The 57192-nt window shown below is 71.6% G+C and carries 49 protein-coding genes and 1 riboswitch (2 of these 50 only partly in view); of the genes, 20 read left to right on the forward strand and 29 right to left on the reverse strand.

Annotation, left to right across the window (positions count from 1 at the left end; all coding sequences use genetic code 11):
• The 5 genes from ACIPPM_RS13435 to ACIPPM_RS13455 form a co-directional block, all read right to left on the reverse strand.
• A protein-coding gene (locus tag ACIPPM_RS13435) for an ABC transporter substrate-binding protein (RefSeq protein ID WP_401446830.1) crosses the window boundary here: on the reverse strand, nucleotides 1-702 show its 5' end (the start). The gene continues 1044 nt to the left of window position 1, outside the view; the window shows 702 of its 1746 coding nt (coding positions 1-702); it begins with the start codon at nucleotides 700-702; its stop codon lies beyond the left edge, outside the window.
• 56 nt (nucleotides 703-758) lie between these two features.
• Nucleotides 759-1757: an ABC transporter permease gene (locus ACIPPM_RS13440; RefSeq protein WP_401446832.1), complete on the reverse strand. Its 999-nt coding sequence runs from the start codon at nucleotides 1755-1757 to the stop codon at nucleotides 759-761.
• Nucleotides 1758-2151: 394 nt separating this feature from the next.
• A complete protein-coding gene (locus ACIPPM_RS13445) occupies nucleotides 2152-2877 on the reverse strand; it encodes an enhanced serine sensitivity protein SseB C-terminal domain-containing protein (RefSeq protein ID WP_401448453.1) in 726 nt (241 codons plus the stop codon).
• A 183-nt stretch (nucleotides 2878-3060) separates the two neighbouring features.
• Nucleotides 3061-3852: an enhanced serine sensitivity protein SseB gene (locus tag ACIPPM_RS13450; RefSeq protein WP_401446835.1), complete on the reverse strand. Its 792-nt coding sequence runs from the start codon at nucleotides 3850-3852 to the stop codon at nucleotides 3061-3063.
• Between the two features lie 64 nt (nucleotides 3853-3916).
• A complete protein-coding gene (locus tag ACIPPM_RS13455) occupies nucleotides 3917-4585 on the reverse strand; it encodes an AAA family ATPase (RefSeq protein WP_401446838.1) in 669 nt (222 codons plus the stop codon).
• 179 nt (nucleotides 4586-4764) lie between these two features.
• Nucleotides 4765-4853, forward strand: a riboswitch (glycine riboswitch).
• Nucleotides 4854-5010: 157 nt separating this feature from the next.
• On the opposite strand from ACIPPM_RS13455, the gene gcvT reads away from it, so the two are divergent.
• The 7 genes from gcvT (at nucleotide 5011) to ACIPPM_RS13490 (ending at nucleotide 12285) form a co-directional block, all read left to right on the forward strand.
• Nucleotides 5011-6129, forward strand: coding sequence for a glycine cleavage system aminomethyltransferase GcvT (gcvT, locus tag ACIPPM_RS13460; protein ID WP_401446841.1), 1119 nt, complete (start codon nucleotides 5011-5013; stop codon nucleotides 6127-6129).
• Between the two features lie 119 nt (nucleotides 6130-6248).
• The gene (gene gcvH, locus ACIPPM_RS13465) at nucleotides 6249-6626 is read left to right on the forward strand and encodes a glycine cleavage system protein GcvH (protein ID WP_388995143.1); all 378 of its coding nucleotides are present in this window, start codon (nucleotides 6249-6251) and stop codon (nucleotides 6624-6626) included.
• A gap of 15 nt (nucleotides 6627-6641) precedes the next feature.
• Nucleotides 6642-7907 carry a serine hydroxymethyltransferase gene (gene glyA / locus ACIPPM_RS13470; RefSeq protein WP_401446843.1) on the forward strand — a complete coding sequence of 422 codons (1266 nt, stop codon included), beginning with the start codon at nucleotides 6642-6644 and terminating at the stop codon, nucleotides 7905-7907.
• Between the two features lie 97 nt (nucleotides 7908-8004).
• A complete protein-coding gene (locus ACIPPM_RS13475) occupies nucleotides 8005-9372 on the forward strand; it encodes an L-serine ammonia-lyase (RefSeq protein WP_401446846.1) in 1368 nt (455 codons plus the stop codon).
• Nucleotides 9373-9401: 29 nt separating this feature from the next.
• On the forward strand, nucleotides 9402-10025 hold the full coding sequence (locus tag ACIPPM_RS13480) for a flavin reductase family protein (protein WP_401446849.1): 624 nt from the start codon (nucleotides 9402-9404) through the stop codon (nucleotides 10023-10025).
• Between the two features lie 60 nt (nucleotides 10026-10085).
• Entirely contained in the window at nucleotides 10086-11066 is a 981-nt protein-coding gene (locus tag ACIPPM_RS13485) for an NAD(P)H-quinone oxidoreductase (RefSeq protein WP_401446851.1), read from the forward strand.
• Between the two features lie 61 nt (nucleotides 11067-11127).
• Nucleotides 11128-12285 carry an NAD-dependent formate dehydrogenase gene (locus tag ACIPPM_RS13490; protein WP_401446853.1) on the forward strand — a complete coding sequence of 386 codons (1158 nt, stop codon included), beginning with the start codon at nucleotides 11128-11130 and terminating at the stop codon, nucleotides 12283-12285.
• An 11-nt stretch (nucleotides 12286-12296) separates the two neighbouring features.
• On the opposite strand, the gene ACIPPM_RS13495 is transcribed toward ACIPPM_RS13490, so the two are convergent.
• Both ACIPPM_RS13495 and ACIPPM_RS13500 read right to left on the reverse strand, forming a co-directional pair.
• On the reverse strand, nucleotides 12297-13316 hold the full coding sequence (locus ACIPPM_RS13495) for an LLM class flavin-dependent oxidoreductase (RefSeq protein ID WP_401446856.1): 1020 nt from the start codon (nucleotides 13314-13316) through the stop codon (nucleotides 12297-12299).
• Between the two features lie 70 nt (nucleotides 13317-13386).
• On the reverse strand, nucleotides 13387-13848 hold the full coding sequence (locus ACIPPM_RS13500; RefSeq protein WP_401446859.1) for a redoxin domain-containing protein: 462 nt from the start codon (nucleotides 13846-13848) through the stop codon (nucleotides 13387-13389).
• 111 nt (nucleotides 13849-13959) lie between these two features.
• Between ACIPPM_RS13500 and ACIPPM_RS13505 the strand changes: the two genes are divergently transcribed.
• Nucleotides 13960-14517, forward strand: a complete 558-nt coding sequence (locus ACIPPM_RS13505; RefSeq protein WP_401446861.1) for a GH25 family lysozyme — start codon at nucleotides 13960-13962, stop codon at nucleotides 14515-14517.
• Nucleotides 14518-14560: 43 nt separating this feature from the next.
• Here ACIPPM_RS13505 and ACIPPM_RS13510 read toward each other — a convergent pair whose 3' ends face one another.
• From ACIPPM_RS13510 to ACIPPM_RS13535, 6 genes are all read right to left on the reverse strand, one after another.
• Entirely contained in the window at nucleotides 14561-14773 is a 213-nt protein-coding gene (locus tag ACIPPM_RS13510) for an EF-hand domain-containing protein (RefSeq protein ID WP_135789875.1), read from the reverse strand.
• Between the two features lie 152 nt (nucleotides 14774-14925).
• Nucleotides 14926-15534, reverse strand: a complete 609-nt coding sequence (locus ACIPPM_RS13515; RefSeq protein ID WP_401446865.1) for an ADP-ribosyltransferase — start codon at nucleotides 15532-15534, stop codon at nucleotides 14926-14928.
• A 79-nt stretch (nucleotides 15535-15613) separates the two neighbouring features.
• Nucleotides 15614-16117: an ATP-binding protein gene (locus ACIPPM_RS13520; RefSeq protein ID WP_393912746.1), complete on the reverse strand. Its 504-nt coding sequence runs from the start codon at nucleotides 16115-16117 to the stop codon at nucleotides 15614-15616.
• A gap of 285 nt (nucleotides 16118-16402) precedes the next feature.
• Complete coding sequence (locus ACIPPM_RS13525; protein WP_401446869.1) at nucleotides 16403-17170, reverse strand: enoyl-CoA hydratase/isomerase family protein; 768 nt, start codon at nucleotides 17168-17170, stop codon at nucleotides 16403-16405.
• 77 nt (nucleotides 17171-17247) lie between these two features.
• The gene (locus ACIPPM_RS13530; protein WP_401446871.1) at nucleotides 17248-18486 is read right to left on the reverse strand and encodes an Ig-like domain-containing protein; all 1239 of its coding nucleotides are present in this window, start codon (nucleotides 18484-18486) and stop codon (nucleotides 17248-17250) included.
• Between the two features lie 165 nt (nucleotides 18487-18651).
• Nucleotides 18652-19884, reverse strand: a complete 1233-nt coding sequence (locus ACIPPM_RS13535; RefSeq protein WP_401446873.1) for an Ig-like domain-containing protein — start codon at nucleotides 19882-19884, stop codon at nucleotides 18652-18654.
• A 238-nt stretch (nucleotides 19885-20122) separates the two neighbouring features.
• Between ACIPPM_RS13535 and glgX the strand changes: the two genes are divergently transcribed.
• Entirely contained in the window at nucleotides 20123-22369 is a 2247-nt protein-coding gene (gene glgX, locus ACIPPM_RS13540) for a glycogen debranching protein GlgX (protein WP_401446875.1), read from the forward strand.
• A gap of 19 nt (nucleotides 22370-22388) precedes the next feature.
• Here the strand turns inward: glgX and ACIPPM_RS13545 are convergent, their stop codons facing one another.
• Genes ACIPPM_RS13545 through ACIPPM_RS13560 form a run of 4 tightly spaced genes read right to left on the reverse strand, consistent with a single transcriptional unit; the run spans nucleotide 22389 to nucleotide 25953 of the window.
• Entirely contained in the window at nucleotides 22389-23048 is a 660-nt protein-coding gene (locus tag ACIPPM_RS13545; protein ID WP_401446877.1) for a response regulator, read from the reverse strand.
• Entirely contained in the window at nucleotides 23038-24288 is a 1251-nt protein-coding gene (locus ACIPPM_RS13550) for a sensor histidine kinase (protein WP_401446879.1), read from the reverse strand. The genes ACIPPM_RS13545 and ACIPPM_RS13550 overlap by 11 nt, the downstream gene beginning before the upstream one ends.
• A 25-nt stretch (nucleotides 24289-24313) precedes the next feature.
• A complete protein-coding gene (locus ACIPPM_RS13555) occupies nucleotides 24314-25048 on the reverse strand; it encodes an ABC transporter permease (RefSeq protein WP_401446882.1) in 735 nt (244 codons plus the stop codon).
• On the reverse strand, nucleotides 25045-25953 hold the full coding sequence (locus ACIPPM_RS13560; protein ID WP_401446885.1) for an ATP-binding cassette domain-containing protein: 909 nt from the start codon (nucleotides 25951-25953) through the stop codon (nucleotides 25045-25047). The genes ACIPPM_RS13555 and ACIPPM_RS13560 overlap by 4 nt, the downstream gene beginning before the upstream one ends.
• A gap of 197 nt (nucleotides 25954-26150) precedes the next feature.
• Here ACIPPM_RS13560 and ACIPPM_RS13565 point away from each other — a divergent pair, with 197 nt between their 5' ends.
• The 7 genes from ACIPPM_RS13565 (at nucleotide 26151) to ACIPPM_RS13595 (ending at nucleotide 38110) form a co-directional block, all read left to right on the forward strand.
• Entirely contained in the window at nucleotides 26151-27953 is a 1803-nt protein-coding gene (locus ACIPPM_RS13565; protein ID WP_401446887.1) for an ABC transporter ATP-binding protein, read from the forward strand.
• On the forward strand, nucleotides 27950-29815 hold the full coding sequence (locus ACIPPM_RS13570) for an ABC transporter ATP-binding protein (RefSeq protein WP_401446890.1): 1866 nt from the start codon (nucleotides 27950-27952) through the stop codon (nucleotides 29813-29815). The genes ACIPPM_RS13565 and ACIPPM_RS13570 overlap by 4 nt, the downstream gene beginning before the upstream one ends.
• 22 nt (nucleotides 29816-29837) lie before the next feature.
• On the forward strand, nucleotides 29838-31550 hold the full coding sequence (locus ACIPPM_RS13575) for an ABC transporter transmembrane domain-containing protein (protein WP_401446893.1): 1713 nt from the start codon (nucleotides 29838-29840) through the stop codon (nucleotides 31548-31550).
• Nucleotides 31547-33307: an ABC transporter ATP-binding protein gene (locus ACIPPM_RS13580; RefSeq protein WP_401446895.1), complete on the forward strand. Its 1761-nt coding sequence runs from the start codon at nucleotides 31547-31549 to the stop codon at nucleotides 33305-33307. Before ACIPPM_RS13575 ends, ACIPPM_RS13580 begins: the two co-directional genes overlap by 4 nt.
• Before the next feature lie 285 nt (nucleotides 33308-33592).
• Nucleotides 33593-35623 (forward strand): M4 family metallopeptidase, encoded by a 2031-nt coding sequence (locus ACIPPM_RS13585; protein WP_401446897.1) that lies wholly within the window; start codon nucleotides 33593-33595, stop codon nucleotides 35621-35623.
• 258 nt (nucleotides 35624-35881) lie between these two features.
• Nucleotides 35882-37519: a M4 family metallopeptidase gene (locus ACIPPM_RS13590; RefSeq protein WP_401446899.1), complete on the forward strand. Its 1638-nt coding sequence runs from the start codon at nucleotides 35882-35884 to the stop codon at nucleotides 37517-37519.
• 69 nt (nucleotides 37520-37588) lie between these two features.
• Complete coding sequence (locus tag ACIPPM_RS13595; RefSeq protein ID WP_401446901.1) at nucleotides 37589-38110, forward strand: DUF1990 family protein; 522 nt, start codon at nucleotides 37589-37591, stop codon at nucleotides 38108-38110.
• An 11-nt stretch (nucleotides 38111-38121) separates the two neighbouring features.
• On the opposite strand, the gene ACIPPM_RS13600 is transcribed toward ACIPPM_RS13595, so the two are convergent.
• Nucleotides 38122-40749, reverse strand: a complete 2628-nt coding sequence (locus ACIPPM_RS13600) for a glycosyltransferase family 1 protein (RefSeq protein ID WP_401446904.1) — start codon at nucleotides 40747-40749, stop codon at nucleotides 38122-38124.
• Between the two features lie 423 nt (nucleotides 40750-41172).
• On the opposite strand from ACIPPM_RS13600, the gene ACIPPM_RS13605 reads away from it, so the two are divergent.
• The 4 genes from ACIPPM_RS13605 (at nucleotide 41173) to glgB (ending at nucleotide 48901) form a co-directional block, all read left to right on the forward strand.
• A complete protein-coding gene (locus tag ACIPPM_RS13605; protein WP_401446907.1) occupies nucleotides 41173-43287 on the forward strand; it encodes an alpha-1,4-glucan--maltose-1-phosphate maltosyltransferase in 2115 nt (704 codons plus the stop codon).
• Complete coding sequence (gene treS, locus ACIPPM_RS13610) at nucleotides 43284-44984, forward strand: maltose alpha-D-glucosyltransferase (protein WP_131589676.1); 1701 nt, start codon at nucleotides 43284-43286, stop codon at nucleotides 44982-44984. The genes ACIPPM_RS13605 and treS overlap by 4 nt, the downstream gene beginning before the upstream one ends.
• Nucleotides 44985-45077: 93 nt before the next feature.
• The gene (locus tag ACIPPM_RS13615; protein ID WP_401446911.1) at nucleotides 45078-46472 is read left to right on the forward strand and encodes a maltokinase; all 1395 of its coding nucleotides are present in this window, start codon (nucleotides 45078-45080) and stop codon (nucleotides 46470-46472) included.
• A 32-nt stretch (nucleotides 46473-46504) separates the two neighbouring features.
• Nucleotides 46505-48901, forward strand: a complete 2397-nt coding sequence (glgB, locus tag ACIPPM_RS13620; RefSeq protein ID WP_401446913.1) for a 1,4-alpha-glucan branching enzyme — start codon at nucleotides 46505-46507, stop codon at nucleotides 48899-48901.
• A gap of 52 nt (nucleotides 48902-48953) precedes the next feature.
• Here the strand turns inward: glgB and ACIPPM_RS13625 are convergent, their stop codons facing one another.
• The 11 genes from ACIPPM_RS13625 to ACIPPM_RS13675 all read right to left on the reverse strand — a co-directional run.
• A complete protein-coding gene (locus ACIPPM_RS13625) occupies nucleotides 48954-51227 on the reverse strand; it encodes a HelD family protein (RefSeq protein ID WP_401446916.1) in 2274 nt (757 codons plus the stop codon).
• Nucleotides 51228-51362: 135 nt separating this feature from the next.
• Nucleotides 51363-51695, reverse strand: coding sequence for a thioredoxin family protein (locus tag ACIPPM_RS13630; protein WP_401446919.1), 333 nt, complete (start codon nucleotides 51693-51695; stop codon nucleotides 51363-51365).
• A complete protein-coding gene (locus ACIPPM_RS13635) occupies nucleotides 51692-52120 on the reverse strand; it encodes a MerR family transcriptional regulator (protein WP_401446921.1) in 429 nt (142 codons plus the stop codon). Before ACIPPM_RS13635 ends, ACIPPM_RS13630 begins: the two co-directional genes overlap by 4 nt.
• 29 nt (nucleotides 52121-52149) lie before the next feature.
• Complete coding sequence (locus tag ACIPPM_RS13640) at nucleotides 52150-52767, reverse strand: pentapeptide repeat-containing protein (RefSeq protein ID WP_401446924.1); 618 nt, start codon at nucleotides 52765-52767, stop codon at nucleotides 52150-52152.
• A complete protein-coding gene (locus tag ACIPPM_RS13645; RefSeq protein WP_401446926.1) occupies nucleotides 52760-53047 on the reverse strand; it encodes a hypothetical protein in 288 nt (95 codons plus the stop codon). The genes ACIPPM_RS13640 and ACIPPM_RS13645 overlap by 8 nt, the downstream gene beginning before the upstream one ends.
• A gap of 349 nt (nucleotides 53048-53396) precedes the next feature.
• A complete protein-coding gene (locus tag ACIPPM_RS13650; RefSeq protein WP_401446928.1) occupies nucleotides 53397-54314 on the reverse strand; it encodes a hypothetical protein in 918 nt (305 codons plus the stop codon).
• Nucleotides 54311-54604: a hypothetical protein gene (locus ACIPPM_RS13655; RefSeq protein WP_401446931.1), complete on the reverse strand. Its 294-nt coding sequence runs from the start codon at nucleotides 54602-54604 to the stop codon at nucleotides 54311-54313. The genes ACIPPM_RS13650 and ACIPPM_RS13655 overlap by 4 nt, the downstream gene beginning before the upstream one ends.
• Nucleotides 54601-54981, reverse strand: a complete 381-nt coding sequence (locus tag ACIPPM_RS13660; protein ID WP_401446934.1) for a toxin-antitoxin system YwqK family antitoxin — start codon at nucleotides 54979-54981, stop codon at nucleotides 54601-54603. The genes ACIPPM_RS13655 and ACIPPM_RS13660 overlap by 4 nt, the downstream gene beginning before the upstream one ends.
• Nucleotides 54978-55265 carry a hypothetical protein gene (locus ACIPPM_RS13665; RefSeq protein ID WP_401446937.1) on the reverse strand — a complete coding sequence of 96 codons (288 nt, stop codon included), beginning with the start codon at nucleotides 55263-55265 and terminating at the stop codon, nucleotides 54978-54980. The genes ACIPPM_RS13660 and ACIPPM_RS13665 overlap by 4 nt, the downstream gene beginning before the upstream one ends.
• Nucleotides 55262-55651: an Imm49 family immunity protein gene (locus ACIPPM_RS13670; protein ID WP_401446939.1), complete on the reverse strand. Its 390-nt coding sequence runs from the start codon at nucleotides 55649-55651 to the stop codon at nucleotides 55262-55264. The genes ACIPPM_RS13665 and ACIPPM_RS13670 overlap by 4 nt, the downstream gene beginning before the upstream one ends.
• A 61-nt stretch (nucleotides 55652-55712) precedes the next feature.
• On the reverse strand, nucleotides 55713-57192 hold the 3' portion of the coding sequence (locus ACIPPM_RS13675) for an MFS transporter (protein WP_401446942.1). The gene runs 266 nt beyond the window's last position; 1480 of the gene's 1746 nt are visible here — the last part of the coding sequence; the start codon falls outside the window, past its right edge; the stop codon is at nucleotides 55713-55715.

Raw genomic sequence — 57192 nt, forward strand, 5'->3', positions numbered from 1 at the left:
GGAGGAGACGACGTTCTTGACGTAGTCGACGCCGTTGTCCTTGGCCTTCGGCACCGGCGCGGTCTGCGGCGCGGCGACCAGGTAGTCGAACTCCTGGAAGGCCTGCTTCAGGTGGAAGACGACCGTGGTGTCGTCCGGCGTCTCGATGGACGACAGGCCCTTGTCGCTCTTGTCCTTGTAGGGGCCCTTGTACTTGTCCCCGCCGACCAGCAGCTGCTGGAAGTAGTTCGGGCCGAGGGAGAGCACGTCACGCGCGAAGTTGGAGCGCTCGACGGCGTACTTGACGTCCTTCGACGTGATCGCCGAGCCGTCCTGGTACTTCAGGCCCGTACGCAGCTTGTACGTCCAGGTCTTGCCGCCGTCGCTCGGGGTGCCCTTGCCGGCCGCGAGGTCGGGGACCAGGGTGTTGCCCTTCTCGCCCGGGGCGGGCTGGAAGGTCATCAGCGGGCGGGCCCACAGACGGCTGAGGTTGTACATGTACGCGTAGTACGTGTTGCCGGGGTCGAACGAGTCCGGGACGTCGGACAGTTCGTAGGTGACCGTCCCGCCCTTCTTGTCCGAGGCGTTGACGACACCGGTGGTCGCGGCGTTGGCCGGGGCCGACTTGGCGTCGCCGTTCTTGGAATCGGCCTTGCTGCAGCCTGTGACGAGCAGGCTCGCGGACCCGAGGACCGCGATAGCGGCCAGCGCTGACCTTCGCATGATGGGCGTATTCCCCTTAACAGTCGGAAACTTGGTTGGGCTCTCCGCGGCAGACGTCAGCGGCTGCGCGGGTCGAGAGCGTCACGGAGACCGTCACCGAGCAGGTTGAACGCCAGGACAGTCACGAAGATGGCGAGACCAGGGACGATCATGTACTGCGGGTCGACCTCGTAGAAGTTGACCGCGTCGCGGAGCATGCCGCCCCAGGACGCCTGCGGGGGCTGGATACCGACACCGAGGAAGCTCAGGGAAGCCTCGAACAGGATGTTGGTCGGGATCAGCAGCGTCGAGTAGACGGTGATCGGGCCGACCAGGTTCGGCATCAGCTCGCGGAAGACGATGTACGGGCCCTTGGCGCCCATGCCGCGCGCGGCGTCGACGAACTCGCGCTCACGCAGGGCGAGGGTCTGGCCGCGCACGATCCGGCCCAGGTAGGGCCAGTTGAAGAAGCCGATGACGAAGATCAGCACGCTCAGGTGCAGCGGCAGGCCGGTGAGGCCGAAGGCGCCGCCCTGGAGGGTGGCCGAGATCGCGATGGCGAAGAGCAGCAGCGGGAAGGCGAGGAAGGTGTCCATCAGGCGGCTGATGACCGAGTCCACGCGGCCGCCGTAGAACCCGGCGACGACACCGAGGATGGCGCCGATCACGTTGGAGAGGATCGTGGCGCCGAAGGCGACCACCAGCGAGACCCAGGAGCCCTCGAGGATGCGGGTCGCGATGTCCCGGCCGAACTTGGGGTCCACACCCAGCGGGTGGTCCCCACTCATGCCGCCCCAGCTGCCCTTGGGGAGCGAGGTGTTGGCATCGATCAGATCCTGGTGGAAGGCGTTGGGATCGAGGCCGAAGGCAGCCTGAATCGGTCGCGCGAGCACCGCCAGCAGGACGAGCAGGATGACGATGACGCCTCCGGCGACGGCGGCCTTGTCCTTCTTGAAGCGGGACCAGGCGATCTGCCCGAGAGAACGACCCTCGATCTGCCCCTTACCGGCGCCGTCGAGCACAGCCTCGGGCTGTACCTCGGCTTCGGCTCCGGTGGTCTCGATCGGTGCGGTCACAGTGACCTGACCCCTCTCGCCGGTGATGAGCCGGCCTGTGCTGCCGCGGATCGCGGCTTCGTCGACTTGCACTCGATCACGAAGTCTTCACTTCGTGCTCTGATCCGGGAGTCTTCAACCTGGCTACGATCACCCGCCAGAGCTGACCGGGAAAGTATGCGCAACTGTGATGCGTTACAGGGGATTCCGTTATCCGATGCGCGGGTAACTATTATCGAATAGTGGCCAGTTGGGACACACCGGCCATTCGGCGTGGATGGGTCGGTAGCGGTGCTCGTCTACGCGCGCAGAGACGCTTCCGGGGATGTGGACCGACCCGAGGGCCCGTCAAAGGTGTTGCCTACGTTTTGCGTTGCTCCGTAGCCGTCGCGAACAGCGGCGCACAGAAACGGAGTCAGTACCCGCTCGTCGCCGGGGCGATGGCGCCGTGGGCCTCGCGGTCGTAGAACGGGCGGGAGTTGGCGCGCATCCACATGACGACGGGGTCGTGGTCGTCGGTCATGGCGACCGTGGAGACCGGCAGGCCCTCGGGGACCGCGCTCACCGACTGCTGCATCATCGCGCGGACCGAGTCGACCGCGGCCGGGGTGGTGTCGTACACGTCCAGGCCGAGGGCGAGGTAGGGGGCGCCGAGGGCGGGCTGCACCCAGACGCGGCGCAGGGAGCGCAGGGCCGGGGTGCGGTGGGCGTTCTGCGCGAGCAGGGCGTAGAACTGCGGTACCTCGATGGCGGGTTCGGACAGCCGCAGCGGGCCCGCGGGCCGACGGTCCAGGCCGGAGGCGATGCGGCGCAGGTCCAGCCAGGGGATGCCGACGCCGCCGCCGGGGGCGTGCGGGTTGAGCCAGAGGCCGTAGTGGTCCGGGTAGAGGGTGCGGGCGACGTCGAGGCCGTCGACCACCTCGTAGGACCGGCTCCAGCCGCTGGCGGAGAGTTCCTGCGCGGAGGTCACACAGGGGGCGTAGCCGAGGCCGTCGACCTCCATGTTCCCGTACTGGGCGTCCGGGGAGCCGGCCTGGCCGTGCCACAGGAGCATCCAGATCTGGCCGGACGAGGGGGTGGCGAGGGCGCGCAGCAGTGCCTCGTAGGCGTCGTAGCGTCCGGGAGTGACCTGGCGCAGCATGTGCTCGACGCTGCCGCTTGGGCTCGCGCTCACCTGTCCTACCGCCCCTTCGTTCAAGTTCCCCGCGTTGTGAGACAGCTTAAGCGCCCACCGGGGTGGGGGGTTGTGCCGGTTCGCGGGTGCGGGTGCGTCGTGGCTTGTCGCGCAGTTCCCCGCGCCCCTTGGGCGGTGGGCCCTCGCTGATCAGTTGCCCCATTGGTAGAAGGGGCGGACGTTGGCCCTGAGCCAGTCGGCCACCGGGTCCTGGGTGGCGTCCAGGAGGACCAGGTTGACGGGCCAGGGGGCGGGGGCGCGGCCCAGGGCCTTGCCGAGGGCGTCCAGCGGGAGGGCCCGCGCGTCGCCCTCCCAGTGGGCGAGTTCGACGCCGACGAAGAGGACCGGGTCGGCGGTCTCGATGACGGCGAGGCAGCGGCGGGCGCTGACCACGACTCCGGTCGCGGCGAACTCGGCGGAGGCGGCGGCGAGGAAGTCCACCGGGTCCTCCTGCCAGTCGGGCTCGAAGAGCCGGACCCGGCCGCCGGAGGCGGGACCGTCCAGCGGGCTCACCCCGGCCCGGCAGAGCGCGGCCACCGCGTCGGGCGGCAGCGGCAGTCCGACCACGCCACCGGGGTTGATCACGACGCCCGCCTGCGGCGGCAGACCGCGCGCGAACTCCACGGCGGGCGCGACGGTGTGCGGGAGGTGCCCGCCGGGCGACTGCCGGAACTGCTCCTCGGAGCTGAACACCGGGATGTACACCTGGCCGTCGATGTCGACGGTGGGCAGGTCGAGCGGGCCGCTGTGCGGGCCGCCGCCGTTGGGCAGCGGTATCCAGACGAAGCTGCGGGCCAGGACCTCGATGACCCGGGCCCCGGCCGTGGGTATGCCGAGGGAGGCCGAGAGAACCTCCTCCAGTTCGTTGCCGGGCCAACCGCCGTGCGGGTGGGGGTGTGCCTGTGCCGGGAAGTCCGCGGGAAGGTCCGCCGGGAAGTCCATGTGCCTACCGCCTGCTGGGAGTCATGCTGTGGTGCTGAAGGCTATCCGGTGCGCGTACGGGCGTTCACTCGGCGAACTCGATCCGCTTCAGCCCGTCCGCCGAGGCGCGGTCCAGCAGGATCACCGAGCCGCACCCCGCGGGGCTCTCGCCGCGCCCGACGGCGCCCAGCAGGCGGGCGGTGGCGCCCCGGTGGCGACGGAAGGCGTACCGGGAGACGCCCCGGCCGCGTTCGCGCTGGCCGCGCCGGGCGGTGTCGGCGGGCACGTCGAGCAGGATCAGGTGCAGGGTGCCGCCTCTGCGGCGGGCCTCGCGGGCGAGCCAGGCGCGCACCCAGGGCTGGGTGCCGCAGTCGTGCACGACGACGCCCTCGCCGGAGGCCAGCGCGCGGCGCAGTCCGGTGTAGTGGGCGAGGCGGACCAAGGGGCGGTAGAGCGCGTAGGGCAGGGCGGTGGGGAGGCGGGCGGCCCAGCGGTCGCGGGCGTCCTGGGAGTCGACACGGTGGCCGGGGACCGCGCGGCGCATCAGGGTGGACTTGCCGCTGCCGGGCAGGCCGGTGACGACGGCGAGGTCACGGGGGCCGAAGCGCAGGGTGCGGGGGCCGCCGCCGGGGCGGTCACGCAGGTCGCGGACGACCGGCGCGGGACGCTCGGCCCGGTGCTCGTGGGCGGGTGCGCAGGGCTGCTGCGGCACCGGGATGCCGGTGGTGGTGGCGCACACCGTGGTCCTGTTCACCGTGATCGTCCTCCCCTGTGGGTACAGGTCATCTCCTGCCCAACAAATGTAAAGAGAAGGTAATGCGCCGGGTCGTCGGTCGGGTCCCCGAACGGCCACAGCCATGTCACAGTCGATGGCCCCTTCAGGGCCGGGCCCCGCCGTGCGATGATGTGCCCGCCAACTGCATACCGGCCGTTTGAATCCGCGCGGGAGAGTCCCCATCAGGGGCGCCGAAGGAGCAAGTCCCTCCCTTGAATCTCTCAGGCACCGTTACCGCGTGGGCGAGGCACATCTGAAAAGCGGGCCGCTGTCGCAGCGGCTCCACCCAAGGTGCAAGCCAGTGACACCCCCCTGGGGGCCGGTCATGGCGAACCTCTCAGGTTCCGATGACAGATGGGGAGGAACGTTCCTCGCCCCATCCCCCTTGCCCTGGGAGACGACCGATGAGTAGCACCGAGATCCGTCATACCGCGCTCGACGCCGTGCACCGCTCGCTCGGCGCGACGATGACCGACTTCGCCGGCTGGGACATGCCCCTGCGCTACGGCTCCGAGCGGGACGAGCACCAGGCGGTGCGCACCCGGGCCGGACTGTTCGACCTCTCCCACATGGGCGAGATCACGGTGACCGGCCCCGACGCCGCCGCCCTGCTCAACTTCGCCCTGGTCGGCGACCTCGCCTCGGTCGGCACCGGCCGCGCCCGCTACACCATGATCTGCCGGGCCGACGGCGGCATCCTGGACGACCTGATCGTCTACCGGCTCGCCGAGCACGAGTACATGGTGGTGGCCAACGCCTCCAACGCCCAGGTCGTGCTGGACGCGCTGACCGAGCGTGCCGCCGGTTTCGACGCCGAGGTCCGCGACGACCGCGACGCCTACGCGCTGCTCGCCGTCCAGGGCCCGGAGTCCCCCGGCATCCTCAAGGCCGTCACCGACGCCGACCTCGACGGCCTGAAGTACTACGCCGGGCTGCCCGGCACGGTCGCGGGCGTCCCCGCCCTGATCGCCCGTACCGGCTACACCGGCGAGGACGGCTTCGAGCTGTTCGTGAAGCCCGAGCACGCCGTCCAGCTCTGGGAGGCCCTGCTGGCGGCCGGGGCCTCCGCCGGTCTGGTGCCGTGCGGGCTGTCCTGCCGGGACACCCTGCGCCTGGAGGCGGGCATGCCGCTGTACGGGCACGAGCTCTCCACGGAGCTGACCCCCTTCGACGCCGGTTTCGGCCGCGTGGTGAAGTTCGGCAAGGAGGCCGACTTCGTCGGCCGCGACGCGCTCGCCAAGGCCGCCGGGCGCGCCGAGACCCAGCCGCCGCGCGTCCTGGTCGGCCTGATCGCCGAGGGCCGCCGGGTGCCGCGCGCCGGGTACGCCGTCGTCGCCGGTGGCGAGGTGATCGGCGAGGTCACCTCGGGTGCCCCCTCCCCCACCCTCGGCAAGCCGCTGGCCATCGCCTACGTCGACGCCGCGCACGCCGCCCCCGGCAGCACGGGTGTGGGCGTGGACATCCGGGGCAGCCACGAGCCGTACGAGGTCGTGGCGCTGCCCTTCTACAAGCGCGCCAAGTAGACACTGGCCCCGGGTCCGGCCGTCCCCGGCGTGACCCTGCGCACATTTCACCCGCTCTTCAGCGGTTCGAGCCCTTTTCCCCCGACGAGCACGTCCTCGCGTACAGGAGAATTCAGGTCATGAGCAACCCGCAGCAGTTGAGCTACAGCAAGGAGCACGAGTGGCTGTCGGCCGCCGAGGGCGGCGCGTCGACGGTCGGCATCACCGAGCACGCGGCCAACGCGCTCGGCGATGTGGTCTTCGTGCAGCTTCCCGAGGTCGGCGACGAGGTCACCGCGGGCGAGTCCTGCGGCGAGCTGGAGTCCACCAAGTCGGTCTCCGAGCTGTACTCGCCCGTCTCCGGTGAGATCACCGAGGTCAACCAGGACGTCGTGGACGACCCGTCGCTGGTGAACTCCGCGCCCTTCGAGGGCGGCTGGCTGTTCAAGGTGCGCGTCGCCGACCAGCCCGCCGACCTGCTGACCGCCGACGAGTACACCGCCTACACCGCCGGCTGAGGAGCTACAAGCCGTATGACTGACCTGAACACGCCCCTGCACGAGCTGGACCCGGAGATCGCCGCCGCGGTCGACGCCGAGCTGCGCCGCCAGCAGTCGACCCTGGAGATGATCGCCTCCGAGAACTTCGCACCGCTCGCGGTGATGGAGGCGCAGGGTTCGGTCCTGACCAACAAGTACGCCGAGGGCTATCCGGGCCGCCGCTACTACGGCGGCTGCGAGCACGTCGACGTGGCCGAGCAGATCGCCATCGACCGGGTGAAGGAGCTGTTCGGCGCCGAGTACGCCAACGTCCAGCCGCACTCCGGTGCCTCCGCGAACCAGGCGGCGCTGTTCGCGCTGGCCCAGCCCGGTGACACCATCCTCGGGCTCGACCTGGCGCACGGCGGCCACCTCACCCACGGGATGCGGCTGAACTTCTCCGGCAAGCAGTTCGACGTGGTCGCGTACCACGTGGACGCGGAGACCGGCCTGGTCGACATGGCCGAGGTCGAGCGCCTCGCCAAGGAGCACCGCCCGAAGGTGATCATCGCGGGCTGGTCGGCGTACCCGCGTCAGCTGGACTTCGCGGAGTTCCGGCGGATCGCGGACGAGGCCGGGGCGTACCTGTGGGTGGACATGGCGCACTTCGCCGGTCTGGTCGCGGCGGGCCTGCACCCGAACCCGGTCGAGTACGCGGACGTGGTGACCTCCACCACGCACAAGACGCTCGGCGGCCCGCGCGGCGGCATCATCCTGGCGAAGAAGGACTTCGCCAAGAAGCTGAACTCCTCGGTCTTCCCCGGCTTCCAGGGCGGCCCACTGGAGCACGTGATCGCCGCCAAGGCGGTCTCCTTCAAGGTCGCGGCCTCGGAGGACTTCAAGGAGCGGCAGCGTCGTACGGTGGAGGGTGCCCGTATCCTCGCCGAGCGGCTGACCGCGCCGGACGCCCGCGAGGCCGGGGTGAACGTGCTCTCCGGCGGCACGGACGTCCACCTGATCCTGGTGGACCTGCGTGAGTCGGAGCTCGACGGGCAGCAGGCCGAGGACCGTCTCCACGAGGTCGGCATCACGGTCAACCGCAACGCGGTCCCGAACGACCCGCGGCCGCCGATGGTGACCTCGGGCCTCCGGATCGGCACGCCCGCCCTCGCCACCCGCGGCTTCACCGCCGAGGACTTCACCGAGGTCGCGGACGTGATCGCCGAGACGCTGAAGCCGTCCTACGACGCCGAGGCGCTCGCGGCCCGGGTGCGGGCGCTGGTGGCCAAGCACCCGCTGTATCCGACGCTGGGCGAGTAGTACCCCTTTCGGGTGCCCCGCCCGGCCAGGCTCGGGCGGGGCACCCGTGCTGTGTCCGCACCACCTTTTTGTACCTGTTCGTATGGAGGAGTCACCCGTGGCCGTCTCGGTCTTCGACCTGTTCTCGATCGGCATCGGCCCGTCCAGCTCCCACACGGTCGGCCCGATGCGGGCGGCGCGCATGTTCGCCAACCGTCTGCGCAACGAAGGCGTGCTGGAGGCCGTCGCCGCCGTCCGCTGCGAGCTGTACGGCTCGCTCGGCGCCACCGGCCACGGCCACGGCACCCCGAAGGCGGTCCTGCTCGGCCTGGAGGGCGCCTCCCCGCGCACGGTGGACGTGGAGGGCGCGGACGACCGGGTCGAGGCGATCCGGCAGTCGGGCCGGCTCGACCTGCTCGGCGAGCACGAGATCGCCTTCTCCTACGACGACGATCTCGTCCTGCACCGCCGCGAGACGCTGCCGTACCACGCCAACGGCATGACCCTGTGGGCGTACGACGCCTCGGGCGCGGAGCTGCTGACCAAGACGTACTACTCGGTCGGCGGCGGCTTCGTCGTGGACGAGGAGGCGGTCGGCGCGGACCGGATCGTGCTGGACGACACGGTGCTGAAGTACCCCTTCCGCACGGGTGACGAGCTGCTGCGGCTCACCAGGGAGACCGGGCTGTCGATCTCCGCGCTGATGCTGGAGAACGAGCGGGCCTGGCGCACCGAGGACGAGATCCGCACGGGCCTGCTGGAGATCTGGCAGGTGATGCGGGAGTGCGTGCGCCGGGGCATGTCCCGCGAGGGCATCCTGCCGGGCGGCCTGAAGGTGCGCCGCCGCGCGGCCGTCACGGCCCGCCAGCTGCGTGCCGAGGGCAACGCGCTCGCGCACGCCATGGAGTGGATCACCCTGTACGCGATGGCGGTGAACGAGGAGAACGCGGCGGGCGGCCGCGTGGTCACCGCGCCCACCAACGGCGCGGCCGGGATCATCCCGGCGGTGCTGCACTACTACATGGAGTTCGTGCCCGGCGCGGACGAGGAGGGCGTGGTCCGCTTCCTGCTGGCGGCGGGCGCGATCGGCATGCTCTTCAAGGAGAACGCCTCCATCTCCGGCGCCGAGGTCGGCTGCCAGGGCGAGGTGGGCTCCGCCTGCTCCATGGCGGCGGGCGCGCTCGCCGAGGTGCTCGGCGGCTCCCCCGAGCAGGTGGAGAACGCGGCCGAGATCGGCATGGAACACAACCTGGGCCTCACCTGCGACCCCGTCGGCGGCCTGGTCCAGATCCCCTGCATCGAGCGCAACGGCATGGCCTCCGTGAAGGCCGTCACCGCCGCCAAGATGGCCATGCGCGGCGACGGCTCCCACAAGGTCTCCCTCGACAAGGTCATCAAGACCATGAAGGAGACGGGCGCGGACATGAGCGTCAAGTACAAGGAGACGGCGCGGGGCGGGCTCGCGGTGAACATCATCGAGTGCTAGCGGCCGGACCGGCCGGAATACTGGGGATCATGCGTACCGACTTCGATCCCTCGGCCATGGCCCCGCACGCCTTCTACCGGCTCCTCACCGCGGTGGTGGTGCCGCGGCCGATCGCGTGGGTGTCGACGGTCCCCAAGGACCATCCGGACCGGCCGAACCTCGCCCCGCACTCGTTCTTCTCGGTCTCCTGCGTGAACCCGCCGATCGTGCAGTTCACCTCGGTGACCCGCAAGGACTCGCTGCGGAACGTGGAGGAGACCGGGGAGTTCGTGGTCAACCTCGCGCCGGAGGGGCTGTTCAAGGAGATCAACGACACGGGGACGGACTTCCCGTCCGACGTCAGCGAGTTCGGGGCGGTGGGCCTGGAGCCCGAGCCCTCGCTGCGGGTGAGGCCGCCTCGGGTCGCGGCCTCCCCGGCGGCGCTGGAGTGCGAGCTGCACAGCCTGCTGACGCTGGGCGACTCCACGGTGGTGTTCGGCCGGGTGGTCCACGCCGTGGTCAGCGAGGACGCGCTCGCCGAGGACGGCCTCCCGGACATCGAGCGGCTGCGCCCGCTGTCCCGGCTGGGCCGCGACGAGTGGGGCACCCTCGGCAAGGTGCTGGAGAAGCCCCGCATCCGCTGGCGGGACTGGCAGCAGGGCGAGCGGAGCTGAGTCCCTGCCCCAGGGCGGTTCTTCCGTATAAGCGGCTTTTGCGGGGGTAGCGTCGCGCGCATGCACGCGATCACTGTGTCCGAGCCCGGCGGCCCCGAGAAGCTGAACTGGACCGAGGTCCCCGACCCGGTGCCCGGTCCGGGCGAGGTGCTGGTCGACGTCGTGGCCACCGGCGTCAACCGCGCCGACATCATGCAGCGCCAGGGCGCCTACCCCTCCCCGCCCGGCGCCTCCCCCTACCTCGGGCTGGAGTGCTCCGGCCGGATCGCCGCGCTCGGCCCCGAGGTCTCCGGCTGGACGGTCGGCGACGAGGTGTGCGCGCTGCTCACCGGCGGCGGCTACGCCGAGAAGGTCGCCGTCCCGGCCGGACAGCTGCTGCCCGTGCCCAAGGGCATCGGCCTGGTGCAGGCGGCGGCGCTGCCCGAGGTGGTCTGCACGGTCTGGTCCAACGTCTTCATGGTCGCGCACCTGCGCCCCGGCGAGCTGCTCCTCGTCCAGGGCGGCGCGGGCGGTATCGGCACCATGGCGATCCAGGTGGCCAAGGCCATCGGCGCCCGCGTCGCGGTGACCGCCGGTTCGCGGGCGAAGCTGGACTTCTGCGCCGAGCTGGGCGCGGACATCCTGATCAACTACCACGAGCAGGACTTCGTCACCGCGATCGAGCGGGCCACCGACGGCGTGGGCGCCGACGTCATCCTCGACAACATGGGCGGCGGCGAGTACCTCGACCGCAATGTACGGGCCCTCGCCGCCGACGGCCGTCTGGCGATCATCGGCCTCCAGGGCGGCACCAAGGGCGAGCTGGACATCGCCGCGCTGCTGATGAAGGAGGGCACCGTCACGGCGACCTCGCTGCGGGCCCGGCCGCCGAAGGAGAAGGCCGCCATCGTCGCGGGCGTACGCGAGCACGTCTGGCCCCTGCTCGAGTCGGGGAAGGTCCGGCCCGTCATCGACCAGGAGCTGCCCATGCGGGACGCGGCCGAGGCGCACCGCGCGATGGACAGCAGCCATATCGGCAAGGTGCTGCTCACCGCGCCGTAGCGGTGGCGGGGGGGGGTCGAGAAGAACATCCGGATGATCACCTTTCCTGAAGGGGTTGCTGATGTCGACCGTTCTGTGCGTGCTCTATCCCGACCCGCAGGCCGGATATCCGCCGGTATACGCGCGGGACGAGATCCCGGAAATCGAATGGAACGTCAACGGCCGACCCGCCCCCATCCCGGAAGGCCCGCTCGGATTCAAGCCGGGTGAACTCCTCGGCTGCGTCTCCGGTGAACTCGGGCTGCGGAGCTATCTGGAGAAGAACGGGCACCGGCTGATCGTCACCACCGACAAGGACGGGGAGCAGAGCGAGTTCGAGAGGTATCTCCCCGAGGCCGAAGTCGTCATTTCGCAGCCTTTCTGGCCCGCGTATCTGACGAAGGAGCGCCTGGCGAAGGCATCGAAGCTGAAACTGGCGCTCACGGCGGGGATCGGCTCCGACCATGTCGACCTGGACGCCGCGGCGCGGGCCGGGATCACCGTCGCCGAGGTCACCGGCTCCAACAGTGTCAGCGTGGCCGAGCACACCGTCATGATGATCCTGGCCCAGGTCCGCAACTACCTTCCCGCGCACGGCATTTCCGTCAACGGGGTCTGGAACATCGCGGACTGCGTGGAGCGCGGCTACGACGTCCAGGGCATGAAGTACGGGGCGGTCGGCGCGGGCCGCATCGGTCTGGCCGTACTGCGGCGGCTGAAGCCCTTCGGCCTGGAACTGCATTACCACCAGCGGCACCCGCTCGCCCCGGAGATCGAGAAGGAACTGGGCCTCACCTACCATCCCGACCTGGAGTCGATGATCAGCGATATCGACATCCTCAGCCTGCAATTGCCGCTGTATCCGTCGACGGAGAACATGCTGAACGCGGAGACGTTCCGCATGATGAAGCGCGGGACGTACGTCATCAATTGCGGGCGGGCGAAACTCGTCGACCGCGACGCGGTCGTGGAGGCCGTCCGGTCCGGCCATATCGCGGGCTATGCGGGAGACGTCTGGTATCCGCAGCCCGCGCCGGTCGACCATCCCTGGCGCACGATGCCGTTCAACGGAATGACGCCCCACATCTCCGGGACGACGCTCTCCGCGCAGGCCCGCTATGCCGCCGGAACGCTCGACATCCTCCAGTGCTATTTCGAGCAGCGCCCCATCTGCGAGGAATACCTCGTCGTGGACGGCGGAAATCTCGCCGGGGTGGGAGCCCAGTCGTACGAGCTCTGACGAGGGACCGCTCAGTCGTCGGCGTCGAGCCCCCAGGCTCCGGCGAGCAGCGTGAACGACCGCGCCCGGTGTGCGGGGTCGTGGGTGTAGGTGGTGATGATCAGCTCGTCGGCCTCCAGGTCGGCGACGATCGCCGCCAGCTCGGCCACCACCGTCTCCGGGGAGCCCACCGCGCGCACCTGCTGGAAGTCGTCGACGAAGCGGGCCACCTCGGGGCTGAGCACGGCCGCCAGGTCCTCGACCGGCGGCGGCAGCGGGCCGCGGCGGCCGGTGTAGATGCCCGCGGCCATCTGCTGGGCCGTGGTGAACAGGAAGCGGGCCTCGTCGTCGGTGGGCGCGACGAGGACGTTGACGCCGACCATGGCGTACGGCTGCCTGATCTCGGCGGTGCCGAACTCCGTGGAGAAGCGTGAGCGGTACAGCCCGAGCGCCTCGTGGCGCAGCTGCGGGGCGAAGTGCGAGGCGAAGGCGTACGGCAGTCCCAGGTAGGCGGCGATCGCGGCGCCGTCGAGGCTCGATCCCAGCATCCACAGCGGGACCTCGGTGCCCCGGCCCGGCAGCGCCGTCACCTCCGGTCCCTCGCCGTCACGCGGGCTGAGGTAGCGGTGCAGGTCGACGACGTCCTGGACGAAGGTGTCGGTGGCCGCGCCGCCCCGGCGCAGCGCGGCGGCCGTCGTCGGGTCGGTGCCCGGGGCGCGGCCGAGGCCGAGGTCGATGCGGTCGCCGTACATCTCGGCGAGCGTGCCGTAGTACTCCGCGACCATCAGCGGGCTGTGGTTGGGCAGCATCACGCCGCCCGAGCCCAGCCGGATGCGCTTGCTGTGCTCGGCGGCGCGGCCGATGAGGAGAGCGGTCGCCGAGGACGCGAAGGTGACGACGTTGTGGTGCTCGGCGTACCAGTACCGGTGGTAGCCGAGCGCGTCCGCGAGGCGCACCAGTTCCACGGACTGGTCGAGCGCGGTGGACGTATCGGTGCCCGAGGCCACGGGTACGAGGTCGAGGATCGACAGCGGAACGCGTGGAGTAGTCATGTCGGCGCCACAATCATCGGGAGCGGAGTGCCTCCACAGCGAAGGTGTCACAGGCAGGACGGGCCCGCAATCAGAGCCCGTCGGCCAGCCGGCCCAGCTCCGCCAGGACCAGTTCCGCGTGCTGAGCGGGCTCGGGTACGGGGTGGATCAGGGCGCGTACGGTGCCGGTGCGGTCCAGGACGACCCCGGCCCGGTCGAACAGGGCGCGGCCCTCGGCGCGGACCTCGGGCACGCCCAGCTCGCGGCCGAGGGAGAGGTCCTCGTCGCCGATCAGGGGGTAGCCGAGGGCGCGTCCGGCGGCGAACTCCGCCAGGTGGCCGGGGGCGTGCGCGCTGACGCCGAGCACCCGGGCCCGCGCGCGGGCGAATCCCGCCGCCGCGTCCCGCGCCGAGCACAACCCCGTGGTGCAGCCGCCGAGTTCGGGCACGCGCTCGCCGATGCCGGGCTCGGTGATGAAGAACAGGACGGTCCACTCGTGGTCGGGGGACGGCACGGTGACCGGCCCCTCGGAGGTGGTGACAGTGCGCTGCATGAACGTTCCTCCGTCGTGTGGGGTGCGGATACGGCAGGGATGCTCGCACGGCCCCGCTGCCGTGCCGGAGGGAAATGTTCCGAGCGGGGGTGCGAGGGGCACAAGACCTTCATGCTTCATGGCATCGACGTCAGCGCGTATCAGTCCTCGTCGTACGACACCGACGGACTCTCGTTCGCCTTCATCAAGGCGACGGAGGGCCGTTCGTACGTCAACTCCAGACTCGCGGCCCAGACGAAGACGGCGCGCGACGCGGGTCTGGTCACGGGCTTCTACCACTTCCTGTGGCCGGGCAACCTCACCGACCAGGCCGAGTACTTCCTCAGCCACGCTCCCGACCGGCCGGGCGACATCCTGGCCGTCGACTGGGAGGTGACCGGTGACGGCACGCACGCCAGCAACGCGGAGAAGGACAGCTTCATCCGCAAGCTGCGCTCGCTGCGGCCGGACAACCGGGTGGTGCTGTACACCAACCGTGATTACTGGCTGAACATCGACACCACGTCGTACGCGGGCGACGGCCTGTGGATCGCCGACTACGTGACGGCGGGCAAGCCCCGGATCAAGGCGGACTGGGCGTTCCACCAGTACACCTCGGAGCCGCACGACAAGAACGTGGCGGACTTCGCCAGCAAGGCCACGCTCAAGGCCTGGGCGACCGGGCGGTGACGGACGGGGTGTCCGCGCGAGGCGGACACCCCGTCCGGGCACGTCACTTGTTCAGGTAGGCCCAGAACTCGTCGAACGTCAGCACCTTGTCGCCGTCGATGTCACGGGTCTTGATGACGGCCTCGGCGACCGTCTCGGTGACGTTGAAGTCGCCCTGCTGGGCGAGCGCGGACTTGAACTCGGCCGCGGTGATGAACCCGTCGCCGTCCGCGTCGATCCGCTGGAACTGCTTGCGTGCTTCCTCGATGTCCGCCACCGATCCGCCCCTCTGTGCTCGTACTTCTCATACCGTGTCGGCAAACTGCCGCTGGTCAGATTAACGCTCCGCCCGAGCAGCGGTCGCCCCGGACCGGGAGGCAGGCACGACAGGGACGTTGCCGGAGCGGCCCGTCGGGGCGGAGCTGTTGCTCAGTGCCAGGGGCGGTAGTACGGGTTGCTCTGGCAGTTGCTCATGATCTCGGTCTTGGTGGCCTTGTCGACCGGGCAGACGCCGATGACGTACTGGCGCTGGATGCCACCGGGGAAGGCCACCTCGACCTGGTCGGCCCATTTGTGGGTGTCGCCGATGGTCTTGTTGACGTCCACACCGCCGGGGGCGTCGATGTAGTAGTTGTAGCCCGACTTGTACCAGGTCTTGTACAGGTCGTGGTCGTAGGTGGTGGAGACGTACGGCGAGGGCTGGTTGACGAGGACGTAACTCTCCACGTCGTACTGGCCGTTCACCACGTCCTTGGGCAGGAAGCCCTCCTCGAAGACGACGGCCGGGCCCCGGCTGTCGCTGCGGTAGAGGGTGCCGCAGCCGGTGCGCCACACCGGGTCCGGGGTGATCCGGGTGACGTCGACCCGGTGGTCGGCGGCGGCGTGGACCTTGTCCTGGAACTGGGGGCAGGAGGGCGCGGCGGCACGGGTCTTGAGGCCCGTCGGAGCGGCGGCGGGGGCGGCGGCCGAGGTGGCGAGGACGGCACCGAGGGAGAGGGCGGCGGCGGTGAGGTTCCGCAGCAGACGAGTTGCGATCATGCCCGCACCATGGCGGTCCAGCGGGGAGGGGCGGGGGATCATCACCCCATCGGGGGCGTGTCCGCCAAGTCGGCTGCCGTCAGCGGTCCGAGACCCGCATCTCGAACCAGGTGGTCTTGCCCCGTGGCAGCAGGTCCACGCCCCAGCGGTCGGCGAGCTTGTCGACGAGGAACAGCCCCCGCCCGCTGATGTCCGTCTCCTGCACCGGCATCAGGCAGGGCAGTCCGCGCGAGGGGTCGCGCACCTCGACGCGGACCCAGCCGCGTCTGCGGCGCATCCGCAGTCCGAACACGCGGGCGCCGGTGTGGCGTACGGCGTTGCCCACGAGTTCGGAGACGAGTAAGACCGCGTCCTCGGTCAGCTTGGGGCTCAGCCCCCAGTGCCGCAGGATGACGATCTGGGCGAGCCTGCGCGCGGTGGCGGCGGACTCGGGGCGCGACGGGAGCGGAACCTCCGCCTCCGTGGGATTGCCGAACAGTTCGAGCGCTCTGAGCCCTTGTTCGTCCTCGACCGCGGGCGACCAACGCGCCGCGGCAGCACGGCTGTGTCCCCGTGGCTGATCGATGCCATCCAGCCCCGCCATGGACCCATGATGGCCGTCAACGAGGGCCTCCGGGGCCGATCCGGAGGAATACGCCCCCCGTGCGCCCCCGGTCTGCTCCAGTCTCTCGGCATATGCCAATGGCAGGTCGAGTCCGGTGGTGGCCCGGTCGACCTGCGGCGACGGCTCGGTTCCGGGCAATCGTGCGGCTCCCTCGGCGAGGCAGGCTTAAGGTGCGGTTAAGGCTGCCATAAACCGGCCCGCCGGGAGACCCGAATCAGACGACGCGTCAATTGCAAGGGTCCGAAGGACCCTTCTCGGCGTCGCTCAGAGGAACTTGGCCTTGCCCGGCCCCTCTTCCACGAAGCTGCGCATGCCCCGCTCGCGGTCCTCGGTGGCGAACAGGCCTGCGAACCAGTTCCGTTCGATCGTCAGCCCGGTGTCGAGGTCGGTCTCCAGTCCGGCGTCGACGGACTCCTTGGCGGCGCGCAGCGCGAGCGCCGGGCCCTGGGCGAGCCGGGCGGCCCAGGCGTGCGCCTGCTCGTACACCTCGGCGGCCGGGACGACCCGGTCCACCAGGCCGAGGGTGAGGGCCTCGTCGGCCTTCACCATGCGGCCGGTGAAGATGAGGTCCTTCGCCCTGGACGGGCCGATCAGCCGGGCGAGCCGCTGGGTGCCGCCCGCCCCGGGGATCAGGCCGAGCAGGATCTCGGGCTGGCCCAGCTTGGCGTTGTCCCCGGCGATCCGGTAGTCCGCGCACAGCGCCAGCTCGCAGCCCCCGCCGAGCGCGTACCCGGTGACGGCGGCGACGACGGGCTTGGGGATGCGGGCGACGGCGGTGAAGGCGTCCTGGAGGGCGCGGGCGCGCAGCACCATGGCGGTGTGGTCCATCGCCTGCATCTCCTTGATGTCCGCGCCCGCCGCGAACACCTTCTCCCCGCCGTAGATCACCACGGCGCGCACGTCCTCGCGGCGCGTGGCCTCCTCGGCGAGTTCCTTCAGCCGGTCCTGCGTGGCGACGTCCAGCGCGTTCATCGGCGGCCGGTCCAGGCGCAGGGTGCCGACGCCTTCGGCGACTTCGAGATTCACGGTCATGCGCGCCAGGTTAACGGCGCCTAACGCCGACGGGCCCGGTGCCGTTGCTCACAGCGCCGGGCCCGTCGTACCGAGGGCTACTTCTTCCAGTCGGCCCAGCTCATGTTCCAGCCGTTGAGGCCGTTGTCCGGGGAGACCGTGCGGTCGTGCGAGTTCGTCACGACGACCACGTCGCCGACCATGGACTTGTTGAAGAACCAGGCCGCCGGGACCCCGCCGTCGTACCCGCCCCGCACATCGCGCAGGCCGACGCAGCCGTGGCTGGCGTTGTAGTTGCCGAAGGCGCCGCCGCCCCAGTAGTTGCCGTGGATGAAGGTGCCGGAGTCGGTGAGGCGGATGGCGTGCGGCACGTCCTTGATGTCGTACTCGCCGCCGTAGCCGACCGTCTCGCCGTTCATCCGGGTCACGGCGAGCTTCTCGGTCATGACCATCTTGCCGTTCCAGGTCTCGTAACCGGGCTTGCCGGTGGTGACCGGGAGGGTCTTGAGGGTCTTGCCGTCCCGCACGACCTTCATGGTGTGCTTCTTGGCGTCGACGTAGGAGATCTGGCTGCGGCCGATGGTGAACTTCACCGTCTTGCGCTGCTTGCCGTAGACCCCATCGCGGCCCTCGACGCCGTTCAGGTCGAGGTCGACGGTGACCTTGGTGCCGGCCTTCCAGTAGCTCTCCGGGCGGAAGTCCAGGCGGTCGTTGCCGAACCAGTGGCCCGCGACGTCCACGGCGGGCTCGGTCTTGATCCGGATGGCCTTCTCCACGGCGGCCGGGTCGGTGATCCCGCGGGTGAAGCGCAGCGAGAACGGCATGCCGACGCCGACGGTGGACCCGTCCTCCGGGGTGAAGGTGCCCATGAAGGTGTTCTTGGGCGTCAACGTGGTGAAGCTGGAGTCCTCGGCGGCCTTGCGGCCCCGCGAGTCCTCGGCGACCGCGTGCACCGTGTACTTGGTGGCGGCGGCCAGGTGCCGGGACGGGGTCCAGGCGGCGCCGCCCGCGGCGAGCTTGCCGTCGACCTCGGTGCCCTTGCTGTCCTTGACGACCACGCTGGTCAGCCGTCCCCCGGCGACCTTCACGTTCAGCGCGCCGCTGGTGTCCACGGCCTGCGCCCCGGACTTGGGCGCGATGGTGACGGCGGCCGAGGACTGCGTGTCCTGGCCGTCCTTGCCGTTGGCGGTCTTCGCGTTGTCCGACCCGCTCCCCGAGCTCTCACCGCCGCCGCAGGCGGCGAGCGACAGCACGAGCGCCCCCGCCATGAGCGCCAGTCCCTTACGACCCCTGTGCCGACTTCCTGCCGAAGCCCCCGATATCGGCCGCACGTTCAAGTCGTTCTCCCCTCCCGGACCTGGTCACAGGTCCGCACCCCGGCGCGTCCCGCGCTCATCCGGGAATGCTAGCCGCCGGGTTCCGGGCTCGGTGTCCGTCGAATGTCACCGTTCAGTCGCAACTTCAACCAGTCGCCGAGACCCGGAACTTCGCAGCTCACCGGGTCACTTGAGCACGCTGCCCGCCTTCCACTGCTTCCATGCCATGTTCCACCCGCTGAGGCCGTTGTCCGGGGAGACCGTCTTGTCCTTGCTGTGGACGACCTCGATCACGTCTCCGACGAGGCTGCGGTCGAAGAACCAGCCCGCCGGGGTGTCCGCGCCGCCGCCCTTCACGTCCCTGAGGCCCACGCAGCCGTGACTGACGTTGACCTCGCCCGGCGACTCGGGCGACCAGTAGTTGCCGTGCAGGAAGGTGCCGGAGTCGGTGAGCTTCATGGCGTGCGGCACGTCCGGGATGTCGTACTCCCCGCCGAAGCCGACCGTCTGGCTGTTCATGCGGGTCACCTCCAGCATGTCCATCACCACCATCTTGCCGTTGTACGTGGGCGTCTTGGGGGCGCCCGCGGTGATCGGCACGGTGGCCAGGAGTTCGCCGTCCCGGCGCACCTCCATGGTGTGCGCGGCCGCGTCGACCAGGGAGACCTGGCTGCGGCCGACGGTGAAGGTGATGGTCTTGCGCTGGAGCCCGTAGACGCCGGGCGCCCCCTCCACGTCGCGCAGGGCGAGGTCGACGGTGACCTCGGTGCCGGGCTTCCAGTACCGCTCGGGGCGGAGGTCCAGCCGGTTCTTGCCGAACCAGTGGGCGCGGATGTCGACGGCCGGTTTCGCGGTGACGCGTACGGCCTTCTCCACGGCGGCCCGGTCGGTGATGTCCCGGTTGAAGGCGAGGGAGACGATCATCCCGGTGCCGACCGTGGAGCGGTTCTCCGGGGTGACGTAGCCGATGAACCGCTGGTCGGGGACGTAGGTGGTGAACGTGGTGTGCCGGGCCGAGCGGCGGCCGTCGCCGTCCACGGCGACCGCGTCCACGGTGTACCGGGCGGCGAGCGCCAGCTTGTCGTCGTCCGGTTTCCAGGTGCGGCCGTCCGGGGCGATCGCTCCGGTGACCTTGGTGTCCTGCGCGTCCTGGGAGCGGGTCACCGTGACCTTCTCCAGCCGCCCCTCGGGCACCCGCACCCGCAGCCGCTGTTCGGGGGGCACCCCCTTGCCGCCGTCGTCGGGGGTGACGCGGATGACGTCCTCGACGGCCGGAGATCTGCCCGGCGGGCCGCCGATGCCCAGGGGTCCGGAGCCGTCCGCGGTGCAGCCGGCGGCCCCGGCCAGCAGTCCCGCCCATGAAAGTGCCGTGGCCAGTGCGGCCAGCGCGCGCCGCGCGCGTCCTTGTACGTGCATCACGCCGGACACAACGACGGGGCGGCTCCGGGGAAACGTGAGTGCGACCGCGCGGATGGGCAGAACAGAGGGAAGGACGACGCGAAGGGGAGCCGCCGCGCCCGCGCCGGAGCCGTCGGGGCGCAGCCGTACCGGTCGGCCGAGCGTGCCCCGGGGTCTGCGAAACCCCGGGGTGCGGTCGGCCCTTCGGCACGGGCGGCCGTGCCCCGGAAGGCCGAGCCACTGAAAGAGGGGCCGACTGGTGACGAGCGCAGCCGAGCAGCGGGCACGGGCCGGGGAGCCGCCCGCCCAGAGCGGGACCGCAGCAGGGTCGGTGTCCCCGGTGCGCGGTGCCCGGCGCGCCGCGCCGCCCGTGTGGCCGGGGACGCCGACGCCGCTGGGGGCCCGGTTCCGTACCGGCCCGGACGGGGTGGCGGGCACCAACTTCGCGCTGTGGGCGGGTGGCGCGGAGGCGGTGCGGCTGTGCCTGTTCGACGAGCGGGGCCGGGAGACCCAGGTCCGGCTGACCGAGCTGACGCACGAGATCTGGCACGGCTTCGTGCCCGGTGTGCTGCCCGGCCGGCGCTACGGCTACCGGGTGGAGGGCCGCTGGGACCCGTGGACCGGCGCCCGCTGGAACCCGGCGAAGCTGCTGCTGGACCCGTACGCCCGCGCGGTGGACGGCGAGTTCACGCTGCCGCCGGAGGTGTACGGGCATGTGCGGGACTGGCCGGAGCAGGGGTACGCGGACACCGTGCGGGACGAGCGGGACTCGGCGCCCTTCGTGCCCAAGGGCGTGGTGGTCAGCGATGACGACGACTGGTCCGACGACCGCCGCCCCAAGACGCCGTGGGCGGACTCGGTCATCTACGAGCTGCACGTCAAGGGCTTCACCAAGCTGCACCCCGGCATCCCGGAGGAGCTGCGCGGCACCTACGCCGGGCTCGCGCACCCGGCGGCGATCGAGCACCTGGTGAAGCTGGGCGTGACGGCGGTGGAGCTGCTGCCCGTCCACCAGTTCGCGCACGAGGACCATCTGCTGCGCCGGGGCCTGAAGAACTACTGGGGCTACAACTCCGTCGGCTACTTCGCCCCGCACGCGGCCTACGCGGCCTCCGGCACCACCGGTCAGCAGGTCGGCGAGTTCAAGCGGATGGTGCGCGCGCTGCACGCGGCGGGCATCGAGGTGATCCTCGACGTGGTCTACAACCACACCGCCGAAGCGGGCGAACTCGGCCCCACGCTCTCCCTGAAGGGCATCGACAACCGGGGCTACTACCGCCTCCAGCCCGACGCCCGCCGGTACGCCGACTACACCGGCTGCGGCAACACCCTGCACGTGGTGCAGCCCCAGGTGCTGCGGCTGATCACGGACTCGCTGCGGTACTGGGTGACCGAGATGGGCGTGGACGGCTTCCGCTTCGACCTGGCGGCGGCGCTGGCCCGCTCGATGCACGACGTCGACATGCTGTCGCCGTTCCTGGCGGTCATCGCCCAGGACCCGGTGCTGCGCCGGGTGAAGCTGATCGCCGAGCCGTGGGACATCGGCTCGGGCGGCTACCAGGTGGGCGCGTTCCCGCCGCTGTGGACGGAGTGGAACGACCGCTACCGTGACACGGTGCGCGACTTCTGGCGGCACGCGCTCCCCGACGTCCGCGAGATGGGCTACCGGCTGTCCGGCTCCAGCGACCTGTACGCCTGGGGCGGCCGCCGCCCGTACGCCTCGGTCAACTTCGTCACCGCGCACGACGGGTTCACCCTGCGCGACCTGGTCTCCTACCACGGCAAGCACAACGAGGCGAACGGCGAGGACAACCGGGACGGCACCGACGACAACCGCTCCTGGAACTGCGGCGCCGAGGGCGAGACGGACGACGCGGGCGTACGGGCCCTGCGCAGACGGCAGTTGCGCAACCTGCTGACCACGCTGCTGCTCTCCACCGGCGTACCGATGCTGGTCGCGGGTGACGAGCTGGGCCGTACCCAGGGCGGCAACAACAACGCCTACTGCCAGGACGGCGAGCTGAGCTGGCTGGACTGGTCGCTGCTGGACGACCCGGACTGGCGGCCCCTGTTCGACCTGACCTGTCGGCTGATCGCGCTGCGCCACGAGCACCCGGTGCTGCGCCGCCGCGCCTTCTTCTCCGGCCGTGCGCACTCGGCGGACGGCCTCAGGGACCTGGCCTGGTTCACCGCGCGGGGCGCGGAGATGACCGAGCGCGACTGGTACGCGCCCGCCGCCACGCTTGGCATGTATCTGTCCGGTCGGGACATTCCGGGGCGGGACGAGCGGGGCGCGCCGGTGGTGGACGACAGCTTCCTCGCGGTGCTGCACGCCGGTCACGAACCGACCGGCTTCACCCTGCCAGGAGCACCCTGGGCGACCGGCTACGAGGTGGTGGTCGACACCTCGGGCGAGGAGCAGCACCGGGCGCCGGACACGGTCCTCGAAGCGGGCACGGAGATCACGGTGCCCGCGCGGACCGTGCTGCTGCTGCGGGTGGTGTGAGGGCCGCCGGGCGCGGCAGTCAGCCGAGGATGCCGCGCTCGTAGGCCACGGCCACGGCCGCCGCGCGGTCCTTCACGCCGAGTTTGGCGTACAGATGGGTGAGGTGGGTCTTCACGGTCGCCTCGCTGATGAAGAGTTCGCGGGCGATCTCGCGGTTGGAGGTGCCACGGGCGACGAGGGCCAGCACCTCGCGTTCCCGGGCGGAGAGCGGCTCGCCGCCGGGCCGCCGAGGGGTGCGGACGGCACTGACCAGCCGGGAGGCGACGGCCGGGGACAGCACCGTACGGCCCTCGGCGGCGGCCCGGACCGCGGTGAACAGCTCCTCGCGCGGGGCGTCCTTGAGCAGATAGCCGGTGGCGCCCGCCTCGATCGCCGGGAGGGTGTCGGAGTCGGTGTCGTACGTGGTGAGGACCAGCACCCTGGCGCGGGCGGTGCGCCGGGTCAGCTCGCGGATGGCGTCCACGCCCGAGCCGCCCGGCATCCGGAGGTCCATCAGCACCACGTCGGGGTCGAGTTCGGCCGCGCGCCGGACCGCCTCGACGCCGTCGGACGCCTCACCGAGGACGCGGAAGCCGGGCGCCGACTCGAACATGCCGCGCAGACCGTCGCGGACGACCGGGTGGTCGTCCACGATCAGCAGGGTGATGGCGGAGCCTCGGGTCATGGGGTCAGCGGTCATCGCGGACCAACGGTACGCGAGCCGACAGGGCGGTGCCGCCGCCCGGTTCCGACTCGACGGCGAAGGTGCCCGCGATGCGTTCGGCGCGGGCCCGCATCCCGTCGAGGCCGAAGCCCGCGGCGTGGGTGCGGGCGGGCACGGCGGCCGGGTCGAAGCCGGTGCCGTCGTCGCGGATGTCGAGGCTGACCTCGTCGCCCATGTAGGACAGGGTGACCCCGAGCCGGTGCGCGGCGGCGTGCCGGGCCGCGTTGGAGAGGGCCTCCTGGGCGATGCGCAGCAGCGTCGCGGAGACCTCGTCGTGGAGTTGCTCGGTGGTGCCGGTGACGGTGAACTCGGCTCGCACACCGGTGCGTTCGCCCCATTCGGCGACCGTCTTCCGCAGCGCCTCGGGCAGTCCGTCGACGGTGAGGGCGACCGGGGCGAGGTTGTGCACGGAGCGGCGGGCCTCGCCCAGGCTGTGCCGGGCGAGCGAGGAGGCGCGGTCCAGATGGGTGCGGGCCGTGGTCAGGTCGGTGGCGTTGGCGACGACCTGGAGCTGGGCGATGATGCCGGTCAGCCCTTGGGCGATGGTGTCGTGGATCTCGGCGGCCAGCCTGCGCCGCTCGTCGGCCACGCCCGCCTCGCGCGCCTGGAGGAGGAGCTGGGCGTGGAGTGCGGCGTTCTCGTCGAGGGCCTGCTGCAGGGCGGTGTTGGTGCGTTCCAGCTCCGCGATGGTCCCGGCCTGGGCGCTCAGGCGCTCCTGTTCCTGGAGCGCGAACCGGGTGAAGACGGCGACCAGCCCGATGTTGGCGCCGAGCACGACGACGAAGCCGATCCAGAGGACCACACCGTGCGGGGGCATCCCGCCGATCTCGCTGCCCGCCATGGTGACGGCGGTGAGGCAGAGGCCGGGCAGCACCAGCCGACGGGGCAGTTGGTGTCCGGCGGAGTAGTAACCGGCCACGGCGTAGAAGGCGAAGAACGGGTTGAGCCAGGTCAGGGCGAAGGCGAGGGCCCAGCGCAGGAAGTACAGGCCCGCGCTCGTGCGGCTCGGCACCCTCCGGTGGCCGGTCACCGGGCCCCACACCAGCTGGAGCAGCAGGGCGGCGGCCAGCAGGGCGAGCGCGGCGTACAGCTCGTCGCGGCTCATGCCCACGGCCCGGGCGGCCACGGCCGCCGTCACGGTGCCGACGGCGAGCAGCCCGTAGGGCCCCCAGTCGTCGAAGGAGGCCCGGCGCGAGCTCTCCGGCGGTCTCGGCATTCCCCCAGTGTCCGGCACGGCCGCCTCACTCCCAGCGGAACCAGCGCGCGGCGGCCGCCGTGAGCAGCACGGTCCAGGCGGCGAGGACGCCGAGGTGTCCCCAGCCGGGCCAGTGCCCGGCGGCGGCCTCGCCCAGCGCGCGGGCCGCCGCGCCGAAGGGAGTGAAGCCGACCACGCGGGCGAGTACGTCCGGCATCGCCTGCACAGGCAGCCACACGCCCGCGCAGAACATCATCGGGAAGAGCACCGCGGAGCCGATCGCTCCGGCGGTCTTCGTCGTGCGGGACAGCGCCGAGACGACCGACCCGAGGGCGAGGGCCGCGGCCGTCGCGAGCACGAGGGCCAGCAGATAGCCGACGGGCTGACCGGGCAGCAGCACGCCGAAGACGAGCCGTCCGACGAGCAGGGCGAGCAGCGCCGAACCCAGCGCGACGGTGCCCAGCACCACCATCTGGGCGCCCAGCAGCGCGGCGGGCCGCACCGGGGTGAGGGACACGCGGCGCAGGATGCCCCGCTCGCGGTACCCGGTGAGGGTCTGGGGCAGCGCCTGGACGCCGGACATGATCAGGGCGACCAGCACGGTGACGGGCACGTAGGCGTCCACCGGCCGCAGTCCGCCGAGGTCGGGGTCGGCGTGCCGGAAGGAGGGGACGCAGCCGAGGATCGCCAGCAGCAGGGCCGGGAACAGCAGGACCCAGAAGACGGCGAGGGGTTCCCGGCCGAAGAGGCGGAACTCGGTGCGTAGCACGGCGGTGTTCATGCCGTGACCTCCTTGGTCAGGTCCAGGAACGCGTCGTCGAGGGTGGCGTCCACGACGCGCAGTTGGTGGGCGGTGATGCGGTGCCGGGCGAGCAGGGTGAGCACCCCGTTCACGGTCTCGTCGGTGCCGGTGAGCGTGATCCGGCCGTCCCGGTGCTCGACGGAGGCCAGCTCGGGCAGCGCGGCGAGGTCGGCCTCGTCCGGCGGGGCGGACGGGGTGAAGCTGATGACGGTGGCGCCCGCCGAGCGGCGGATCAGACCGGCCGGGCTGTCCAGGGCGGCCACCCGGCCCTTGTCGATCACGGCGAGCCGGTCGCAGAGCCGCTGGGCCTCCTCCATGAAGTGGGTGACGAGCAGGACGGTGACGCCGCCCGCGCGGACCTCCTCGATGAGCTGCCAGGTGTCGCGGCGGGCACGCGGGTCCAGGCCGGTGGTCAGCTCGTCCAGGACCACGATCCGGGGGTCCCCGACCAGTGCCAGCGCGATGAACAGCCGCTGGCGCTGACCGCCGGACAGCTTGCCGAACCGGGTGTCCACCTGGTCGGTGAGACCCAGCCGTTCGGCCAGCGCGCGCCAGTCGGCGGGCCTCGGGTAGAAGGAGGCGTACAGCTTCAGCGCCTCCCGCACGGTCAGTTTCGGCTGGAGTTCGCTCTGCTGGAGCTGGGCGCCGAGGACGCGGGCGACCCGGTCGTGGTCGGCGACGGGGTCGAGCCCGGTGACCCGGACCCGCCCGGCGTCGGGGACGCGGAGCCCCTCGACGCACTCGACGGTGGTGGTCTTGCCCGCGCCGTTGGGGCCGAGGATGCCGAAGATCTCGCCCTCCTCGACCGCGAAGGACACGCCGTCCACGACGGCACGGCCGCCGTAGGACTTGCGCAGATCGGTGACTTCGATGACGGATGCCATGCCGTCGAGCGTCCCGCGCCGGGGCCGTCTCCCACATCGTCCGTCCCGCTCGACGCCGCATCAGCCGATCGGTCGACCCCACGGCTACGACCTCCGCGCCCGCCACCGTGAAACCACTGGTCACCCGAGTACCGCGCGGCCGACGGGGCGGAAAATCCGGTGGGCGGGACGGGGGGGCGGTCCGTACGCTGACACCGGTGTCCACCAACTCTCCCCCCGCCCGGCGCCGCTCCGCCGCCCGTACCCTGCTGCGGCTGTGGCCCTATGTACGCCCGGTGCGCGCACGCTGGTTCGCGGCCGCCGCCACCGCGGTCGTCGCCTCCTGTCTCGGTCTGGTGATCCCGCTCGTCCTGAAGTGGATGGTCGACGGCCCGGTGGCCGCCCGCGACCCGGCCGGGGTGTGGCGGGGCGCGCTGTACCTGCTGCTGATCGGGGTGGCGGAGGCGCTGCTGTTCGGCATCAGGCGCTGGCTGGTGGCCCGTCCGCTGGCGGGCGTGGAGGCGGGCATGCGCGCCGACCTCTACCGGCGGCTCCAGCGGCTCCCGATGGCGTTCCACGACCGCTGGCCCTCGGGCCAGTTGCTGTCGCGGGGCACCGGCGATCTGATGCTGGTGCGGATGTTCCTCGCCTTCCCGCTGACCTTCCTGCTGGTCAACGGGGTGACGATCACCGCGGGGCTGACGATCATGCTGGTGCAGGACTGGGTGCTGGGCCTGGTCGTGCTCGGGCCCGCCGTGCCGCTGCTGTGGGTCTGCGTGGTCGTGGAGCAGCGGTACGCGCACGCGGCCCGGCAGGCGCAGGACCAGGTCGGCGACCTGACCACGCTGGTCGAGGAGAGCGTGCTCGGCATCCGGGTCGTCAAGGGCTTCGGCCGCCACCGCAGCCAGGCGCGGGCGTTCCGGCGTACGGCGATGATGCTGCGGGACACGGAGATCGGCAAGGCGCGGCTGCTGGCGGTCATCTGGGCGGTCATCGTGACCCTGCCCGAGGTGGCGATCGGGGCCGCGCTGGTGCTGGGCGTGCTGCGGGTGGCGGACGGCTCGCTGTCGACGGGCACGCTGGTCGCGTTCCTGAGCACGGCGCTGGCGCTGCGCTGGCCGGTGGAGTCCATCGGCTTCCTGCTGGCGATGTGCCAGGAGGCGGCGACGGCCACCGAACGGTACTTCGAGGTGCTCGACGAGCAGCCCGAGGGCCATGACGACACCGGGGACGTCGAAGCCCCCGCGCCCGGCGAACGCGGCCTGCGCTTCGAGGGCGTGGGTTTCCGCCACGCCGACGCGGCCCCCGGCGGCAAGCCCCTGCTGGACGGGGTCGACCTGCACATCCGGCCCGGCGAGTCGATGGCACTGGTCGGCGCGACCGGCAGCGGCAAGACCACCCTGACCTCGCTGGTGCCCCGGCTGCACGACGCGACCTCGGGCCGCATCACCCTGGACGGCGTCGACATCACCGCGCTCCCCCGCGAGGAACTGCGCGCCCGGGTCGCCGTCGCCTTCGAGGAGCCCACCCTGTTCTCCACGACGGTGGCGGAGAACGTCCTCATGGGTGCCGGGGACGGCGCGGACCGGGAGGAGCTGGACCGGGCCCTCGCCGTGGCCCACGCCGACTTCGCGCACACGCTGCCCGAGGGCCCGGACACCCGGGTCGGCGAACAGGGCCTGAGCCTCTCCGGCGGCCAGCGGCAGCGGCTCGCGCTGGCCCGCGCGGTGGCCGGACAGCCGGAGTTCCTGGTGCTGGACGACCCGCTGTCCGCGCTGGACGTGCACACCGAGGCGGCCGTGGAGGCGGCGCTGCGCCGGGTGCTGGCCGACACCACCGCGCTGATCGTGGCCCACCGCCCGTCCACGGTGCTGCTGGCCGACCGGGTCGCCCTGCTCTCCGACGGCCGCATCACCGCCGTCGGCACCCACCACGAACTGCTGCGCACCAACGCCGAGTACGCCCATCTGATGTCCGGCGGCCCGCGCGAGGCTCCCGAGGAACCCGAGGACTCCCGATGACCACCACGACGTCCGACGCCCCCACCACGGACGACGACCTACCCGGACCGGATCTCCCCCCGGCCTCCGCCGACCCCTTCGACCGGGACGTCCTGCCCACCCCGCCCGGCGCCACCGCTTCCCTGCTGCGTTCGCTGCTCGCCCCGCGCCGGGGCCGCGTCGCGCTCACCGTGCTCCTGCTGCTGCTCCAGCAGGCGGCGGCGCAGACCGGCCCGCTGCTGGTGGCGTACGCCATCGACAGCGCCGTACCGGCCGTGCGCGGGCACGACCACGGGCCGCTGCTCGCGGTGGCGGCCGGGTACGCGCTGTGCGCGCTGGCCTCCGGCGGGCTGCAGTACGGGTTCATCCTGGCGTCCGCGCGGGTCAACCAGGACGCGCTGCTGGACCTGCGCGGCCGGATCTTCCGGCACGCGCAGGCGCTCAGCGTGGACTTCCACGAGCGCTACACCTCCGGTCGGCTGATCTCCCGCTCCACCACGGACGTGGAGGCACTGCGCGAACTCCTCGACGAGGGGCTGCAGGAGCTGGTCACGGTGGTGCTGTCCTTCGTCTACATCTCCGCCCTGCTGCTCTGGCTGGACCTGGGCCTGGGCGCGGTCGCGGTGGCGTCGTTCCTGCCGCTGTACCTGCTGGTGCGGCGCTATCAGCGGCGCGCGCACCGGGTGTTCGCCGCGCGTTCCACGGCGATCGCGGCGCTGATCGTGAAGTTCGTGGAGACGATGAACGGCATCCGTCCGGTGCGCGCGTTCCGCCGCGAGAAGGCCAACGACGGCGAGTTCGCCGTGCTCAACCGGGACCACGAACGCAGCAACGGCGACTCGCTGCTGGAGATGGCGCAGTACGTGGTCGGCTCCCGGCTGGTGGCCAACACGGCCGTCGCCGGGATCGTGCTGTGGGGCGCCTACCGGGTCGCCTCGGGCACGCTGGCGCTCGGCGTGCTGGCGGCGGCGGTGCTGTATCTGCGGCGGCTGTACGACCCGATCGACCGGCTCGGCATGTTCCTCAACTCCTACCAGTCGGCGGCCGCCTCGCTGGGGAAGATCGCCGGTCTGCTGGCCCAGACCCCGTCCGTGCCGGAGCCCGCCGTCTCCCGCGAACTCCCGTCGAGGGACGGCGACTTCCCAGGCCGTGAGGTCGTCTTCGACGGGGTGCGGTTCGCCTACCGCACCGGCGGCGAGGTGCTGCCTCGCTTCGACCTGACGCTGCCGGCCGGGCAGACGGTCGCGGTGGTCGGCTCCACGGGCGCGGGCAAGTCGACGCTGGCCAAGCTGCTGGCCCGCTTCTACGACCCGACCGAGGGCGCCGTCCTGCTCGACGGGATCGACCTGCGCGAACTGTCGCTTCCCGAACTCCGGCGCGGGGTGGTGATGGTGACCCAGGAGGCGTTCCTGTTCTCCGGCACGGTCGCGGACAACATCGCCATCGGCCGTCCCGAGGCCACCCGCGAGGAGATCGAGCACGCGGCGAAGGCCATCGGCGCGCACGAGTTCATCAGCGCCCTGCCCGACGGCTACGACACCGACGTACGCAAGCGCGGCGGCCGTATCTCCGCAGGTCAGCGGCAACTGGTGGCGTTCGCACGGGCGTTGCTCGCCGACCCCGCGGTGCTGATCCTGGACGAGGCGACCAGCTCGCTGGACGTGCCCGGTGAACGGGCGGTGCAGCGGGCGATGACGACCGTGCTGCGCGGCCGCACCGCGGTGGTGATCGCGCACCGGCTGTCCACGGTGGAGATCGCCGACCGGGTGCTGGTGATGGAGCACGGCCGGGTCGTGGAGGACGGCCGCCCGGACCAACTGATCGCCGGTTCAGGTAGGTTCTCGGAGCTGCACAAGGCGTGGCGGGACAGTCTGGCTCAGTGACGGCCGGTGGAACGGGGGCAGGATGATCGACACGTACGGAGATCCCGGCATACCTGATACGCGGGGCGGATGGCGCTATCTGTGGTGGCTGGCGCTGCGCCAGCCGGGGCGTGCGCTGGCGGGCGCGGTGCTCGGCTCCGCGTGGCTGGTGCTGATGGCGGCCCAGCCGTATCTGCTCTCGCGGGCGGTGGACGAAGGGCTGGTGCCGGGTCGGCTGGGGGTGCTGGCGGCCTGGACCGGCGCCATGTTCGCGGCGGGGGTGGGGTGCGCGTGGCTGAGCATCATGCGGCACCGCACCATGACGCGGGTGCGGATGGACGCCAACTTCCGCACGGTGAAGCTGGTGGTGGAGCAGGCGGCAAGGCTGGGCGCCGCGCTGCCGCGCCGGGTGGGGGCCGGTGAGGTCGTCACCGTCGGGGTGGGCGATGTGCAGACCCTCGCGCAGGCGCTGACCGTGATGGGGCCGGGGGTCGGCTCGGTCGTCGTGTACTCGGTGGTGGCCGCGCAGTTGCTGACCATCTCCGGTTCGGTCGCCGCCGTGGTGCTGCTGGGGGTGCCGGTCATCGCGCTGCTCACCGGCCCGCTCACGCGGCGCCTCCAGGGCACCGAGACCGAGTACCGGGAGCGGCAGGGCATCCTGACGGCCCGCATCGGCGACCTCGCGGGCGGGCTGCGTGTGCTCAACGGGCTCGGTGGGAAGCGGCTGTTCGCGGACGCGTTCGCCCAGGACTCGGGGCGGCTGCGGGAGCAGGGCTACCGGGTGGGCGCGGTGACGAGCTGGGTGCAGGCGCTCGGTCTGGGCCTGCCGACGCTGTTCCTGGCCGCGGTGACCTGGCTGGCGGCCCGGCTCGCGGCCGAGGGCGCGATCACGGTGGGCGAGCTGGTGTCGGTGTACGGGTACGCGGCGGTGCTGATCGGTCCGGTCGCGTTCTTCGTGGAGATGAACTACGACCTGAACCGCGCGGTGGTCGCCGCCCGCCGGGTGGTGGCCGTGCTGCGGCTGGAGCCCGAACCGGACGACGGCACGCTGACCGCCCCCGAACACCCGGCCGAGCTGCACGACCCGGCCTCCGGTGTCCGGGTGGCGCCGGGGCGGCTGACCGCGCTGGTCGCGGCCCGTTCCGCCGATACCGCCGCCGTGGTGGACCGCCTGGGCCGGTACGGGCCGACCGAGGCGCTGTGGGGCGACGTACGGCTGGACGCGGTGCCGCTGGCCGAGGTGCGCGCGCGGGTGCTGGTCGCGGACAACGAGGCCGACCTGTTCGCCGGTCCCCTGCTGGAGACGGTGTCCGCCGGGCGCCCGGCGGACGAGGCCGCGGTGCGCCGGGCGGTGCGGGCGGCGGTCGCCGAGGACGTCGTACGGGGGCTGCCGGAGGGCCTGGACACGGTGGTGTCCGGGCAGGGCCGCAGCCTGTCCGGGGGCCAGCGGCAGCGGGTCCGGCTGGCGCGGGCGCTGCTGGCCGACCCGGAGGTGCTGCTCGCCGTGGAGCCGACGTCGGCGCTGGACGCGCACACCGAGTCGGCGGTCGCGCACCGGCTGCGCGAGGCGCGGGAGGGCCGTACGACGGTGGTGACGTCGACCTCGCCGCTGCTGCTGGACGTGGCGGACACCGTGCTGTTCCTGGTGGACGGCAAGGTGGCCGCGAGCGGCCCGCACCAGTTGCTGCTGGACCGCGAGAAGGGCTACCGGGACCTGGTGGCACGGGACTTGACGGACGGGGAGGCCCTGCGGTGACGACGGACACGGGAGCGCTGCCGGTCGCGGACCGGGGCACGGTACGGCGGGCGGCCGCCCGGCTGGTGCGCGCGGACGGGCGGGCCTTCGCGGCCGCGCTGGCGCTGAACGCGCTGGCGGCCGGTGCGGGCATCGTGGGTCCCTGGCTGGTCGGCCGGATCGTGGACGAGGTCCGCGCCGGGCGCGGGGTCGGCGCGGTGGACCGGCTCGCGCTGTGGATCCTGCTGTGCGCGCTGGCCCAACTGGTGCTGGCCCGCTGGGCGCGGTACGTGGCGCACCGGTTCGGGGAGCGGACGCTGGCGCGGGTGCGGGAGACCTTCGTCGAACGGCTGCTGGGGCTGCCCGCGTCGACGGTGGAGCGGGCCGGTACCGGGGATCTGACGGCGCGCGGTACGGCGGACGTGGCGACGGTCGGCACCACGCTCAGGGACATCGGTCCGGAGCTGCTGGTATACGCGGTGCAGGCGCTGTTCGTGCTCGGCGCGGTGTTCGTACTCAGCCCGTGGCTGGGCCTGTTCGGGCTGCTCGGGCTGACCCCGGTGTGGCTGGCGGTGCGCTGGTATCTGCGGCGGGCGCGGGACGCCTATCTGGCCGAGGGCGCGGCGACCTCGGCGGTGGCGGAGATCGTGGCGGCCACGGCGGGGGGCGCGCGGACCGTGGAGGCGTTCCGGCTGGAGGCGGCGCGCACGGCGGCGAGCCGGGAAGCGCTGGAGCAGTCCCGCCGCTCCCGCTTCCGCACGCTGGGGCTGCGGACCGTGTTCTTCCCCTCCGTGGAGATCTCGTACACGATCCCGGTGGCCGGGGTGCTGCTGGTCGGGGGCTGGCTGCACGGGCGCGGGCTGATCGGGCTCGGCGCGGTGGTGGCCGGGGCGCTGTACATGCGGCAGTTCACCGACCCGCTCGACATGGTGCTGATGCGGCTGGAGCAACTCCAGTCGAGCGGAGCCTCGTTCGCCCGCGTGGAGGGCATCGCCGAGGCGCCGGGCACCCCGGTGGACCGCACGCGGACCCCGGTGGACGACCGGATCGAGGTGCGCGGGGTGCGATACGCGTACGAGCGGGGCGGCGAGGTGCTGCGCGGGGTGGACCTGACGGTACGGCCCGGTGAGCGGCTGGCCGTGGTCGGCGCTTCCGGCGCGGGCAAGACCACGCTGAGCAGGCTGCTGGCCGGGATCGACGCGCCCGCGTCCGGCACGGTCACGGTGGGCGGGGTTCCGGTCGCGGAGCTGGAGCCCGCCCGGCTGCGCCGCCAGGTGGTGCTGGTCACCCAGGAGCACCATGTGTTCCTGGGCTCGGTCCGGGACAACCTGCTGATCGCCGAACCCGGCGCCACCGACGAGGAGTTGTGGCGGGCGCTGGTCGCGGCGGGCGCCGACGGCTGGGTGCGGGAGCTGCCCGAGGGGCTGGACACCGGGCTCGGTCAGGGCGGGCAGGTCACCGACGGTTCCCAGGCGCAGCAGCTCGCGCTGGCCCGGGTGGTGCTGGCCGACCCGCACACCCTGATCCTGGACGAGGCGACCGCCCTGCTGGACCCGGCCACCGCCCGGCACACCGAGCGCGGCCTGGCCGCGGTGCTCACGGGCCGTACGGTGATCGCCATCGCGCACCGGCTGCACACCGCACACGACGCGGACCGGGTCGCGGTGATGGAGGACGGTCTCGTCACCGAGCTGGGCACGCACGACGAACTGGTCGCGGCGGACGGCGCGTACGCGGCGCTGTGGCGCACCTGGCACGGGGACGGCGGCACGGCCTGAGAGCCGTCGACACATCCGTTCAACACGCTTGCAGTAAAGGGGAGTTGGCAGGGGAGGCACACCTTCCGGCCAACTTCCCGACGCACTCATGACAGGCCCCCCGCTGCCCTGTCACTCTTCCCACGACCGACTCACAGCGACCGCACAGCGCTCGCGCGGCCCGCGCCACCCGCGCCCTGACGCGCAGCACGCACCGCGCACCGCCCTGTTCTGCCCCGGACGCCCCAACCCACCGTCCGGTCTCCCTCGGCCGCGCGACCGGCGGCCACGCAGAAGGAGTCAGTGTTGAGCAGCAGCAACCCCTCCCGCAGACGCGTCTCCCCGCGCCGCCGTACCGCCACCGTCGCCCTGGCCGGAGTGGCGGCGCTCATCGCCGCCGCCGTCCAGTCCGGCGCGGCGACCGCCGCCCCGGCGGGACCCCGGCCGGGCAAGGCCGACCCCGCGCACAGCTCCGTACGCCTCACCCCCGCCCAACGCTCCGGGCTGATCCGCGACGCCGAGGCCGGGCGGGCGGACACCGCCCGCTCGATCGGGCTCGGCGCCCAGGAGAAGCTGGTCGCCCGCGATGTCGTCAAGGACGGCGACGGCACCCTGCACACCCGCTACGAGCGCACCTACGCGGGCCTGCCCGTGCTCGGCGGCGACCTGATCGTGGACACCGCGCCCTCCGGCGCGACCCGGCGCGTGCTGAAGGCGTCCGGCGCCACGCTGAAGGTCACCGGCCTCACCCCGGCCGTGCCGAAGGCGACGGCGGAGCGGCAGGCGGTGGCGCGGGCGAAGACGCTCGGCGGCACCAGGTCGGCCGCCGACAGCGTGCGCCAGGTGATCTGGGCCGCCACCGGCAAGCCCGTCCTCGCCTGGGAGACGGTGGTCGGCGGCCTCCAGGACGACGGCACCCCGAACGAGCTGCACGTCGTCACCGACGCCGCGACCGGCAAGAAGCTCTACGAGTACCAGGGCGTCCGCACCGGCGTCGGCAACACCCAGTACAGCGGCCAAGTGCCGCTCACCACCACCCAGTCGGGCTCGACGTACAACCTGGCCGACGGGGACCGGGGCGGCCACAAGACGTACAACCTCAACCGGGGCACCTCCGGCACCGGCACCCTGTTCTCGCAGGGAACCGACACCTGGGGCAACGGCACCGTCTCCGACCCGGCGACGGCGGGCGCGGACGCCCACTACGGGGCGGCGGTCACCTGGGACTTCTACAAGAACACCTTCGGCCGCAGCGGCATCAAGAACAATGGGGTCGGCGCCTACTCCCGCGTCCACTACGGCAACGCCTACGTGAACGCCTTCTGGAGCGACTCCTGCTTCTGCATGACCTACGGCGACGGCTCCGGCAACGCCGACCCGCTGACCGCCCTGGACGTCGCCGGGCACGAGATGAGCCATGGCGTCACCGCCAACACGGCCGGGCTCAACTACTCGGGTGAGTCAGGCGGGTTGAACGAGGCGACCTCCGACATCTTCGGCACCGGCGTGGAGTTCTACGCCAACAACAGCTCCGACCCCGGTGACTACCTCATCGGCGAGAAGATCGACATCAACGGCGACGGCACCCCGCTGCGCTACATGGACAAGCCGAGCAAGGACGGCGCGTCCAAGGACACCTGGTACTCCGGTATCGGCGGGGTCGACGTGCACTACTCCTCCGGCCCGGCGAACCACTTCTTCTATCTGCTGAGCGAGGGCAGCGGCGCCAAGGTGATCGGCGGGGTCTCCTACGACTCCCCCACCGCCGACGGCCTCCCGGTCACCGGCATCGGCCGGGACAAGGCCCTCCAGATCTGGTACCGGGCGCTCACCACCAAGTGGACGTCCACCACCAACTACTCGGGCGCCCGCACCGGCACCCTGGCGGCGGCCGGGGAGCTGTACGGCACCACGAGCGCGGAGTACGCGGCGGTGCAGGACGCCTGGGCGGGCGTCGGGGTCGGCACCCGGCCCGGCGGCGACACCGGCACCTCGTACGAATCCACCACTCCCGTGACGATCCCGGACAACGGTCCCGCGGTCACCTCGGACATCACGGTCTCGGGGAGGAGCGGAAACGCGCCAAGCAACTTGCGCGTGGCCGTGAATATCACCCACACCTGGCGGGGTGACCTGGTGATCGATCTGGTCGGACCCTCGGGCACCTCGTACCGGCTGAAGAGCTTCAGTTCCTCGGACTCCGGGGACGACGTGGACGAGACCTACACCGTCAATGCAGCGGCCGAACCCGCCAACGGAACCTGGAAATTGAAGGTGCAGGACCAGGCGGCGCAGGACAAGGGCACCCTCAACTCCTGGAAGGTCACCTTCCCGTAGACCACCCCTCCGCCGCCCCTCGCGGCCGGTGAACGGGTGCCGTCCGGAGCGTGAACACCCCTCCGGACGGCCCCCGTTCACACGCCTGCAACAACATCAAGACGCAATGTTTCAGCCAACATCACCACAGGGTCATGACATGTACGCGTCCCTGGTGCCACGCTCTCCCCACCCGCCGCAGCTGCACAGCGACTTCAGTACGCACCACCCGGCCAGTGACCCCACGCTGACCGGACGCCCCCACGTCAAGGAGCTACTGTGAGCCCCCTCTACGCGCGTCACAAGCGCACCACCCTCGCCATCGCCACCGCCGTCGCCGCCGGTGCCCTCCTCACCACGGGCCTCTCCTCCAGCGCGAACGCGGAGAACAAGGCCCTGGCCGGCGCCCCGACGCTGCTGTCGGCCTCGGCCCGCACCACGCTCATCCAGCAGGCCCAGTCCGACGCCTCCGGGACCGCCCAGCGCATAGGTCTCGGCGTCAAGGAGAAACTGGTGGTCAGAGACGTCGTCAAGGACGTCGACGGCACCGTCCACACCCGCTACGAGCGCACTTACGCGGGCCTCCCGGTCCTCGGCGGCGACCTCGTGGTGCACACCGCCAAGTCCGGCAAGGCCGAGGGCGTCACCAAGGCCACCTCGGCGGCCATCAAGGTGGCCTCGCTGAAGCCGCAGATCACCACGGCCAAGGCGGAGCAGCAGGCCGTCGGCGCCGCGAAGACGCTCGGTTCCGCCAAGACCGAGGCGGACGGCGCCCGCAAGGTCATCTGGGCCGGCTCCGGCAAGCCCGTCCTCGCCTACGAGACCATCGTCGGCGGCTTCCAGGACGACGGCACCCCGAACCAGCTGCACGTCATCACCGACGCCGCCACCGGCAAGAAGCTCTTCGAGTACCAGGGCATCGAGAACGCGACCGGCAAGACGCTGTACTCCGGCACGGTCACCCTCAACTCCGTGCAGTCGGGCTCGACGTACCAGCTCACCGACAGCGCCCGGGGCAACCACAAGACCTACAACCTGGCCCGCAAGACGTCCGGCACGGGCACCCTGGTGTCCAGCACCACCAACGTCTTCGGCACCGGCACCGCCTCCAGCTCCTCCTCCGACCAGACCGCGGCCGCCGACGCCGCCTACGGTGCGGCGCAGACCTGGGACTTCTACAAGAACACCTTCGGCCGCAGCGGCATCAAGAACAACGGGGTCGGCGCCTACTCCCGCGTCCACTACGGCAACGCCTACGTGAACGCGTTCTGGGACGACTCCTGCTTCTGCATGACCTACGGCGACGGCTCCGGCAACGTCGACCCGCTGACCTCGCTGGACGTCGCGGGCCACGAGATGAGCCACGGCGTCACCTCCAACACCGCGGGCCTGAACTACTCGGGCGAGTCCGGCGGCCTGAACGAGGCCACGTCCGACATCTTCGGCACCGGCGTGGAGTTCTACGCCAACAACGCCTCCGACCCCGGTGACTACCTCATCGGCGAGAAGATCGACATCAACGGCGACGGCACCCCGCTGCGCTACATGGACAAGCCCAGCAAGGACGGCGGCTCGGCGGACTCCTGGTCCTCCGGCGTCGGCAACCTGGACGTGCACTACTCGTCCGGCGTCGCCAACCACTTCTTCTACCTGCTGTCCGAGGGCAGCGGCGCGAAGACGATCAACGGGGTGTCGTACAACTCCCCGACCTCCAACGGCTCCACGGTCACCGGCATCGGGCGCGCCAAGGCGCTCCAGATCTGGTACAAGGCGCTCACGACGTACTTCACGTCGACGACCAACTACAAGGCGGCCCGCACCGGCACCCTGAACGCGGCCTCCGCGCTCTACGGCGGCACCTCCAGCGCCGAGTACAAGGCGGTGGCGGCGGCCTGGTCGGCGGTCAACGTCAGCTAGTGGTCCAGTAGTTGAGACTGGGCGCCCCCTGGGAGGTGATCTTCCGGGGGGCGCCCTAGTCTGGTGCCCATGTCCTCGGCGCCCTTCACCTACGAGCCGGTCGGCGCGACCCGCGACGATCTCGCCGTCTGCCCGCCCGGCTTTCACCACCTCTTCTCCCGCACCCGGATCGGCGAGGGCCCCGCGGTCTTCCACCGGGCCGCGGAGGCACTCCTCACCTGGGAGATGCACCGCGCGATGGGGGTCGGCATGGACACCGGCGCCGAGCGCGCGACCCCCGGCACGGAGGTCACGGTCAGCCTGGGCAACCTGATCAAGGCCCCCTGCCGGGTCGTCTGGACCACCGACGAGCCCCGCCGCGCGGGCTGGGCCTACGGCACCCTCCCCGGCCACCCCGAGCACGGCGAGGAAGCCTTCGTCGTCGACCGCACCGGCGACGGCACCGTCTGGCTCACCGTCGCCGCCTACAGCCGCCCCGCCAAGTGGTACACCCGCACCGCGGGCCCGGTCGCCCGAGCCTTCCAGCACGCCTACGCCCGCAGATGCGGAGCCACCCTGAAGCAGCTCTGCGCGGCGGAGGACGAGGGCTAGGGGCCCGTCCCTCAGCGCATCAGCACCCCCGCCGACTCCACCGCCTCCTCCGACGGCGCCGTCACCAGGCCCGTCTCCGCCGTGGAGGCGAGAAGGCGGTGGGTGGGGAGGATGCGGACGGTGTAGCCGAAGGGTCCGGTGCGGTCGAGGAAGAGGGGGCCCTCGTAGAGCCAGCGGCCCTCCAGGTCGGGGTTGCCGACCGGCTTCAGCGGGACCGTGCCCGCGTCGGTGATGCGGTCACCGGAGTCGACCCGGCCGGACACCACCTGCACCTCCACGTCGTCCGGGGTCAGCTCGCCGAGCCCCACCCGCACCCGGAGCCCGACACTGGAGCCCAGTTCCGCCGTGGCGGTCGGCGCGGTGGTCTCCACATGGTCGACGCTCACCCCGGACCACGCCCCCCGCACCCGCGCCTTCCACGCGGCAAGTTCGCGCGCGGTGTCCGGGGCGAGCGCGCGGTGGGCCTGCGCGGCCGGGGCGTAGAGCCGCTCGACGTACTCGCGGACCATGCGACCGGCCAGCACCTTCGGGCCGAGCAGGGTGAGGGTCTGGCGGACCATCTCGATCCACCGGTCGGGCAGGGCGGCCCGGCCGCGCTCGTAGAAGCGCGGGGTGACCCGGCCCTCCAGGAGTTCGTACAGCGCGGCCGCCTCGATGTCGTCGCGGCGCTCGATGTCGGTGGCCGTGCCGTCCGCCGTGGGGATGGCCCAGCCGAAGTCGGGCTGGAACCATTCGTCCCACCAGCCGTCCAGCACCGAGAGGTTGAGACAGCCGTTCAGCGCGGCCTTCATCCCGGAGGTGCCGCACGCCTCCAGCGGGCGCAGCGGGTTGTTCAGCCAGATGTCGCAGCCGGGGTAGAGCTTCTGCGCCATCCCCATGCCGTAGTCGGGCAGGAACACGATCCGGTGCCGTACCCGCGGGTCGTCCGCGAACCGCACCAGTTCCTGGACGAGCTTCTTGCCACCGTCGTCCGCCGGGTGCGCCTTGCCCGCGACCACGATCTGCACCGGCCGCTGCGGATGCAGCAGCAGCTCGGTCAGCCGCTGCTTGTCCCGCAGCATCAGGGTGAGCCGCTTGTACGAGGGCACCCGCCGGGCGAACCCGATGGTGAGCACGTCCGGGTCGAGCACCCCGTCGATCCAGCCCAGCTCGGCGTCGGCCGCGCCGCGCTGCCGCCAGGAGGCGCGCAGCCGGGACCGTACCTCCAGCACGAGCTGTTCGCGCAGGGTGCGGCGCAGCTCCCAGATCTCCTGGTCCGGGATCTCCGCGACCGCGTCCCAGCGCTCGGAGCCGCCCACGGTCAGCGCGTCCTCGGCCCGCTGCACGCCGAGCTGGCGGGAGCCGAGCCGCAGCACCTCAGGGGCGACCCAGGTGGGGGCGTGCACCCCGTTGGTGACCGAGGTGATCGGCACCTCCTCGGCGTCGAACCCCGGCCAGAGCCCGGCGAACATCTCCCGGCTGACCTGCCCGTGCAGCAGCGACACCCCGTTGGCCCGCTGGGCCAGGCGCAGCCCCATCACGGCCATGTTGAAGAGATTGGGCTCGCCGCCGGGATAGGTCTCGGTGCCCAGCGCCAGTACCCGGCGCGGGTCGAGGCCGGGCAGTTCGGCGTCGGGCCCGAAGTGCCGGGCGACCAGCTCCCGGTCGAAGCGGTCGATCCCGGCCGGGACGGGGGTGTGGGTGGTGAACACCGTCCCGGACCGCACGGTCTCCAGCGCCGCGTCGAAGTCGAGGCCCCCCTTGTCCGGTGCACCCAGTTCGGCGATCCGCTCCAGGCCGAGGAACCCGGCGTGCCCCTCGTTGGTGTGGAACACCTCCGGCTCGGCGTGCCCGGTGAGCCTGCAGTAGGTGCGCACGGCGCGGACACCTCCTATGCCGAGCAGCATCTCCTGGAGCAGCCGGTGCTCGCTGCCGCCGCCGTAGAGCCGGTCGGTGACACCGCGTTCGGCGGGGTCGTTCTCCTCCACGTCGGAGTCGAGCAGCAGCAACGGGACCCGGCCCACCTGCGCGACCCAGATCCGGGCGTGCAGGGCGCGGCCGCCGGGCAGCGCGAGGGAGACCCGGGCGGGGGTGCCGTCGTCCTCCTTGAGCTGGGTGAGGGGCAGCTCGTTGGGGTCGAGGACGGGGTAGTGCTCCTGCTGCCAGCCGTCGCGGGAGAGGGACTGGCGGAAGTAGCCGTGCCGGTAGAGCAGTCCGACGCCGATCAGCGGGGCGCCCAGGTCGCTGGCCGCCTTGAGGTGGTCACCGGCGAGGATGCCGAGGCCGCCGGAGTACTGGGGCAGGGCCGCGGTGATGCCGAACTCGGGCGAGAAGTAGGCGACGGCGGCGGGCAGCCCGTCGCCCTGCTGCTGGTACCAGCGATCGCCGCTCACATAGTCGTCCAGGTCGTCGGCGACCGCGCTCAGCCGACGCAGGAAGCGCCGGTCCTGCGCCAGCTCGGCGAGCCGGGCGGGGCTCACCCGGCCCAGCAGCCGCACCGGGTCGCCCTCGGCGGCGGCCCAGTGCTCGGGGTCCACGGACTGGAACAGGTCGCGCGTCTCCGCGTGCCAGGACCAGCGGAGGTTGCGCGCCAGGTCGCTGAGCGGCAGGAGGGGTTCGGGGAGAACGGGACGGACGGTGAACCGACGGATCGCCTTCACATTCCACCTCGGGACGCGTTCGCGGGGTGAGACGCACGGCGCTGTACGTCTCGTCGTCATTGTCGACGGTAGTGGTTACCGGGGCGTCACCGGGGACGCATCCGGGTGAAGCGGCCCGAACACGGCACATCCGGTACGCAGGGGAAGCGAGCACCGCCGAGGGGCGCCCGGTGCCGAAGCGCCGGGATTTGGCCGAACCCCGCCGTACCGGGGGGAGTCAAGGCACGCCGGGCGGGAATCCGGGAGACGGGGCCGGTCTTGTACGTGGACGTACGCGCGAGTAGTTAACAAAGTGCCGGATTGCCCACCCGAACCGGGTGGGAAGGCTCCCCCGGTACGACGCATCAGGCACCACAGCACCGCAGCAGGAACCGTCGCCCGCACACCCGGCCCCTACTCAAGTCGACGCGGACAGGAGCGGTCATGCCCGCCACGCACCACTCGTCAGCACCGGCGACGCCCGGCAAGGCGACCGGCAGAAAACCCGGCCGGCCGGCCCGTCAGGCGGCCCCGCCGGACGCCGCCCGGGCCATCGCGACCGAGACTCCGAGAGGACAGCCCGTCATGGGCCGCATCCCGGTCCTGGACGTGCGGCCCGTGGTCCAGGGCGGGCGCAGGCCCGCGAAGGCGGTGCCCGGCGAGGTCTTCGAGGTGTCGGCCACCGTGTTCCGCGAGGGGCACGACGCCGTGGCCGCCGATGTCGTGCTGCGCGACCCGGACGGCCGCCCCGGCCCGTTCACCCCGATGCGCGAACTCGCCCCCGGCACCGACCGCTGGGGCGCCCCGGTCAGCGCGGACCGGCCCGGCCACTGGACGTACTCGGTCGAGGCGTGGTCCGACCCGGTCGCCACCTGGCGGCACACCGCCGAGATCAAGATCCCGGCGGGCATCGACACCGCATCGGTGCTGGAGGAGGGCGCGCGGCTGTACGAGCGTGCGGCCGCCGGGGTCCCGGCCGAGCACCGGGACGTACTGCTGGACGCGGTCGCGGGCCTGCGTGACGAGGACCGCCCGGCCGCCTGGCGACTGGCCGCGGCCCTCGCCCCGGAGGTCGCGGAGATGCTGGCCCGCCATCCCCTGCGGGAGCTGGTGACGGCATCCGACCCGCTACCCCTGGTGGTGGAGCGCGAACGCGCCCTGTACGGCTCCTGGTACGAGTTCTTCCCCCGCTCGGAAGGGACCCTGGACGAACCGCACGGCACGTTCCGGACAGCGGCGAAGCGGTTGGAGGCCATCGCGGAGATGGGCTTCGACGTGGTCTACCTCCCGCCGATCCACCCCATCGGGACGGCCCACCGCAAGGGCCGCAACAACACGCTCACGGCGACCCCGGACGACGTCGGTGTCCCCTGGGCGATCGGCTCACCGGAGGGCGGTCACGACGCCATCCACCCCGACCTCGGCACGTTGGAAGACTTCAACGACTTCGTGTTTCGAGCACGGGAGTTGGGGATGGAGGTGGCGCTCGACTTCGCCCTCCAGTGCTCCCCCGACCACCCATGGGTGGAGAAGCACCCCCAGTGGTTCCACCACCGCGCCGACGGCACGATCGCGTACGCGGAGAACCCGCCGAAGAAGTACCAGGACATCTACCCGATCGCGTTCGACGCGGACATGGACGGCCTGGTCACCGAGACCGTGCGGGTGCTGCGGCACTGGATGGAGCACGGGGTGCGGATCTTCCGGGTCGACAACCCGCACACCAAGCCCGTGGTGTTCTGGGAGCGGGTGATCGGCGAGATCAACAGCGCCGATCCCGACGTCATCTTCCTGGCGGAGGCGTTCACCCGCCCCGCGATGATGCACACCCTCGCCCAGGTCGGCTTCCAGCAGTCGTACACCTACTTCACCTGGCGCAACACCAAGCAGGAACTGACCGAGTACCTCACCGAACTCTCGGGGGACGCGGCCGCCTACATGCGGCCCAACTTCTTCGCCAACACCCCCGACATCCTGCACGCCTACCTCCAGCAGGGCGGCCGGCCCGCATTCGAGGTCCGGGCCGTGCTCGCCGCCACCCTCTCCCCCACGTGGGGCATCTACAGCGGCTACGAACTCTGCGAGAACCAGCCGCTGAAGGCGGACAGCGAGGAGTACTGGGACTCGGAGAAGTACCAGCTCAGGCACCGGGACTGGGAGGCGGCCGCCCGTGAGGGCCGCACCATCGCGCCGCTCATCACCCGGCTGAACGACATCCGCCGGGAGCACCCGGCACTGCACCAGCTCAGGGACATCCACTTCCATCACACGGACCAGGACGCGGTGATCGCGTACTCCAAGCGCAGTGGTTCGAACACGGTTCTGGTGGTCGCCAACCTCGACCCGCACCACACCCAGGAGGCCACGGTCTCGTTGGACATGCCGCAACTCGGCCTCGACTGGCACGAGTCGGTGCCGGTGCGCGACCTGCTCACCGGCGAGTCCTTTGACTGGGGCAGGGCCAACTATGTGCGACTCGAACCGGGTCGTCGACCCGCGCATGTGTTCTCGGTGCTGCGACCGTCCAACCCGCGGATCGGAGGGTCACCCGCCATATGATCGTCAACGAGCCCGTTCCCGACACCTTCGAGGACACACCGGCCAAGGACCGGGACCCGGAATGGTTCAAGCGTGCCGTCTTCTACGAGGTCCTGGTGCGCTCCTTCCAGGACAGCAACGGCGACGGTGTCGGTGACCTCAAGGGTCTGACCGCCAAACTCGACTATCTGCAATGGCTCGGCGTGGACTGCCTGTGGCTCCCGCCGTTCTTCAAGTCACCGCTGCGCGACGGTGGTTACGACGTCTCCGACTACACGGCCGTGCTTCCCGAGTTCGGGGATCTCGCGGACTTCGTGGAGTTCGTGGACGCCACGCACCAGCGGGGCATGCGCGTCATCATCGACTTCGTCATGAACCACACCAGCGATCAGCACCCGTGGTTCCAGGAGTCCCGCAACAACCCCGACGGCCCCTACGGCGACTACTACGTCTGGGCCGACGACGACAAGCAGTACCAGGACGCCCGGATCATCTTCGTCGACACCGAGGCGTCGAACTGGACGTACGACCCGGTACGCAAGCAGTACTACTGGCACCGCTTCTTCTCGCACCAGCCGGACCTCAACTACGAGAACCCGGCCGTGCAGGAGGAGATGATCTCCGCGCTGAAGTTCTGGCTGGATCTCGGCATCGACGGGTTCCGGCTGGACGCGGTGCCGTACCTGTACCAGCGCGAGGGCACCAACTGCGAGAACCTCCCCGAGACCCATGACTTCCTGAAGCGGGTCCGCAAGGAGGTCGACGAGCAGTACGCCGACAAGGTCGTACTGGCGGAGGCCAACCAGTGGCCGGAGGACGTCGTCGACTACTTCGGCGACTACTCCACCGGCGGCGACGAATGCCACATGGCGTTCCACTTCCCGGTCATGCCGCGCATCTTCATGGCCGTGCGACGGGAATCGCGGTACCCGGTCTCGGAGATCCTCGCCAAGACCCCGGCCATTCCCACGAATTGCCAGTGGGGCATCTTCCTCCGCAACCACGACGAGCTCACCCTCGAAATGGTCACCGACGAGGAACGCGACTACATGTGGGCCGAGTACGCGAAAGACCCGCGTATGCGCGCCAACATCGGCATCCGCAGGCGCCTCGCTCCGCTCCTCGACAACGACCGCAACCAGATCGAGCTGTTCACCGCCCTCCTGCTCTCCCTGCCGGGCTCGCCGATCCTGTACTACGGCGACGAGATCGGCATGGGCGACAACATCTGGCTCGGCGACCGCGACGCCGTCCGCACCCCGATGCAGTGGACCCCGGACCGCAACGCGGGCTTCTCCTCCTGCGACCCCGGACGGCTCTTCCTGCCCACGATCATGGACCCGGTCCACGGCTTCCAGGTCACCAACGTCGAAGCCTCCATGTCCTCGCCGTCCAGCCTCCTGCACTGGACCCGCCGCATGATCGAGATCCGCAAGCAGAACCCCGCCTTCGGACTGGGCTCCTACACCGAGCTGGTCTCATCCAACCCGGCGGTGCTCGCGTTCCTGCGCGAGTACGAGGACGACCTCGTGGTCTGCGTGCACAACTTCTCGCGGTTCGCGCAGCCCACCGAGCTGGATCTGCGCCAGTTCACCGGGCGGCATCCGGTGGAGCTGTTCGGCGGGGTGCGCTTCCCGGCCGTCGGTGAGCTGCCGTACCTGCTGACGCTGGCGGGGCACGGCTTCTACTGGTTCCGGTTGCGCCAGGACGCGGTGTAGTCCGGCCGGGTGGGGCGGCTGCCGGTTTCCGCCGCCCCGCTCGGGGCACCGTTCAGTAACACCCCGACGATCCGGGGAAAGGACGTGACGCCCATGGCGGAAACGGTCACCCCCTCCAGCACGTCAGGTACCACAGCCGAGCTGCTCGAATCGCTCGATCCCCTGTTGCGCGAATGGCTGCCCCGGCAGCGCTGGTTCGCCGGGAAGGGGCGCGCGGTCACCGGTTTCGACCTGGTGGCCGCCACCGAACTCCTGCCTCCCGAAGGGAGGTTGGGTCTCTACCACTTGCTCCTGCGCGTCCACCAGCCACCGGCACCGGGCGCGCCCCCGCAGCCCGGTGACTGCTACCAGTTGCTGATAGGCGTGCGCGAGGCGCTGCCACCCCGGCTGGCGCCCGCGCTGATCGGCCATGTCGTGGACGGCCCGCTCGACGGGCGCACCGTCTACGACGCCCTGTACGACCCCCGGCCCGCCGAAGTGCTGCTGGAGGCCCTGCGCACCGGCGCCCGCGTCGGCGCGCTGCGCTTCGAGCGGGACCCGGCGCACGAGATCCGGGACCAGCTGGTGGCCCGGCTGATGACCGCCGAACAGTCCAACTCCTCCGTGGTGTACGGAGATACGTTCATCCTCAAGCTGCTGCGCCGGGTCACCGCGGGGATCAACCCCGATCTGGAGCTGCCGCTCGCGCTGGCCCGCGAGGGCTGCGCGCGAGTGCCCGCGCCGGTGGCGTGGCTGCGGGCCGACCTGGACACCGAGCCGTACGTCCTCGCGGTGCTCCAGCCGTTCATGAACGGCGCCACCGACGGCTGGGAGCTGGCGCTGCGCGAGCTGGCCAAGGGCGAGGACTTCACCGGTGAGGCGCGGGCCCTCGGCCGGGCCACCGCCGAAGTGCACACCGCCCTCGCCCGCGCCCTGCCGACCGTCACCCTCGGCCATGCCCAACTGGAGCTGCTGGTCGGCGGGATGACCGAGCGGCTGACGGCCGCCGTGCAGGCGGTGCCCGCGCTGCGGCCGTACGAGACCGGGCTGCGCTCGGCGTTCGAGGCGCTGGCCGACCTGGCCCACGAGGGCCAGACCTGGACCGCGCAGCGGGTGCACGGCGATCTGCACCTCGGCCAGTGCCTGCGCTCACCGGGCGACGACTGGTCGCTGATCGACTTCGAGGGCGAGCCGTCCCGCCCACTGGCCGAACGGCGCATGCCGCAGCCCCCGGTGCGCGACATCGCGGGCATGCTGCGCTCCTTCGACTACGCGGCCCACTCCGCGCAGACCCCGGCGCCCGACTGGGCCCACGCCTGCCGGGCCGCCTACTGCACCGGGTACGCCGAGGTCACCAGCCGCGACCCGCGTACCGACCCGGTGATGCTGCGCGCCTACGAGACCGACAAGGCGATCTACGAGGTCGTCTACGAGGCCCGGCACCGCCCCGAGTGGCTGCCGGTGCCGATGTCGGCGGTGCACCGCCTCGCCACGCCCGACCTGTCATGAGCCCGACCTGACCCCGACCGGGAGACTCGTCCGTGACGTCCAAGAAGCCAGCCGGCCCGAAGAGCAAGTCCGGCAAGAAGCAGGCCAAGTCCTCGCAGGCGGCCGCGGCGAAGCAGGCCGGGGCGAAGAAACCCGGCAGGCAGGCGGACTCCCCGGAGAACGCGCCGGCGAAGACGCCCGCGATCCCGAAGGCCCGTACGCCGGAGGTGCCCGCGGTACCGGAGACTCCGGAGGTGCCCGCGGTCTCCCCTGCCCTGGACCGGGCCGACCGTGAGCGGCTGCTCGCGGGCACGCATCACGACCCGCACACCGTGCTGGGCGCCCACCCGGTGCCCGGCGGGGTGGCCTTCCGGGTGTTCCGCCCGCACGCGGAGGCGGTCACCGTCGTCTTCGACGACGTGCGGGCCGAGCTGCGGGACAACGGGGAGGGCTTCTTCTCCGGCCTGCTCCCGCTGGCCGAGGTCCCGGCCTACCGGCTGCTGGTGTCGTACGACGGCACGGCGCACGAGACCGAGGACCCGTACCGCTTCCTGCCCACGCTCGGCGAGCTGGACCTGCATCTGCTGGGCGAGGGGCGGCACGAGGAGCTGTGGCTGGCGCTCGGATCGCGGGTGCTGACCCAGCAGGGCGTGACCGGGACCCGGTTCGCGGTGTGGGCGCCGAACGCGCTCGGGGTGCGGGTCGCGGGCGGCTTCGACTTCTGGGACGCGACCGGCTTCCCGATGCGCTCGCTGGGCTCGTCCGGGGTGTGGGAGCTGTTCGTGCCGGGGGTCGGGGAGGGTGAGCTGTACAAGTTTGAGATCACCCGCCCGGACGGCTCGCGCACCCTGCGCGCGGACCCGATGGCCCGGCGTACGGAGGTGCCGCCCGCCACCTCGTCGATCGTGGACGTCTCGCGCCACGAGTGGGGTGACGCGGAGTGGATGGCGCACCGCGCGGACCGCCCGGTGCACGAGGCGCCGTTCTCGGTGTACGAGGTGCATCTGCCGTCCTGGCGGCCGGGGCTCACCTACCGGCAGCTCGCCGAGCAGCTGCCCGCCTACGTCGGTGATCTCGGCTTCACCCACGTCGAGTTGATGCCGGTGGCCGAGCATCCCTTCGGCGGCTCGTGGGGCTATCAGGTCACCGGGTTCTACGCGCCGACGGCCCGGCTCGGCACCCCCGACGACTTCAAGTACCTGGTGGACAAGTTGCATCAGGCGGGCATCGGGGTGCTGATGGACTGGGTGCCCGCCCATTTCCCGCGCGACGAGTGGGCGTTGGCCGAGTTCGACGGGCGTCCGCTGTACGAGCACGGCGATCCGCTGCGGGCCGCCCATCCGGACTGGGGCACCCTGGAGTTCGACTTCGGGCGCCGCGAGGTACGGAACTTCCTGGTGGCCAACGCGGTGTACTGGTGCGAGGAGTTCCACATCGACGGGCTCCGCGTGGACGCCGTCGCCTCGATGCTCTACCTGGACTACTCGCGCGAGGAAGGCCAGTGGACGCCGAACGAGTTCGGCGGGCGGGAGAACCTGGACGCGGTCGCCTTCCTCCAAGAGATGAACGCCACCGTGTACCGGCGCTGCCCCGGCGTGGTCACCATCGCCGAGGAGTCCACCGCCTGGGACGGCGTGACCCGGCCGACCCATCACCGGGGCCCGAGCGGCTTCGGCGGGCTGGGATTCGGGCTGAAGTGGAACATGGGCTGGATGCACGACTCGCTGGCCTATATGAGCCACGAGCCGGTGCACCGCAAGTACCACCACCACGAGATGACCTTCTCGATGGTGTACGCGTACAGCGAGAACTACGTGCTGCCCATCTCGCACGACGAGGTGGTGCACGGCAAGCAGGCGCTGGTGTCCAAGATGCCGGGCGACTGGTGGCAGCAGCGCGCCAACCTGCGGGCCTACCTGGCCTTCATGTGGGCCCATCCCGGCAAGCAACTCCTCTTCATGGGACAGGAGTTCGCCCAGGGCGCCGAGTGGTCCGAGGCGCACGGCCCGGACTGGTGGCTGCTCGACCCGGCGTACGGTGCCGAGTCCGAGCACCGGGGCGTACGCGACCTGGTCCGCGACCTGAACACCGCCTACCGGGCGACCCCGGCCCTGTGGGAGCGGGACACCGATCCGGCGGGGTTCGAGTGGATCGTCGGGGACGCGGCGGAGGACAACGTCTTCGCCTTCCTGCGCCGCGACGCCGAGGGCGCCCCGCTGCTGTGCGTCGCCAACCTCTCCCCACTGGTCCGGCACGACTACCGCCTCGGCGTCCCCGACGACGTCCCCGCCTGGCACGAGACCCTCAACACCGACCTCGCCCGGTACGGCGGCGGCGACATCGCGGGCCAGGACACCGTCAAGCCGGAACCTCAGCCCTGGCACGGCCGTCCGGCCAGCATCCGCCTGACCCTGCCCCCGCTGGCGACGGTCTGGCTGCGCCCGGCGTGAGACCGTGACGTCCGTCCGGGGGCCCTGAGAGCGGCCCCCGGACGGACACCGGTCATCCCTTCAGCGCCGCCGGGACCTCACCGGTGTGCAGCACGCCGAGGCGCTGGGTGGCGCGGGTGAGAGCCACGTACAGGTCGCTGGTGCCGTAGGCGGCGGGGTCGACGACCAGGACCGAGTCGAACTCCAGGCCCTTGGCCTGGCGGGGGTCGAGCAGTACCACGTTCCGGGTCAGGTCGGGTTCGCCGCCCGCCGTGACGCCGTCCAGCCGGGCGGCGAGGGTGTCGTGCAGGGCGCGCGGCGCGATGACCCCGAGCCGTCCCTCGGCCGGGGTCAGCTCGGCCACCGCCTCCACGACCGCGCCGGGCAGGTCGCCGGAGGCGTCCCGCACCCAGGGGCGTACGCCGGTGGAGCGGACCGAGCTGGGCGGCTCGAAATCGGGCTGCTCGGCGCGGACCACGGCGGCGGCCAGGTCCATGATCTCGGACGGGGTGCGGTAGTTGACCCCGAGCCGGGTGTGCTCGTAGCGGTCCTCGACGTAGGGCTCGAGGATGTCCGACCAGGAGCCGACCCCGGCCGCCTCGGCGGTCTGCGCGGGGTCGCCGACCAGGGTCATGGAGCGGGTCGGGCTGCGCCGCATCAGCAGCCGCCACGCCATCGGGGACAGCTCCTGCGCCTCGTCCACGATGATGTGCCCGAACGCCCAGGTCCGGTCGGCGGCGGCGCGCTCGGCGGCACTGCGGTGGTCGTCCTCCTCGTGCCGCTCCGCGAAGCGTTCCGCGTCGATGATGTCGTGCGCGGAGAGCACCTCGGACGACTCCGGGTCGTCCTCCTCCTTGTCGTCGAACTCGTAGGTGCGGGACGCGTAGGACACGTCCAGCACGCCCTGCGCGTACGCGATCTGCGTCTCCCGCTCCCGGTCGGCGCGGGCGCGGGCCAGCCGGTCGTCCTCGCCGAGGAGTTCGGCGGCCTCGTCCAGCAGGGGCACGTCCGCGACGGTCCAGGCACGGGTGACGGGACGGCGTACCGCGTCGGCGTCCTCGGGCGAGAGGTGGCCGTCGGGCTCCGCGAGGAAGTCCGCGAGCAGGCGGCGCGGGGTGATCCGGGGCCACAACTGGTCGATGGCTGCCCAGACTTCGGGGTTCTCGCCGAGTTCGTCGCGGATCTGGGTGATGTCGGCGGGGTCCAGCAGGCTGCTGCCGTCGTAGGGGTCGGTGCCGACGCGTTCGGCGTACATCTCGGTGAGCGTGTTGAGGATGTGGCCCTCGAAGTGCTCGCGGGCGGCGTTGTGCGGCAGCTTGGCGGCGCGGGTGCGTTCGCGGGCGGTGGCGACCAGGCCCTCGTCGAGCATCAGCACCTCGCGGTCGTGCTCGATGGCGATCACCGGGTCCGGCAGCGCCTGGCGCTCGGCCACGACGGCGGCGAGCACGTCGGCCATCTGGGCGCGGCCCTTCACCGCGGCCGCCTCCGGGGTGTCGATGGCGGTGGCCTTCACGCCGGGGAACAGCTCCCCGACCGTGGCCAGCAGGACGCCGGTCTCACCGAGCGAGGGCAGCACCTCGCCAATGTAGCCGAGGAAGGCGGGGTTGGGTCCGACGATCAGCACCGCGCGGCGGGCGAGCAGTTCGCGGTGCTCGTAGAGCAGGTAGGCGGCGCGGTGCAGGGCGACGGCGGTCTTGCCGGTGCCGGGGCCGCCCTCGACCACCATGACGCCCCGGTGCGGGGCGCGGATGATGTCGTCCTGCTCGGCCTGGATGGTCTGCACGATGTCGTTCATGCGGCCGGTGCGCGCGGTGTTCAGCGCGGCCAGCAGCACGGCGTCGCCGGTGGGGTCCTCGTGGCCGGTGCGGGTGTCGTCGCCGAGATCGAGGATCTCGTCGTGCAGCGCGGTGACGGTACGGCCGTCGCTGGTGATGTGCCGACGGCGGCGCAGACCCATCGGGGTGTGGCCGGTGGCCACGTAGAAGGGGCGGGCGACGTCGGCGCGCCAGTCGATGAGGACGGGGGTGCGCTCGTCGTTGTCGCGGCGCAGCCCGATGCGGCCGATGTGGTGCGTGGCGCCGTCGGCGAGGTCGATCCGGCCGAAGCAGAGCGAGCCGTCGACGGAGTTCAGCGCGGCGAGCAGCCCGGAGCGCTCGGTGACCAGGATGTCCCGCTCCAGGCGTGCCTGCTGGGGCTTGTCGCCCTGGGCGAGGGCGTCCTTGACGCCGGTCTCGGCGTCGCCGCGCAGTTCGTCCACGCGCTCGTAGAGTCCGTCGATGAATTCCTGCTCGAACCGCAATTCATCGTCCGGAAATTCGGTGTTTGACAATTCCACTCCCGCCCGCATATACTGTGCTCATCAGCTTCCACATGACCTCTTTCATGAAAAAGTTCAAAAAGAAGTCGTGAACGGTCCAATATACCGAAAGAAATCCCCCGGGCGCCAATGCCCGGGGGATTTCTTCGCTTGCGGGTGTCTTGCTCAGAGCAGGTCGGCCAGCTCCTCCAGCAGCTTGCGCCTGGGGCGGGCGCCGACCATGGAGCGCACCGGCTCACCGCCCTGGAACACCATGAGGGTGGGGGTGGAGAGCACCTGGTAGGCGATGGTGGTGCCGGGATTGCGGTCCACGTCGAGCTGGACCACCTTCAGCCGGTCGCCCTCCGCGAAGGCGATGTCCTTCAGCACCGGTGCCAGCTGTCGGCAGGGCCCGCACCAGTCGGCGGTGAACTGCACCAGTACCGGCAGCTCGGAGCCGAGCACCTCCGTCTCGAAATTCCCGTCGGTGACCTCGTCGAGTCCGCTGATCACACTCACGTCTGTTTCCCTCCCAGCTCGCACACGGGTTCCGGACCCCCCGGAACCAGCGCCTCGGTGGCCAGCCCGGCCCGCGCCTCCTCGGCCCGCCGCAGCTGGCCCGCGACCGTGGCCCGCACCGCCATCAGCTCCCCGATGAGCCCGTCCAGCTCATCCAGCTTCCGCCGGTACACGGCCTGCGACGCCGGACACGCGTCCCCCTCCGGGTGCCCGGCCCGCAGACACTCCACGAACGGCCGCGTCTCCTCCAGCTCGAACCCGAAGTCCCGCAGCGTGCGGATCTGCCGCAGCAGCGTGAGGTCCCGCTCGTCGTACCACCGATGCCCCTTGGCATCCCGCCGCGCGGGCAACAGGCCCCGTGTCTCGTAGTACCGCAAGGCCCTCGCGGTCGTCCCGGCCTGCGCGGCCAGCTCACCGATTCGCATGTGCTCGACGGTAGGGGGTGACGTGGGCGTCAGGGCAAGGGCGGGATGACGGTGACGGAGGCGCCCCGCCGGTTCAGCCACTCCTCCAGGTCCGGCCCGTTCAGCCGGCCCCGCCCGCGGACCCGCGCGGGGCCGAAGAGGGTGCCGGACAGCCCCTCCACCACCGTGTCCTCGTCGAGCAGGACACGGAAGCTCGTCAGCGCCACCGTCACCCCGGTCAGATCGGCCCCCTCCAGCCGCGTGTACAGGACGGAGGCGCCGTTCAGGCAAGCCCCGCGGAAGGACGCCTCGCGGGCATCGACGCCGTACCACTCGGAGCTGCCCAGATTCGCCCCGGCCAGCACGGTCCCCCGCATCGACGCCTCGTCGAGCACCGCCTTGACCAGCCAGGCCCGGGAGAGATCGGCACCGTCCAGAACGGCCCCCTGCAGATTGGCCCGGTACAGGTCCGCCTCCGCGAGCACGGCAGCGACCAGCCGGGCCTCGCAGAACAGGCCCATCGAGAGGTCGGCACCGGTGAGATCGGCGCCCGACGCGTCGAGGCCGCACAGGTCGATCGTCCTGTCCGTCGCACCGCGCCATGTACGGATCTCGGCGGCCGCCTCGGGATCCGCGGGCAGCCGCCGCACGTGCCGGGGGTCAGCCATCACGGAGCCCCGGCGCGGCCTCGGCGCGGGCCGGCAGGCGGGTGATCTCCAGGGGGAGGCCGGAGAGTCCCTCACCGACCAGCCGCACGCGATCGCGCCGCCGGTTCCGGCCGTCCCGCTCCGCGAAGGGGGCCCGCGAGACGTGGTCCCGCAGCGTGGGGACGAGGCTCGCGGGGTCACGCCCGTACACCTCGGGCGGCACCCCCAGCGCGTCGGCGAACCAGCGGGCGTTCGCCGCCTCCCCTTGGGCCCACGCCCGCAGGTCCGGTTCCACGCTCATCCTGACTCCCCTCCCCTGCTCCTCACGGTTCACGGTCTCAGACCTCGTACATCCCCACCCAGGAGCGACGGGGAAGCCGGCGTCGTGGGCGAGGCAGGTGACGGCCAGGAGACCGAAGGGCACCACCCCGTCGAAGTCGTCGGCGCGCTACTCGTCGGCCGACCAGTGGGCCCAGTGGAGCCGCAGTCTTCCTCCAGGCTTTCGGTCAGGCTCTGGACTGCGGCCATGTCCAGCACACCCGGCCTGTGATGCCGAGCGATCTCCGCCACTGTGTCCCCCGTCGACCGGTGCGAAAGCCTGTTCGGCACGATTTTGCCCGACCCTGTCCGGGCGGCCCCACTCCGGGATCTCATGAGCCGGACAGCTCCTCCAGCGCGTCGAGGGACGGCGACACACGAGGTCGGAGGTCCGCGAGGCGGCCGACCCCGCGCGGGAGGGGCTCGCCCGCGAGCCAGGGCAGGACATCGGCCGCGGGAAGTCCCAGGCGATGAGCCTCCCGCAGCTTCAGCAGCCACCCGCGCCCGGCCTGGAAGGCGCGCTCACCGGCGGCGGTACGGGGCTCGAACCCGGCGGCGTTCTCGACGCCGTCCGCCCAGAGGTAGCCGAGGACGCGGTCCTCGTCGTCCCGGACGGTGAGGTGGTGCACGGGGTGCTCGGTGGTTTCCCGGTACTCGTCGACCGACGGAGGCAGGGAGGCACGCAGCCGACGGGAACGGGCGGCCACCTCGAACGTGCCCCAGGCGTCGTCGTACGCCGGGCCGTGGACCCTGACGTCCTCGAAGCCTTCCTCGGTGGGTGTGGCGTACGGGTTCTCGTCACCGGGCACGGGAGCACGGCCGAGGCTCCTCGAGATCTCCGCCAGCGCCCGCCGGAGCCGTGGGGCGTTCTCCGCGTGCAGGGCGAGCTGCTCACGCCCACGGGTGTCGACCGTCAGCCAGACGTCGCCGAAGGTCTCCAGGGTGACCGAGAGGAGCCGGCGCCCCCAGACCTCCGCCTGGACACGGAACAGCCCTTCGGCCTGGTGCTCGGCCCCGGAGTCGGTCCACCTGCCTGGGCACTCGCAGCAGACGCCGACCACGGAAGCTGCCTCATCGGCGGATCGCACGTACTCGTCCACCTCGGCCTCACCGGCCGCCAGGCCCGTCTCCGTGAGAACCCTCAGCATCGACACGGCGGCTGCGGCGGCCCGGGAGGGGTGGATCTCCTCCTCGGCCGCCTCGGGGAGGATCTCCCAAGTCCAGTCCCCGACGGGATCAGTGGTGATCAACGCGCGTCTCCGCTCAGACTGAGCCGGTCGGTCAGATCAGGCCCCCGGCCGCTCGCGTCCGCCTCGGGCTCCGCGGGTCCGTCGACCGTGGCCGCACCGAAGCAGGTGGGCTCACCGGGTTCTGGCGGGGTGCCCGTGCGCGGCCGGCCTTCCGCGTCGAACCAGGTTCCGGTGCCGAGGACATCGAAGTCGACCACCCCGCCGAGGGGTGCGCCACGGGGCGGCTCCCTCTCCAGGGCCCAGAACCACGAGCCCCGTTCACGGGGTGCCCGCGACAGTGCCGACATCATGTCTCCTCAGCCGGGCCGCGCCAACTCCGCGTCAGCCGCCCCGACTCGTCCCACGCGTCGTCCTCGCGCAGCGTGAGCCCGTCGGGGTCGAAGACCCTCCGTGAGGCCGGCCCGCCGTCGGGATGCCACTCCCACGACTCCCCTCGGGGCAGGCCCCGGTGGACCACGCATTCAGCACGGAGCGTCCCGTCCTGGTACCACTCTTGGGACAGCCCGTGCGGGACCCCGTGCGCGTACACGTCCAGGCTCACGAGCGCGCCGGACAGATACTCGGTCACCTCCCCGGTGAAGGGCACCCCCCGGTACAGCAGCCGGTGCCCGTCATCCATGTCGACCTCGGGGTCGTCGATGTCGATCCGCGCGGCTTTCTCGGTCATCCCGGCGGCTCCGGCTGGTCGGGGCGCTCCTCGAACAAGTAGGCGTACATGTCGGCAAGGTAGCGCCGAAGGGATGCGGCGTCGGGGAACTCGATGCCGGTCAGGCGTTCGTACTCCCCCGCCGAGAGGCCCCCGCCCGCGACGACCTCGGCGAGCCCCTCCCGCACCCCGCGCACGTACTCGTCGCGGAAGGCGTGCAGGGTCGGTCGCAGGTATCCGATCGTGTCGTAGGCGACCTCCCGTGTGAGGTAGACGCGGAAGAACCTCTCCGTCTCCTCGTTCACCTGCTGCTCCTCGAGTACACGAGGTGCTTCGGCAGGTACTCGGACTCGACCCGGACGGGCATGCCCGCGTCGTGGGCCATGCAGGTGATGGCCAGCGGGGCGAGGCGTTCGTTGTCGCGGCACACCACGGCCAGGTAGTAGGCCGTGAGCCAGTTGACGGCGTGCAGGTACTCTCTGGGCCCCGTCGCGGGCAGTTCGCTGAGGTCGTCCCCGTTTCCCGCGAGGAGCGTCACGGGGCCGTCGGTGGACGCACCCGAGATGAACAGAGCCGTCCCCCTTTCGCACTCTCGACGACCGGCGCCATCGCCGCGGCCGGGTCGGCGACCGGGAAGTGGTGCCGGGCGATTCTGGACTCCACGCGCTCCCCCTCGATGATGTCCACGCATACCCCGCGCATACGCGAACGTGCCGCCCCGTCAGTCTCCCGGGGCGGCACATCAGTCGACGTCAGCTGACGGTGGTCTCCGCCGCCCGGCTCTCCTCCGCCTTGTCGGCGGCCTCGGCCGAAGTCGCCTCCCCGGCGCCCTCAGCCGCGGTCACTTCCTCGGAAGCCTCCTCCGGCACGGCAGTCGCCGCCTTCTCGCGCCCCGGCAGCAGCACCGCCACCACGACCGTGCCGATGCCCAGGATCACCGCGCCGATCAGGCTCGTGTGGGCGACGGCGTCCGAGAACGACGACCCCACCGCGTCCGCCATCCGGTGCGCGCCCGAGGCCAAGGACGACGCCTGCTGCTTGAGTTGGGCGGCCTGCGCGGGGTCCCCCGCCCCGGCTGCCTTCGCGGCGAGGGACTGGGCCTTCTCGCCGATCGCCTGGGCCACCGCGTACCCCGCGCCCACCGAGTCCTGCGCCGTGGACAGGGCGTCGGCGGGCAGGCCGCTCCCCTTCGTGGCCGAGGTCAGGTGGTCGTCGTACGAGGTGGCGAGGAGCGAGCCGAGGATCGCGATGCCCAGCGAGCCGCCGAGTTCGAGCGACGTGTCGTTCACCGCGCCGCCCACGCCCAGCTCGGACTCCGGGAAGGCGCCCATGATCGCGTCCGTGCAGGGCGACAGGGCGAGGCCGATGGCGAGGCCCAGGACGATCAGGGACGGGACGAAGTCGGCGTACGTCGAGCCTGCGTCCACCCGGGTCAGCAGCGCGAGCGCCACCGTGCCGGCGACCATGCCCGCGCCGACCGTCCAGCGCATGCCCACGCGCGGGGTGAGGTAGCCGGTCAGGGCCGAGCCCGCGAACACCGCGCCCGCCAGCGGCAGCATGCGGACGCCGGTCTCCAGGGCGTCGTAGCCGAGGACGAACTGGAGGTGCTGGGTGAGGTAGTAGAACGCGCCGAAGACGGCCAGGAAGAAGAGGGCGACCGCGAGGTTGGAGCCCGCGAAGCGGCGGTTGGCGAAGCGGCGTACGTCCAGTACCGGGCGGGGGTGGCGCAGTTCCCAGAGGACGAAGGCGATCAGGCCGAGGCCCGCGACGACCGCCGCCGTGACCGCCTTGACGCCCCAGCCGAAGTGCGGGCCCTCGATGATCATGTAGACCAGCGCGGCGATCCAGAGGACCGACAGCAGGCCGCCGACGTAGTCGATGCGGTCGTGGTGGCCCGCCTTGGACGGCGGTACGAGGACCAGCGCGCCGACGATCGCCAGGACGGCGACCGGCACGTTGATCAGGAAGGTCGAGGCCCAGCCGTGGTCGCGGAGCAGCGCGCCCGCGACGACCGGTCCGGCGGCGATGGCGAGACCGGCCGTGGCGGTCCACAGGGTGATCGCCTTGACCCGCTCGGCGCGCGGGAAGGTCGCCGCGAGCAGCGAGAGCGTCGCGGGCATGATCAGCGCCGCGCCGACGCCCATCACCGCGCGGGCCGCGATGACCGTGGCGGACGAGTCCGCGAGGTTGCCGAAGACCGCGCCGCCGCCGAAGACGACGAGGCCGAGGATC

Source organism: Streptomyces sp. NPDC090119 (assembly GCF_044747085.1).
Classification (GTDB): Bacteria; Actinomycetota; Actinomycetes; order Streptomycetales; family Streptomycetaceae; genus Streptomyces.

Bases quoted from the DNA above. Each gene is read 5' to 3' on its own strand.
- ACIPPM_RS13660 (WP_401446934.1), bottom strand. From the start codon at position 54,981: ATGACCGAGAAAGCCGCGCGGATCGACATCGACGACCCCGAGGTCGAC.
- ACIPPM_RS13505 (WP_401446861.1), top strand. From the start codon at position 13,960: ATGCTTCATGGCATCGACGTCAGCGCGTATCAGTCCTCGTCGTACGAC.
- gcvH (WP_388995143.1), top strand. From the start codon at position 6,249: ATGAGCAACCCGCAGCAGTTGAGCTACAGCAAGGAGCACGAGTGGCTG.
- ACIPPM_RS13645 (WP_401446926.1), bottom strand. From the start codon at position 53,047: ATGAGCGTGGAACCGGACCTGCGGGCGTGGGCCCAAGGGGAGGCGGCG.
- ACIPPM_RS13500 (WP_401446859.1), bottom strand. From the start codon at position 13,848: ATGCAGCGCACTGTCACCACCTCCGAGGGGCCGGTCACCGTGCCGTCC.
- ACIPPM_RS13495 (WP_401446856.1), bottom strand. From the start codon at position 13,316: ATGACTACTCCACGCGTTCCGCTGTCGATCCTCGACCTCGTACCCGTG.
- ACIPPM_RS13445 (WP_401448453.1), bottom strand. From the start codon at position 2,877: ATGCTGCGCCAGGTCACTCCCGGACGCTACGACGCCTACGAGGCACTG.
- ACIPPM_RS13635 (WP_401446921.1), bottom strand. From the start codon at position 52,120: ATGCGAATCGGTGAGCTGGCCGCGCAGGCCGGGACGACCGCGAGGGCC.
- ACIPPM_RS13575 (WP_401446893.1), top strand. From the start codon at position 29,838: ATGATCGACACGTACGGAGATCCCGGCATACCTGATACGCGGGGCGGA.
- ACIPPM_RS13595 (WP_401446901.1), top strand. From the start codon at position 37,589: ATGTCCTCGGCGCCCTTCACCTACGAGCCGGTCGGCGCGACCCGCGAC.
- treS (WP_131589676.1), top strand. From the start codon at position 43,284: ATGATCGTCAACGAGCCCGTTCCCGACACCTTCGAGGACACACCGGCC.
- ACIPPM_RS13450 (WP_401446835.1), bottom strand. From the start codon at position 3,852: ATGGACTTCCCGGCGGACCTTCCCGCGGACTTCCCGGCACAGGCACAC.
- ACIPPM_RS13545 (WP_401446877.1), bottom strand. From the start codon at position 23,048: ATGACCGCTGACCCCATGACCCGAGGCTCCGCCATCACCCTGCTGATC.
- glyA (WP_401446843.1), top strand. From the start codon at position 6,642: ATGACTGACCTGAACACGCCCCTGCACGAGCTGGACCCGGAGATCGCC.
- ACIPPM_RS13640 (WP_401446924.1), bottom strand. From the start codon at position 52,767: ATGGCTGACCCCCGGCACGTGCGGCGGCTGCCCGCGGATCCCGAGGCG.
- ACIPPM_RS13520 (WP_393912746.1), bottom strand. From the start codon at position 16,117: ATGGCGGGGCTGGATGGCATCGATCAGCCACGGGGACACAGCCGTGCT.
- gcvT (WP_401446841.1), top strand. From the start codon at position 5,011: ATGAGTAGCACCGAGATCCGTCATACCGCGCTCGACGCCGTGCACCGC.
- ACIPPM_RS13490 (WP_401446853.1), top strand. From the start codon at position 11,128: ATGTCGACCGTTCTGTGCGTGCTCTATCCCGACCCGCAGGCCGGATAT.
- ACIPPM_RS13555 (WP_401446882.1), bottom strand. From the start codon at position 25,048: ATGAACACCGCCGTGCTACGCACCGAGTTCCGCCTCTTCGGCCGGGAA.
- ACIPPM_RS13605 (WP_401446907.1), top strand. From the start codon at position 41,173: ATGCCCGCCACGCACCACTCGTCAGCACCGGCGACGCCCGGCAAGGCG.
- ACIPPM_RS13570 (WP_401446890.1), top strand. From the start codon at position 27,950: ATGACCACCACGACGTCCGACGCCCCCACCACGGACGACGACCTACCC.
- ACIPPM_RS13480 (WP_401446849.1), top strand. From the start codon at position 9,402: ATGCGTACCGACTTCGATCCCTCGGCCATGGCCCCGCACGCCTTCTAC.
- ACIPPM_RS13670 (WP_401446939.1), bottom strand. From the start codon at position 55,651: ATGCGTGGACATCATCGAGGGGGAGCGCGTGGAGTCCAGAATCGCCCG.
- ACIPPM_RS13625 (WP_401446916.1), bottom strand. From the start codon at position 51,227: ATGCGGGCGGGAGTGGAATTGTCAAACACCGAATTTCCGGACGATGAA.
- ACIPPM_RS13560 (WP_401446885.1), bottom strand. From the start codon at position 25,953: ATGGCATCCGTCATCGAAGTCACCGATCTGCGCAAGTCCTACGGCGGC.
- ACIPPM_RS13655 (WP_401446931.1), bottom strand. From the start codon at position 54,604: ATGATGTCGGCACTGTCGCGGGCACCCCGTGAACGGGGCTCGTGGTTC.
- ACIPPM_RS13550 (WP_401446879.1), bottom strand. From the start codon at position 24,288: ATGCCGAGACCGCCGGAGAGCTCGCGCCGGGCCTCCTTCGACGACTGG.
- ACIPPM_RS13485 (WP_401446851.1), top strand. From the start codon at position 10,086: ATGCACGCGATCACTGTGTCCGAGCCCGGCGGCCCCGAGAAGCTGAAC.
- ACIPPM_RS13515 (WP_401446865.1), bottom strand. From the start codon at position 15,534: ATGATCGCAACTCGTCTGCTGCGGAACCTCACCGCCGCCGCCCTCTCC.
- ACIPPM_RS13615 (WP_401446911.1), top strand. From the start codon at position 45,078: ATGGCGGAAACGGTCACCCCCTCCAGCACGTCAGGTACCACAGCCGAG.
- ACIPPM_RS13525 (WP_401446869.1), bottom strand. From the start codon at position 17,170: ATGACCGTGAATCTCGAAGTCGCCGAAGGCGTCGGCACCCTGCGCCTG.